Source organism: Pseudomonas sp. SDT291_1_S447 (genome assembly GCF_054070155.1).
This window is the reverse complement of sequence record NZ_JBSVXS010000007.1, coordinates 57,672-115,342: the sequence shown is the minus strand read 5'-3', so window position 1 is coordinate 115,342 and position 57,671 is coordinate 57,672. Positions and strand designations below refer to the sequence as shown.

Genomic DNA, 57,671 nt, shown 5'->3' with positions numbered 1-57,671 from the left:
TTCAAGGCCTTATCCACAGCACCTTTGTCCGCGAGCAGGCTGTAGCTGATCTGGAACTGTTTGTGTTCTTTCGGTGCAATGGTCGGCACCAGATTCAGCGGACGCTGATAGCGGCGGTTGTAAGAAAAACTGGTGCCAGGTTCCAGCCCCGTGACATAGCCCTGCCCTCGGGTGTCAGTGTTTTTCCACAGGGAAAACACCGGCAACTGCTGGGTATTGAAGCCAACAGAAACACCGAGGCTGCCGGCCTTGTTATGCAGAACAGTCAGGGTTTTGCCTTTGGCGTCGGCATAGGGCACGACGTTGTAGACGGTTTCGTCGTAGTCCTTGGTCGGTGCGCGGTAGGTCTGCCAGTCTGGCAAATCACCCTTGGCCTTGTCGTTGAACGGCGACACCTGTTTCACCGGAGCGGCAAATCGTGCGCCTTGCTCGAGGAACGGCGTACTGAAGTTGCTGTGATACAGCGCCTGGTATTCCTTCGGATAATCGCCGTTGTTGGTCAGCGTATCGTTGAGGGCGAACCGCACGCTGCCGGGCTCGGTGACCAGTTCCGTGACCACCGAGAAATCGACTTTCTTGAAGGCTTGCTCTTTCAGCTCGCCGCGCAGACTGATGGCGTACGGTGGCTTTTCGTCGATGTGCAGCGTGACGGTACTGGCCGGAATGTTGGCGGCGCGTCCGTGCAGGGTCAGCAGTTCGCCATTGTCCATGCCGGGATGGCCGACCCATTCGTAACCGCAGCGGGCGACCAGCTCATTGAAGCCTTCCAGCCAACCCAGCCCACCGCGTCCGTTGAGCTCGATAAAGGACGGGTTGACCACGTCCTTGACCGGCGAATCCCACCCCATGCGCACATTGCCGACAGAGGCTTGCAAGACATTCATGCCTCGGGTTGGCACCACCGAGAGTTTCATCGTGCCGTTATCGATATCAACAATGCTGACGCCTTCCTGCCGCCCACCGTGCAACGTACGCAGGCTTACGGAGAAGGGTTTGTCGGTTTTCACCCCGAGCTGTTCACTGGTGATGCTCCAGTTTTGCGCGGGCTTGTTGGTATCGAGAAGGACGTAATCCCAGGCCATGGCGTGGGAAGCAGCAGTGAAAGCGCCGAGGGCGACGGCGAGTTTGAGCGGGGTCATGGCAGCAGCCTTTATTGGAGTTGTGCCATTTTTATAGCGCTGCGGAAACGTTTCAGCAAGTATGAAAGATCAAGAGTTCGAGTGTTTTATCCAAGATTGGCAGTGAGGCGATCGCGAGCAGGCTCACTCCTACAGGGATCTTCAGTGATCACAAACATTGCGACCAACCGATACACCTGTAGGAGTGAGCCTGCTCGCGATAGCGATTTCAGCTATCCATCAACGGAAGCGATCAACCTCGGAACGCAAATCCGCCGCCAGTTTCTCCAGCTCTTTAGCCGTAACAGCCAGGTTCGACACAACCTCACGCTGCTCACTGTTGGCCAACGCAATGCTCTGCAAATTACTGCTCAACAACGTCGCGGTGCTGCTCTGCTCCTGAGTCGCCGTGGTAATCGCGGCAAACTGCTGCCCCGCCGAACGGCTCTGCTCGTCAATACGCGCCAGCGCCGAGGCGACATTGGCGTTGCGCGACAAGCCTTCCTGCATCAGCACATTGCCCTGCTCCATGGTGCTGATCGCGTTGCCGGTTTCCTGCTGGATGCTGTGAATCATGCTGGAAATTTCATCCGTCGCCTGACGAGTACGCGAGGCCAGGCTGCGCACTTCATCAGCTACCACGGCAAAGCCGCGACCTTGTTCGCCGGCGCGGGCCGCCTCGATTGCAGCGTTGAGCGCAAGCAAATTGGTCTGTTCAGCAATCGAAGTAATCACGCCAACGATGCCGCCGATTTCCTGCGAACGCTGACCGAGGGTGTTGATCACGGTGGCGGTGCTGTTCAGGGCGCCAGCGATTTGCTCCAGCGAGGACGACGCTTCTTCCATCGAGCTGCGGCCAATCTGGGTTTGCTGGGCATTTTCCTGTGCCAGACGCTGGGTTGCGCCCATGTTGTCGGCAATGTTCAGCGAGGTCGCGCTGAACTCTTCCACCGCACCCGCCATGCTAGTGATTTCGCCGGACTGCTGCTCCATGCCTTCATAGGCACCGCCGGACAAACCGGACAGGGCCTGGGCACGGCTGTTGACCTCTTCCGAAGAGCGGCGGATATGCTCAACCATGGTCGACAGTGCCTGGCTCATCTGGTTGAACGCACGAGACAACTGACCGATTTCATCGTTGCTCGATACGTTCAGGCGCACGCTCAGATCACCGGCGCCCAAGGCCTCGGCCTGACGCACCAGATCACTCAATGGTGCGAGCTTGCTACGCAGCAGCCAGACCACCGAACCGACCGCCAACAACATCGCCAACAGACTACCAATGGCCAGTTGCGTACCGACGCTCCAGGTCACTGCACGGATTTCGGCTTTCGGCATGCTCGCCACCACCGACCACGGCCCGCCGTCGAACGGTACGGCAACGCTGTAGAAATCCTCGGATTTGTCAGCCCAGAACTGACCTTTGCCCGGCGTCTTGGCCAGACCAGTGATCACTGGAATCGACTGATCCAGCGCCTGCACACCGGCTGGCGCGACCAGCCATTTGCTCTGCTCGTCGAGCAGCGCCAGCGAGCCGGTCTGACCGATGCGGAAACGCTTGAGGTTATCGAACTGAGCGTTCTGCGCGTCGGTGTAATCGAAACCAACGAACAGCACCGCAATCACCTTGCCGCTGCCATCGCGCACCGGGGTGTATTGGGTCATGTAGGAGCGCTCGAACAACAAGGCACGACCGACGTAGCTTTGTCCTGCCATCAGCTTCGCGTAGGCCGGGTGCGCGTGGTCGAGCAAGGTGCCAATGGCGCGAGTGCCATCCTGCTTGGTCAGCGAGGTGCTGACCCGTACGAAGTCTTCGCCGCTGCGCACGAACAGCGTGGCGACGCCGGCGGTCATCTGCTTGAACTCGTCGACTTCCTTGAAGTTGTTGTTCAAGACTTCGCTGCCCAGGTGCAAGCCCGGGGTCTGGGTGCCGGCGACTGTCACCGGTTCACTCGGGTGAATGCTCAGACCCGCGCTGAAGCGCTTCTCGAATAGCCCGCTCAGGCGCTGGGTACTTTCACGCAGCGTGCCGTGAAAGGTGCTCAGTTGGTCGGCCAGCAGCCGCGCCTCACTGGCCAGATGCTCTTCACGGGTGGCGAGGTTGGCCGAATCCAGCGAACGCAGGGCGAACACCGTACTGCCACTGATAACTATCGCCAGTATCACAGCGAGCGCGAGGCCCAGCTGCGAGGCGATCCGAGCGCGAGGTTGAGACATGGACAGCTCCTGGCCGAGCCACGGGATCCTCCTTGATCTCGACTCGGATAATTTTCTAATAGTGGGGGTGAATCGTGGATACCGGCACGACGGTTCCACTTGCTCATAGTCGGCGGCAAAACCGAATACTTGAGCGCGCAACGTGGGTATGGCGCAAGGCCGCCATTGTGGCGGCTCGAACGTTTCAGCTCAAGCGCTCAACCGCCGGCAGCTCCATGGCGCGGACTTCGCCTTGCAGGAAGTCACTGAGACGGCGCAAACGTTCACCGCCCGGACGGGTTTTTGGCCACACCAGGTAATAATTCAGTCCGCTGGCGACGGCCGTCGGCCATGGCAGGCTCAGTCGTCCTTGCGCCACATCTTCGGCGACCATCAGCAGATCGCCCATCGACACCCCGTAACCGCGAGCCGCCGCGATCATGCCCAACTCCAGCGTATCGAACACCTGCCCGCCTTTGAGTGACACCTGCTCAGACAACCCCATATGTTCCAGCCAACTGCGCCAATCGCGACGATCCGGCGTCGGGTGAAGTAATTCGGTGCAGGCCAGCCGAGCCAGATCCCACGGTTGATCATTCAGCAGGTTCGGCGCCCCCACTGGAATAAGCTCTTCAGGAAACAGCAGGCTGGCCTCCCAGTCCGGCGGAAAATGCCCGTCACTCAACAGCACTGCGCAGTCGAACGGCTCATCGTTGAAGTCCACCGAATCCACATCCATCCAGGCGCTGGTCAGTTGCACTTCGTTGCCCGGTTGCAAATGGCGGAAGCGACTGAGCCGCGCCAACAGCCAGCGCATGGTCAGGGTCGACGGGGCCTTCATGCGCAAGATGTCGTCCTCGGCGCGCAAGGTATTACAGGCCCGCTCAAGCGCCCCAAACCCTTCGCGGATTCCCGGCAACAGTAAACGCGCCGCTTCAGTCAACTGCAGATTGCGCCCGCTGCGATGAAACAGCCGACAGGCGAAGTGATCTTCCAGGGTGCGAATATGCCGACTCACTGCACTCTGGGTAATCGACAGTTCCTCGGCAGCCCGGGTGAACGAACTGTGTCGCGCCGCTGCTTCAAATGCGCGCAGGGCATACAAGGGAGGAAGACGACGAGACATGCAGAAAGCTCCTACAGCGGGATGCAGCCGACGTGAAAGAATTTGCTCAAGATGAGTTTTAATCATGCCACCCATCCTTTTTATCCCTTTGTGCAAAGCCTGCCAAGCGCCGAGAATCCTCGATCTCCTGTTCCCTCTGAAAATCGAGTGGTGATGACCATGCAGCATCCTGTGCGTACCGAACTCTGGGCCATTCTGCGGCTGTCCGGGCCGTTGATTGCTTCACAGTTGGCGCACATGTTGATGGTGCTGACCGACACCCTGATGATGGCGCGCATCAGCCCCGAAGCACTGGCCGGCGGCGGTCTGGGCGCGGCGAGCTATTCGTTCGTGTCGATCTTCTGCATCGGCGTGATCGCAGCCGTCGGCACGCTGGTGGCGATCCGTCAGGGCGCAGGCGACATTCTGGGCGCTGCACGCCTGACCCAAGCAGGGTTGTGGCTGGCGTGGCTAATGGCGCTGGGTGCCGGATTATTGCTGTGGAATCTGAAACCGGTGTTGCTGCTGTTCGGCCAGACCGAAACCAACGTCAACGCTGCCGGGCAATTCCTGATCGCCCTGCCCTTCGCCCTGCCCGGCTACCTGAGCTTCATGGCCCTGCGCGGCTTCACCAGCGCAATTGGCCGGGCGACACCGGTGATGGTCATCAGCCTCGGCGGCACAGTGGCTAACTTTCTGCTCAATTACGCGCTGATTACCGGCATGTTCGGCCTGCCGAAACTGGGGTTGATGGGGATCGGGCTGGTCACAGCGATTGTCGCCAACTGCATGGCGCTGGTGCTGGCTTGGCATATTCGCCGGCATCCAGCCTACGACGCTTATCCGTTGCGCGCGGGCCTGTCGCGGCCCAATCGGCAATACCTGAAGGAACTGTGGCGCCTCGGCCTGCCGATTGGCGGCACCTACGCGGTGGAAGTCGGGCTGTTTGCCTTCGCAGCGCTGTGTATGGGCACCATGGGCAGCACGCAAATGGGCGCGCACCAGATTGCCCTGCAGATCGTTTCGGTAGCGTTCATGGTGCCAGCCGGTATGTCGTATGCGATCACCATGCGTATCGGCCAGCATTACGGCGCCGGTCAGTTGCTGGATGCACGCATGTCGGGCCGGGTCGGCATCGCGTTCGGCGCGGTGGTGATGCTGGCGTTTGCCATGGTGTTCTGGCTGTTGCCGAATCAGTTGGTCGGCTTGTTCCTCGACCATAACGATCCGGCGTTTGCCGAGGTGATCCGCTTGGCCGTGAGCCTGCTGGCCGTGGCGGCGTGGTTCGAGTTGTTCGACGGCACGCAGACGATTGCCATGGGCTGCATTCGTGGCCTCAAGGATGCGAAAACCACGTTTCTGGTCGGGCTCGCCTGCTATTGGCTGATCGGTGCGCCGGCGGCGTGGTGGATGGCGTTCCACCTCAACTGGGGGCCGACAGGCGTCTGGTGGGGCCTGGCGTTGGGGTTGGCGTGTGCGGCGGTGAGTTTGACGCTGGCGTTTGAATGGAAGATGAAGCGGATGATTCGGCTGGAGCCGCAATCTCGGGGCTTCAACGTCCCTCAGCCTGAATGAAGTTCCCCTGTGGGAGCGAGCTTGCTCGCGAAAGCGGTGTACCTGACATATGTATATTGAATGTGTCGCAGCCTTCGCGAGCAAGCTCGCTCCCACAGGGTTATGTGCTCAGCTTACGATTTCGAGGGCTGACTGTTGGCTTGAGCCGTAAGTCAGGTACTCAACCAGTTCCGCCAACGGCAACGGCCGGCTGATCAGATAACCCTGCACCTGATCGCAACCAAACCCGCGCAGCAGTTCCAGTTGCTCCGGCGTCTCGACCCCTTCCGCGACCACTTCCAGATGCAGGTTGTGCGCGAGATTGATCATCGCATGCACCAGTTTGCGGTTCTCCTCACGCTGCTCCATGCCACCGACAAAGCTCTTGTCGATTTTCAGCAAGGTGATCGGCAGGCTGTTGAGGTGCACGAACGAGGAAAACCCGGTGCCGAAGTCATCCAGCGAGAAACGCACACCGAGGCGGCCGAGGGCGTCCATGGTCTGCTTGACCAGATCGCTGCGGCGCATCACTGCGGTTTCGGTCAGTTCAAACTCCAGCCACTGCGCTTCAACACCGCGCTCAGCAATCAAGCGACTAAGCGTCGGTAACAACTGACTGTCCTGAAACTGGCGGAACGACAGGTTGATCGCCATGTGCAGCGCCGGCAATCCGCGTTCGCGCAGCGCCTGCATATCGCGCAGCGCCCGGGAAATCACCCAGTAACCCAACGGCACGATCAAACCACTCTGCTCGGCCAGTGGCACGAACTCGCTCGGCGGCAGCAGGCCGCGCTCGCTGTGACGCCAACGTACCAACGCTTCGAGGCCGACAATCTGGCCATCCTGCATGTTCAGACGGGGCTGGTAATGCAGCTCCAGCTCATCGCGGCGCAAAGCCCGGCGCAGCTCGCTTTCCAGATCAGCCATGCTCCGCGCATTGCGGTTGATGCGTTCGTTGAAGATATGAAAGGTGCAGCCCTGCGTACTCTTCGCCTGCTGCATGGCGATGTGCGCGTGCCACATCAGCGGGTCGGCGCCGCCCTGCGCACGGGCATGGGCGATGCCAAGACTGGAGCCGATCAGCAGGCTCTCGCCATCGACCCAATACGGTTCGGCGAGCGCTTCGGTGATGCGTTCGGCCATCCACTCGGCGCGTTGTGGCGCACGACGGGTGTCGATCAGCAGAGCGAATTCGTCGCTGCCCAATCGCGCCAGTTGATCACCAGCCTCCAACTGACTTTTCAGCCGCGCGACAACCTGCAAGATCAAGCGATCGCCCGCCTGATGACCCAGCGCGTCGTTGGCGTGGCGGAAGTTGTCGAGATCGAGATGCCCGAGGGCCACGCCACGCCCGTCGTTTTCCGCGAGGCGCGCGGCGAGCAAGGTCTGGAAGCCCTGACGGTTGGCGATGCCGGTCAGCGGATCCTGTTCGGCGAGGCGCTGCAGGGTGTTTTCGAGAACGCCGCGTTCGCGCACATGGCGCAGGCAACGGCGCAGCATGCCGGCGTCGAGGGCATCGAATACCAGCCAGTCACTGACACCAACCGGCGCGGTGTCCGGCTCGTGTTCCAGCAGCAATACCGTCGGCAGGCTGCAACGGCCCGGTGCCGGTTGCAATGCCGGAAGGGTCAACAACACCGCATTGCGGTTGTCTTCGAACAGACTGCTGACCGAGTCCCAGCTCGGCGCGCTGATCAGCACCGCCGCGCTGCCCATTGGAGCCAGACACTCACGCAATAACGCTGTCCACGCTGGCTCTTCGGCCAGTAGCAGCAAACGCAAGGGTTCGACAGGCGTAGACAAGCTAGCTCCCTAGACTCTGCAAAGATGTGGGCGGGGCATTATGCCGTTGCGATGTTCAATGACCAAATGACAACGGTTATCAAAACGTTATTTTGTGTCACGAATGAGTACATTAGCCGCAAAATCACCGCGCATCCTCCGCGAAAGTAACAAAACCGGCAAATTTGAATCGCGCGGTACGTCACAAGTCGGAGAGAGCAGCACAATTCTCTGAGCCTGTTAAAATGCCGGCCCATTTCGTCAACGACTCCCGAATTTTCGTATGTCCCGACTCAATCCCCGGCAGCAAGAAGCCGTGAACTACGTCGGCGGCCCTCTATTGGTGCTCGCCGGTGCTGGCTCCGGCAAGACCAGCGTGATCACGCGCAAAATCGCGCACCTGATCCAGAACTGCGGCATTCGCGCCCAGTACATCGTCGCCATGACCTTTACCAACAAGGCTGCGCGCGAGATGAAAGAGCGGGTCGGCACCCTGCTGCGGGCCGGCGAAGGGCGTGGCCTGACGGTCTGCACCTTCCACAACCTGGGTCTCAACATCATCCGCAAGGAACACGCGCGGCTGGGCTACAAACCCGGTTTCTCGATCTTTGACGAGACCGATGTAAAAGCGCTGATGACCGACATCATGCAGAAGGAATACGCAGGCGAGGACGGCGTCGACGAGATCAAGAACATGATCGGCGCCTGGAAAAACGACCTGATCCTGCCGCCTCAGGCGCTGGAGAACGCGCGTAATCCCAAGGAACAGACTGCCGCCATCGTCTACACCCACTATCAGCGCACGCTGAAAGCGTTCAACGCGGTGGACTTCGACGATCTGATCCTGCTGCCGGTAAAACTCTTCGAAGAACACGCCGATATTCTCGAAAAGTGGCAGAACAAGGTACGTTACCTGCTGGTCGACGAATATCAGGACACCAACGCCAGCCAATACCTGCTGGTGAAAATGCTCATCGGCACGCGCAACCAGTTCACCGTGGTAGGTGACGACGACCAGTCGATCTACGCCTGGCGCGGCGCGCGGCCGGAAAACCTGATGTTGCTCAAGGACGACTATCCGTCCTTGAAAGTGGTGATGCTCGAACAGAACTACCGCTCGACGAGCCGTATCCTGCGCTGCGCCAACGTGCTGATCTCGAACAACCCGCACGAATTCGAAAAGCAGCTGTGGAGCGAGATGGGCCACGGCGACGAGATCCGCGTGATCCGCTGCCGCAACGAGGACGCCGAAGCCGAGCGCGTGGCCATGGAAATCCTCAGCCTGCACTTGCGTACCGACCGCCCGTACAGCGATTTTGCGATCCTCTATCGCGGTAACTATCAGGCCAAGCTGATCGAGCTGAAGCTGCAGCACCATCAGGTGCCGTACCGCTTGAGCGGGGGCAACAGCTTCTTCGGCCGCCAGGAAGTGAAAGACCTGATGGCCTACTTCCGCCTGATCGTCAACCCGGATGACGACAACGCCTTTCTGAGGGTGATCAACGTGCCGCGCCGGGAAATCGGCTCGACTACTTTGGAAAAACTCGGCAACTACGCCACCGAACGCAAGATCTCGATGTACGCCGCCACCGACGAAATCGGTCTGGGCGAACATCTGGACAGCCGTTTCACCGATCGCCTGTCGCGCTTCAAGCGTTTCATGGACAAAGTGCGCGAGCAGTGTGCCGGCGAAGACCCAATCTCCGCGCTGCGCAGCATGGTCATGGACATCGACTACGAGAACTGGCTGCGTACCAACAGCTCCAGCGACAAGGCTGCCGATTATCGGATGAGCAACGTCTGGTTCCTGATCGAAGCGTTGAAAAACACCCTCGAGAAGGACGAAGAAGGCGAAATGACCGTCGAGGACGCCATCGGCAAACTCGTTCTGCGCGACATGCTCGAACGTCAGCAGGAAGAAGAGGACGGCGCCGAAGGCGTGCAGATGATGACCTTGCACGCGTCCAAGGGTCTGGAATTTCCGTACGTGTTCATCATGGGCATGGAAGAGGAAATCCTCCCGCACCGTTCCAGCATCGAAGCCGACACCATCGAAGAAGAACGCCGCCTGGCCTACGTGGGCATCACCCGCGCGCGCCAGACCCTGGCATTCACCTTCGCCGCCAAGCGCAAGCAGTACGGCGAGATCATCGACTGCGCGCCGAGCCGCTTCCTCGATGAGCTGCCGCCGGACGATCTGGCCTGGGAAGGCAACGACGACACACCGACCGAAGTCAAAGTCGTGCGCGGCAATAGCGCATTGGCTGATATACGCGCGATGTTAAAGCGCTAGAATTGACCACTTTTTTTACTAGACCTTCGGCGCACAAAGCGCCAAAAGAGGACAGCTTCATGGAAGCATTGCAGCAGAAAATCCGCGAACAAGGCATTGTGCTTTCCGACCAGGTCCTGAAGGTCGACGCCTTCCTGAACCACCAGATCGACCCGGCCCTGATGAAGCTGATCGGCGACGAATTCGCCACGCTGTTCAAGGATTCGGGCATCACCAAGATCGTCACCATCGAAGCCTCGGGCATCGCCCCGGCGATCATGACCGGTCTGAACCTCGGCGTGCCGGTGATCTTCGCCCGCAAGCAACAGTCCCTGACCCTGACGGAAAACCTGCTGTCGGCGACCGTTTACTCGTTCACCAAAAAGACCGAAAGCACCGTGGCCATCTCCCCGCGTCACCTGACCAGCAGCGACCGCGTGCTGATCATCGACGACTTCCTGGCCAACGGTAAGGCCTCGCAAGCACTGATCTCGATCATCAAACAGGCCGGCGCCACCGTGGCCGGCCTGGGCATCGTCATCGAGAAGTCGTTCCAGGGCGGCCGCGCCGAACTGGATTCGCAGGGCTACCGCGTTGAATCGCTGGCTCGGGTGAAATCGCTGACAGGTGGCGTGGTCACCTTCATCGAGTAACCGCTGAAAGCCGCAAGCTCACCGCAATACCTGTGGGAGCGAGCTTGCTCGCGAAGGCGTAGTGTCCGTCGATATATTTTTTGACTGATCCAATCGCCTTCGCGAGCAAGCCCGCTCCCACAGGTAAGTCTCAAGCCTTCGACAAATCCATTCTGTACCCCGCCCCAGGCACTCCTTCATGCATCGCAGCTTGAATATCCGCGTACAAGGCATTCGCCTCGCCGGTAGTAATCGAGCGCGAACAATCCCTTAGCACCACATGCAAAAGCACGTTCTCCTGACCCGGCAACATTCCGAGTCGCTCAATGGCTTGCGCCGGTAAATCCGAACGCTGCCAACGCCCCTTGATTCGCATCTCCTCAATCCATCCAGAACAATCCCCTGCCGCCTGCAACATCCTCTCGGTCAATACCTCTTCACTCAATCCCGGCGTTACCGCCAACGAGATATCGCGGGCAATCGACGGCAAACGAGATACCGCAGTCCAAGGATCCAGATCATGCATCTGCGCCTGCACGCGCACATTCTGATCACGCAACAAACGAATATCAGGAATGCCTTTACGCAACATCGTCAGGCGATCCAGCCCCGTCCCTAAAGCCAGCCCGCCATGGCGCAGAGGATCAATCTGCAAACGCTGCAATAGCGACTTTGCGATACGCCCGCACTCTAGAACCTCAACCGACACGCCATCATTCAACACATTCACTTCAATCCCGCCCTCGGTGTAGTGATGTGGACTATCGCTATAAACCCAGGATTTTTCAGGAACGGCCGACTGCAAAATATCGCCAACAAGACGCAGCAAATGCTCATGGGATGCCAGTTCTGGATCGCCCAATACCCAAATGTCCATTTGGTGCGGCTCGGCGCAATGCCAACGATCTCGGCTATCACGCCTGAAGGTAATGCCTGGCGCTGCCAGCAAAATGGTTTGTCCCGGCTGACGAACCTCGGCGACCCGCTGAAGCGCCGCAGGTATTTGGCTGGTGGTCTGTGTTCGCAAAAGCGAATGCTCATCAACCCAACGTGTGTGCTCACTGCCGAGGGTAATTTCTGCCGGGTCGTAACCCAGCAAACCGTAGTTTTCTTCGGCGGACACAATCCTTGGCCCAACCTGCAACTGCGCTCGGGGCCAGCCCTTTTCTTCGAGTCCCTGAAGGACCTCATTCAGTAATAGTCGGACAGCGTGATCAGGGTGGCTCTTTTCGGTTAAGTCAGTGAGGAGTAAGGCTTGGTGGACAGCTACATCTGTCAGGTATTTCTTTGATATATGCACTTTGCGCCCCTGTATTTATGGTTGGCATGAGCCCCAAAAAACAAAGCCCATAAATAAAACCTAACCAGACAAGACCTCTCACCACAATTTAAAAATATTAAATTTACAACTTTCAGATTAAGCCTACAGACGCAATCCGCTTAAATAACCGAACCACCCACCTCACAAAACAAGACAGACGAAATGATTCTTAAAAAGCAAAAATAATTATTTAACACGATCTCAAACTTATGCATTAATCCGCTCACTCCCATACAACATGGGGGACCACAACAAAATCAGCAAAAGGACAATAAAATGCAAACTGAAAAAACCATAAAAGAAAATCTTAATCGAATCACTTCTGGCCCGGACAATTTCGGGTGGGCACCGTTAGCCTGGGCGCATACTGAAGATTAATTGAAAGCACCGCGCGGCAACCGCCCTTGCCGCGCACTTCAGAATAAGGAGGGTTTTATGTCACCGCCAAATATAGCGTCGACGCTCTTCAATCATGAAGAATTTTCGATTATCGCCGACTCGAACGAATTCCTTAGAGAATGCGAGCTTTGGGGATTCGCGACGGTCAATATTGCTCAGTTAGAGACGTTTCCAAAAAACAGCATCGTTTTTTCTTTCAGCAACGAAGCTGCAAAATTAACATTTGAGATCGCAAAAAAAACGGAGCGGAAAAAAATCATCTTTTGCGCGACCCAAGTATTCGAACCATCCTTAGCCGCCGCGCTTTACAGCCTAAGGCTTCTGATGGACAGCGATTTTCAGCAATCGCTCTGCTCGCAGCGAGCTGTATTGAATATGCTTAATTCCCATCAGACCTTTTCGTTATCTGGCAACGAATCCAATGCAACCGTAACTATTCTTCCCCATGCACAGCCTTATGCATTGCTTGGCGAAGATGTGACCGAAAATTTCGTGCAGTCCGTCGCAGAATTCTTTGAAGTTCATTACGCACATATGAACCCATTAGAGCCCTGCCCTTTTATATTCTCAGGCACGTTGAATATTTCCGGAATACTGACTGTACTCAGAAAGCCTAACCCCGAGTTGCCTGCCGGTGTGAAAACATCTCTAAGATGGCTAAGCGATCGAATATCAAACGAAGATACTTTGCTAACAATAGAAGAAAACAATATAACCTCACTAAGAATAAATAACGAAGAACATATAAAACTTCTGGATCTGGCTGCGGGCAAACGCGGACTGAAACTTACGGAATTTGCCATCGGTGTTAACGAATCCATCTCGAATAAAATCGATTACAAAATCAACTCCCAAATGAACGAGGGAATCAGCGGTGTTCATTTAGCTATTGGTGATGGTTCCTCTGGCTACCACATAGATTTTCTTAGCCCATCCGTGAGCGTCCATCCAACTCATTCGCTAGAATGCGCTTAATATGTAGGAGTGAGCCTGCTCGCGATAGCGTAGTGTCAGTCGGTATATTCGTCGGCTGAAACACCGCCATCGCGAGCAGGCTCACTCCTACAGTTGTTTTGGGTCAGGCAGTTATTGGATGGTGGCTTTCAGGCCGGTGAGGAGCAGGCGTTGGAAGAGGTCTTCTTTCAGGCCTTCCGGGTGGGTGAGTTGCATGCGCTCAAGGTGTTCGGGGTAGAGCGATGCTTCGGGGGCGTCGAGGGCTGCTTTGCCGAGTTCGAGGATTTCGGTGAGTTTGAATTTGCTTTTTAGCCAGTTCAGCGCACGCAATAGATCCCTTTCGATCGCGGTGAAATCACAGCCCAGCGGGTATTCCGGAAAGAGGTTTTTGTGCCGTGCGGCGATCGCCTGCAAACGCTGTGGCGTGTTGTCGGCAAAGCGTGGGTCGAGGCGGAAATCTTTTGGCAGTTTGCCGACCTTTTGCGCTTGCTCGATCAGGCCCTGCTGGAAGCGCGAGTCACTGATGTTCAGCAGCGATTCGATCACTACGGCATCGGTTTTACCGCGCAGATCAGCGATGCCGTATTCGGTCACGACGATATCGCGCAGGTGCCGTGGGATCGTGCAATGGCCGTATTCCCAGACGATGTTGGAACTGACGTCGCCACCGGACTCACGCCAACTGCGCAGAATCAGAATCGAACGGGCATCGTGCAGCGCGTGCCCTTGCGCGACGAAGTTGTACTGCCCGCCGACTCCGCTGAGCACGCGCCCGTCTTCTAGTTGATCCGCCACGCCGGCGCCGAGCAAGGTCATGGTGAACACGGTGTTAATGAAGCGCGCATCCAGGCGCTGCAAGCGCTTGAGCTCTTCCTGCCCATACAGTTCGTTGATGTAGCTGATACGGGTCATGTTGAATTCGAGGCGTTTGCTCTGCGGTAACTCGCGCAGGCGCTCGTAGAAACTGCGCGGGCCGAGGAAGAAGCCGCCGTGCACCGAGATGCCGTCAGTCTGCGCGGCCTCGTCGAGGGTGCCGGCGTTGGCCTGTTCCTGCGTCGGCACATCGGGGTAGACCTTGCGCCGGATGATGCCGGCATCTGCCAGCACCAGCAGACCGTTGACGAACATTTCGCTGCAACCGTAGAGGCCTTTGGCGAACGGCCCGGTGCCGCCCTCGCGGTTGATCAATTGCGCCCATTGGCTGAGGTTGATGTCGTCGAGCAACGCCTTATAACCGGCGTTATCCGCCTGACGTGCAAGCAGCGCAGCGGTCAGCGCATCGCCCATCGAGCCGATGCCGATCTGCAACGTACCGCCGTCGCGCACCAGCGCACTCGCGTTCAAGCCAATGAAATGATCCTGAAACCCCACTGGCATGTTCGGCGTGGAAAACAGCGTGCTGCTGTCCTTGGCGTCGATCAGCAGGTCGAAGGTGTCGATATCGACTTCGGCATCACCGGGCATGTACGGCAGATCCGTGTGTACCTGGCCGACCAGCAGAATCGTCTCCCCGGCGACCCGGCGCTTGGCGATCATCGGCAACAGGTCGAGGGTGATGTCCGGGTTGCAGCTCAGACTCAGGCGATCCGGGTGTTCGCTGCTGCTGGCGAGCAATTGCGCCACCAGATTCAGGCCGGCGGCGTTGATGTCGCGGGCGGCGTGGCTGTAGTTGCTGCTGACGTAATCCTGCTGGGCCGGCGCGCTGTTGAGCAGGCTGCCGGGTTGCATGAAGAACTGTTCGATGCGGATATTGGCGGGCAGGCTGTCGCGGTGCAGGTCGGCGAGGAAATCGAATTCCGGGTAATCACCGAAGACGCGTTCGACGAAGGGTTCGATGAAGCGCTTTTGCAAGCCATCGCCCAACGCCGGGCGGCCGAGGCACAGTGCGGTATAGATCGTCAGTTGCCGCTCGGGCAGGCTTTTGATCCGCCGGTACAGCGCGTTGACGAAGTGATTGGGCTTGCCCAGGCCCAGCGGCATGCCCATGTGGATGTGCGCCGACAAGCGTGCCAGCACGTCGTCCACTGCCTGTTCGATCGAACACAACTGCACCATCTGAAGCCTCCTGCCCGTTCCGTGAATAGGGGTAGACCGAGCTTGCCTTGAGTTTGCTGCAAAGAACAGCTTCAGAGTGAGTGTGCGCTGTTCTCGAAATGTTTTCCGACTCGAAATTGTTGCCCTCACCCTAACCCTCTCCCAGAGGTAGAGGGGACTGATTGGGGGATATTGGAAAGGTACGCCGACGTGAACCTGCTTTGCCGAATCCATAATCGACTTGATGTTTCAGGTCGATGCCGGACGAAAGACATCACGGTCGGCTCCCTCTCCCTCCGGGAGGGAGAGGGGACTGAATGGGGGATATTGGGGAGGTATGCCGACGTGAAATAACTTTGCTGAATCCATAATCGCTAAGGTCTTTCAGGTCGATGTATAGCGAAAGACACCTCGGTCGGTCCCCTCTCCCTCCGGGAGAGGGCTGGGGTGAGGGGCTCTTGAATCGCAGGCACAAAAAAACCGTCCGAAGACGGTTTTTTTCGTCAGAAGCGCGGCTTATTTCAGGCCGGACATTTTCTCGATTGCGCCTTTCAGGTCGGCGTCGGAGCAGTCAGCGCAGGTGCCTTTAGGCGGCATGGCGTTGATGCCGGTGATGGCCTTGGCGAGGATGCCGTCGAGGCCGCCCTGGTGATCGGCGCGTTCCTTCCAGGCGGCGGTGTCGCCGATTTTCGGCGCGCCTAAAAGGCCGGAGCCATGGCACGCGTTGCAATGTTTGGCAATGATTGAGTCTGGAGTCTTGGCATCACCGCCGCCGGCAGTCGCAGCCACTTCCATCCCTTTACATTCCTGCCCCTGTACACACACCTGGCCAACCGGCTCGAGGCGTTTGGCAATGTCGTCATTCGTCGCAGCTTGAGCGCTGACAGCCCAGAGGGCCAGTACGGTTGCTGGTGCAGCCAGCATTTTCATAATTAGATTCACGCGTTCACCCTCAATGGTGGCTATTCACGCCTGCGGCCACGGTTCGCAGGCGGGCGGAAGTATAGCGGGTAGCCCGTCACACTGAAACAACCCCATAGTCGAAGGGGTTATACCGCACGGTAGAAAAACTGTCCGGGTGCCTTTGCCGTAATGGCCTGGCGCCTCTTTGTTAAAAATTCGCCGGCGTGGCTGCGCTGATTAGTCGCGCAGGCGCGTCGAACGGATTACGGAAACGATGCGGCTTGGTACTTTCAAAGTAGTAGCTGTCGCCGGCTTCGAGAATAAAAGTTTCCAGACCCACCACCAGTTCCAGACGACCTTCCACCAGAATCCCGGTTTCTTCGCCTTCATGGGTGAGCATTTCTTCGCCAGTATCGGCGCCCGGAGGGTAGATTTCATTGAGGAAAGCGATAGCGCGACTGGGGTGCGCGCGGCCGACCAGTTTCATGGTCACGGCGCCGTCGGAAATGTCGATCAGCTCGTTGGCCTTGTAGACGATCTGGGTCGGGACTTCCTGCAGGATTTCTTCGGAAAAGAACTCGACCATGGACATGGGGATGCCGCCCAGTACCTTCCTCAGCGAACTGATCGAAGGACTGACGCTATTCTTTTCGATCATCGAAATGGTGCTGTTGGTGACGCCCGCGCGTTTGGCGAGTTCACGCTGGGAAAGCCCTTTGAGCTTGCGGATCGATTGCAGTCGTTCACCGACGTCCAAGGCGGGAGCCTCCTGATGTTGTAAGAATATTGAGCGTTATCATGGCGACAGCGTTCAGTATTTACAACACTTGGCCCCCGCAGTGGCGTCAACCCTCGGAATAGAGCCTTGGCACTCGACGCAGGTTGCAGAAGATCTGGTACGGAATGGTGTCCGCCCACTGCGCCACTTCGCTGGCGAGGATGTTTTTGCCCCACAGCTCGACGCTCGAACCAAGGCCTGCTTCAGGCACATCGGTGAGATCGATGCAGAGCATGTCCATCGACACGCGACCGAGAATGCGACTGCGTTTACCCGCCACCAAAACCGGCGTACCGGTCGGCGCCTGACGCGGGTAGCCGTCGGCGTAACCCATGGCGACCACACCGATGCGCATCGGTTTGTCGGTGATGAATTTGGCGCCGTAGCCGATCGGCTCGCCAGCCGGCAGTTCGCGTACGCAGATGACTTTCGATTCGAGGGTCATCACCGGTTGCAGGCGATCAGCCACGGCGTTGGCTTCTTCGAACGGAGTCGCGCCGTAAAGCATGATGCCCGGACGCACCCAGTCACTGTGGATCTTGGGCCATCCGAGCACGGCCGGCGAGTTGCGCAAGCTGACTTCCGCCGCCAGGCCCTGACGCGCCGCTTCAAACACCGCGACCTGCTCGGTGCTGCTCTGCGCGTGCAGTTCATCGGCGCGGGCAAAGTGGCTCATCAACACAATCTTTGCCACTTTGCCGCTGGCCAGCAGACGCTGGTAAGCCGCCGGATAATCCTTTGGATGTAGACCGACGCGGTGCATGCCCGAATCGAGCTTCAGCCAAACAGTGATCGGTTTGCTCAGTGCCGCCTGCTCGATCGCTTCGAGCTGCCACAGCGAATGCACCACCGTCCAGAAATCATGCTCGACGATCAACGCCAGCTCATCGGCCTCGAAGATCCCTTCCAGCAACAACACCGGCGCACGAATACCCGCGGCGCGAAGCTCCAGAGCCTCCTCGATGCAGGCCACGGCAAAACCGTCGGCCTCGGCTTGCAGCGCCTGCGCGCAACGCACCGCGCCATGGCCATAGGCGTCCGCCTTGATCACGGCAAGCGCCTTGGCGCCGGTGACTTCGCGGGCAATTCGGTAGTTGTGGCGCAGGGCTTCTAGGTCGATCAGGGCACGGGCAGGACGCATGGCGGCAGACTTCTAGGCGGTCATGGGAAGAAAAACCGGCGCCGACTGACGACGTGAACCGCCAACAGCGCCGGGAGAGGGATCTTTACAACGGTTACGGCAGCGCGGCGACGATAGAGATTTCTACCAGAATGCTCGGCTTGGCCATCTTCGCTTCGACGGTGGCGCGGGCCGGAGCGGCGCCTTTTGGCAGCCACTGGTCCCACACCGAATTCATCCCGGCGAAGTGCGCTTCGATGTCGTTCAGGTAGATCGTTGCCGACAACAGATGCTGTTTGTCAGTGCCGGCCAGATCAAGCAAACGCTCGATATTGGCGAGGACGTCGCGGGTCTGCTGTTCAATCCCGGCGTCGAAGTCGTCGCCGACCTGCCCCGCCAGATACACGGTGCCGTTGTGGCTGACGATCTGACTCATGCGCTCATTGGTGAGCTGGCGCTGGATTGCCATGTTTTGCGGACTCCTGGGTTTTGTTGCCGTAACGGGAAATATCGAGGCCTTCGGCGCTGATCTGTGGCTTTTTCTTCGCCATCAGGTCGGCCAGCAAACGGCCGGAACCGCACGCCATGGTCCAACCGAGCGTGCCGTGACCGGTATTGAGGAACAGGTTCTTGAACGGCGTAGCACCGACGATCGGCGTGCCGTCCGGGGTGGTCGGACGCAGACCGGTCCAGAAACTCGCCTCGGCCAGATTGCCGCCCTGAGGATAAAGGTCGTTGACGATCATCTCCAGAGTTTCGCGGCGACGCGGGTTGAGCGACAGGTCAAAACCGGCGATCTCGGCCATGCCGCCGACGCGGATGCGGTTGTCGAAACGGGTGATCGCGACCTTGTAGGTCTCGTCGAGAATGGTCGAGGTCGGGGCCATCGCCGGGTTGGTGATCGGCACGGTCAGCGAGTAACCCTTGAGCGGATACACCGGGGCCTTGATGCCTAGCGGTTTGAGCAGTTGCGGCGAGTAGCTGCCGAGTGCCAGTACGTAGCGGTCAGCGGTTTCCAGCTTGCCGTCGATCCACACACCGTTGATGCGATCACCGGCGTAGTCGAGTTTCTGGATGTCTTGCCCGAAGCGGAATTCGACACCGAGCTTCACTGCCATTTCGGCGAGACGGGTGGTGAAGATCTGGCAGTCGCCAGTCTGATCGTTCGGCAGGCGCAGGGCACCGGCGAGGATGTCAGTCACGCCCGCCAGCGCCGGTTCAACGCGGGCAATGCCAGCGCGGTCGAGGACTTCAAACGGCACGCCGGATTCTTTCAGCACAGCGATGTCTTTGGCGGCGCCATCCAGTTGCGCTTGGGTGCGGAACAGCTGAGTCGTGCCGAGGCTGCGGCCTTCGTAGGCGATGCCGGTTTCGGCGCGCAATTCATCGAGGCAGTCGCGGCTGTACTCGGACAGGCGCACCATGCGCTCCTTGTTCACCGCGTAACGGCTGGCGGTGCAGTTGCGCAGCATCTGCGCCATCCACAGGTACTGGTCGATGTCGGCGGTGGCCTTGATCGCGAGAGGGGCGTGGCGTTGCAGCAGCCACTTGATCGCCTTCAGCGGCACGCCCGGCGCGGCCCACGGCGAGGCGTAGCCCGGCGAGACCTGGCCGGCGTTGGCGAAACTGGTCTCCATGGCCGCAGCGGGCTGCCGGTCGACCACCACCACTTCGAACCCGGCACGGGCCAGATAGTAAGCACTGGCGGTACCGATGACGCCGCTACCCAAGACCATTACGCGCATTTTTGTATCCCTCATCGCGGCAGGGCCGCGTACGTCTGTTGTTAGAGCAATGATGCGCGCAGTGTAAAAAAGAAATGCCAGTGCTTTTCACTATATAAGCGCCTATATTTGGCGACAATTCTCGGCAAAAACCCTTTTCACGGAGGCGCATCCCCTATGCGTACCAACACTCAGACCAAACGTGAGCTGGACAAGATCGACCGCAACATCTTGCGGATCCTGCAGGCGGACGGACGGATTTCCTTTACCGAACTCGGCGAAAAGGTCGGCCTCTCCACCACGCCCTGCACCGAGCGGGTGCGGCGTCTGGAACGCGAAGGGATCATCATGGGCTACAACGCCCGGCTGAATCCGCAGCACTTGAAGGGTAGCTTGCTGGTGTTCGTCGAGATCAGCCTCGACTACAAATCCGGCGACACTTTCGAGGAGTTCCGCCGCGCGGTGCTGAAGTTGCCGCACGTGCTGGAGTGTCATCTAGTATCAGGGGATTTCGACTATCTGGTGAAGGCACGGATTTCCGAGATGGCCTCGTACCGCAAGCTGCTGGGCGACATTCTGCTGAAGCTGCCGCATGTGCGCGAGTCGAAGAGTTATATCGTGATGGAAGAGGTGAAGGAGAGCCTGAGCTTACCTATTCCGGATTGAGTTTTTGAAGATCAAAAGATCGCAGCCTTCGGCAGCTCCTACATGGGAATGCATATCTCTGTAGGAGCTGCCGAAGGCTGCGATCTTTTAAACCAACACCTGCCGATTCGCCGCCATGTATTCGAATATCTGCTTCTCCACGCGCGGATGAATCAACTCCACCGGCCGCCGCTCATTCGGACAAGGCAAGGTTTTCGTCGTACCGAACAACCGGCAAATCAGCGGCCGCTCCTCATACACCGTGCAGCCATTCGGCCCCAGGTGCACACAGTTCAACTCCTCCATCGCCGCATCCTGCTCGGCGCGGGTCTTGCGCGGCAGACGCGCCATTTCTTCCGGAGAGGTGGTCACCGGGCCGCAGCAGTCATGGCAGCCGGGCACGCACTCGAACGAGGGGATCTGCTGACGCAAAGTGCGGATTTTCTGGCTGTTGCAGCTCATTGCAGCGGTAACCGAGGTGAAATAGACGGCAATTGTGCCGCAAAAGCCCTGATCCAGACACCGCAGGCCGACCAGTGTTGCCCACGTTCGGGCGTGCGGCTTATGCTCCGTCAAATTTTCTCGACACCTTAGCCGTTGGATGACGCCCATGACTGCCCGCGCCTTCACCTCCGCGAGCCAACCCCACGTTGCCTCTTATTACGCCGCCAGCAGCCTGCCGCAGCCCGATCACCCGGTATTGCAAGGTGATGTGCTGGCCGACGTCTGTGTGGTCGGCGGTGGCTTTTCCGGGTTGAATACGGCGCTGGAACTGGCTGAACGCGGCCTCAGCGTAGTGTTGCTGGAAGCGCACAAGATCGGTTGGGGCGCCAGTGGTCGCAACGGCGGGCAGCTTATTCGCGGGGTCGGTCACGGTCTCGATCAGTTCGCCAACGTCATCGGCGCCGACGGCGTGCGTGAGATGAAACTGATGGGCCTGGAAGCGGTGGAAATCGTTCGCCAGCGGGTCGAGCGCTTTCAGATTGCCTGCGACCTGACCTGGGGCTACTGCGACCTCGCCAACAAACCCGCCGACCTTGAGGGTTTTGGCGAAGACGCCGAAGAGTTGCGCAGCCTCGGTTATCGCTACGAAACCCGTTTGCTGCAAGCCAACGATATGCACACGGTGGTCGGTTCCAAGCGCTACGTTGGCGGCTTGATCGACATGGGTTCCGGGCATCTGCATCCGCTTAACCTGGCCTTGGGCGAAGCAGCAGCGGCGCAGCAACTAGGCGTGAAGCTGTTCGAGCACTCGGCAGTGACCCGTATCGATTACGGCTCTGAAGTGAAAATCCATACCGCTCAGGGTTCGGTGCGCGCCAAAACATTGGTGCTCGGTTGCAACGCCTATCTCAATGATCTGAATCCGCAACTCAGCGGTAAGGTTCTGCCCGCCGGCAGCTACATCATCGCCACCGAACCGTTGAGCGAAGAGCAGGCACACAACCTGCTGCCGCAGAACATGGCGGTCTGCGACCAACGTGTGGCGTTGGATTACTACCGGCTCTCGGCGGATCGGCGCTTGTTGTTTGGCGGTGCCTGCCATTATTCGGGGCGTGATCCGAAAGACATCGCCGCGTATATGCAGCCAAAGATGCTGGAGGTCTTCCCGCAACTGGCCGGGGTGAAGATCGACTATCAGTGGGGCGGCATGATCGGCATCGGTGCCAACCGCTTGCCGCAGATCGGCCGGCTCAATGATCAGCCGAACGTGTATTACGCCCAGGCGTACTCCGGGCACGGGGTGAATGCCACGCACCTGGCGGGCAAGTTATTGGCCGAGGCGATCAGCGGGCAGCACAGCGGTGGCTTTGATCTGTTTGCCAAGGTGCCGCACATCACCTTCCCGGGCGGCAAGCATTTGCGCTCGCCGTTGTTGGCGCTGGGGATGTTGTGGCATCGCCTCAAAGAGTTGGTCTGATGGTTTGCGGCGCTCATGAGGCCGCTTTCGCGAGCAGGCTCGCTCCCACAGGGGATCTGCGGTGGATGGGAATCTTGTATCCACTGGAGATCAATGTGGGAGCCTGCTCGCGAAGGGGCCGCAAGAACAATACAGATCTCAGATCCGCCAGAACGGCTTCAACCCCTCCTCCAGCGCCTGCTCACGGGTCAGCCCGATATCCTTGAGCTGATCCGCCGTCAGCGCCAGCAATGCCTTGCGCGTGTGCAGACGATGCCAGAACAGATCCCAGCGACTCAGGCCGGACGGTGCGTTACGCATGATCTCATTGCGTGCACGATCCTTCTGCCCTGCCGCCAGTTCCTGACTGTGTAACGTCAGCCGCACATCGCTCAAGCCGTTCATTTTCAATGCTCCTGTTTACTTGGGTAGCCAGAGATTCCATGATGCGCGGGCGAGCAAAACCATTACAGATTCAAAGCGACTGTATTAATTCCATACAGATTTGCCGCTTTGCCGACTGAATTGTCGTTTTTTGCCACATCTGTACTGGTATATCGAATCACCGCACCGAGGCAGAACCATGACCCTTTACGTAAACCTCGCCGAATTGCTCGGCACGCGCATCGAAAACGGTTTCTATCGACCCGGCGATCGGTTGCCGTCGGTGCGCGCCTTGAGCGTCGAACACGGGGTCAGCCTGAGCACGGTGCAACAGGCCTATCGCATGCTCGAAGACAGCGGTCTGGCCACGCCGAAACCCAAATCAGGCTACTTTGTGCCAGTCGGTCGCGAGCTGCCGGAACTGCCTGTCGTCGGCCGCCCGGCGCAACGGCCGGTGGAGATTTCGCAGTGGGATCAGGTGCTGGAATTGATTCGCGCGGTGCCGCGCAAGGATGTCGTGCAACTGGGTCGCGGCATGCCCGACATCAGCTCGCCGACCATGAAACCACTGCTGCGCGGTTTGGCACGGATCAGCCGCCGTCAGGACATGCCCGGTCTGTATTACGACAACATTCACGGCACCCTCGAGCTGCGCGAACAGATCGCTCGACTGATGCTCGATTCCGGCTGCCAGTTGAGCGCCAGCGAACTGGTGATCACCACCGGTTGCCACGAAGCGCTGTCCACCAGCATCCACGCGATCTGCGAGCCGGGCGACATCGTCGCGGTGGACTCGCCAAGCTTTCACGGCGCCATGCAGACGCTCAAAGGCCTGGGCATGAAGGCCTTGGAAATCCCCACCGACCCACTCACCGGGATCAGCCTCGAAGCCCTCGAACTGGCTCTGGAACAATGGCCGATCAAGGTCATCCAGCTCACCCCGAACTGTAACAACCCGCTCGGCTACATCATGCCGGAGTCACGCAAACGCGCCCTGCTTACCCTCGCCCAGCGCTTCGACGTGGCGATCATTGAGGACGATGTGTATGGCGAACTGGCCTACACCTACCCGCGTCCGCGCACGATCAAATCCTTCGACGAAGACGGCCGCGTATTGCTCTGCAGTTCGTTTTCCAAGACCCTGGCGCCAGGGCTGCGTATTGGTTGGGTCGCGCCGGGCCGCTACCTCGAGCGCGTGCTGCACATGAAATACATCAGCACCGGATCGACCGCACCGCAGCCACAGATTGCCATCGCCGAATTCCTCAAGGCCGGCCACTTCGAACCGCACTTGCGGCGCATGCGCACGCAATATCAGCGCAGCCGCGACATGATGATCGATTGGGTGACCCGCTATTTCCCGGCAGGTACCCGCGCCAGCCGGCCGCAAGGCAGCTTTTTGCTCTGGGTCGAATTACCGGAAGGCTTCGACACCCTGAAACTCAATCGTGAGTTGCTCGACCAAGGTGTACAGATTGCCGTCGGCAGCATCTTTTCCGCTTCGGGCAAGTACCGCAATTGCCTGCGCATGAACTACGCTGCCAAACCGACAGCGCAGATCGAAGAGGCGGTGCGCAAAGTCGGGGCGACGGCAATCAAACTGCTTAGCGAAGCCGACTGACCTTTTTTCAGAGACCAGCGTCCATATGCCGACCCCAGCCGCCAACCGGAACGATCCTACGTGAGCTTCAGACAGCCCCTACTCGCTTTGCTGTTACTCGCCTCGTTCCTGAGCGGCTGTGCCAGTTTCGATGTCCCGCGCGAGCCGAGTCAGGCGTTGCCGGCTTCCGATTCCAGCTTCGGCCGTTCGATCCAGGCGCAAGCGGCGCCCTATCAAGGCCGCTCGGGGTTTCGCCTACTGTCGAACAGCAGCGAGGCCTTCACCGCCCGCGCCGAACTGATCCGCAACGCCCAGACCAGTCTCGATCTGCAGTACTACATCGTCCACGACGGCATCAGCACGCGGATGCTGGTGGAGGAATTGCTCAAGGCCGCTGATCGCGGCGTGCGCGTGCGCATCCTGCTCGACGACACCACCAGCGATGGCCTCGACCAGATCATCGCCACACTCGCGGCGCATCCGCAGATTCAGATTCGCCTGTTCAATCCACTGCACCTTGGTCGCAGTACCGGCGTCACGCGGGCAGCAGGCCGCTTGTTCAATCTGTCGCTGCAACACCGGCGCATGCATAACAAGCTGTGGCTGGCGGACAACAGCGTGGCCATCGTCGGCGGGCGCAATCTGGGTGACGAGTACTTCGACGCCGAGCCAAATCTGAATTTCACCGACATCGACATGCTCAGCGTCGGGCCGGTGGCCGAGCAACTGGGCCACAGTTTCGACCAGTATTGGAACAGCGCGCTGAGCAAACCGATCGACGAGTTCCTTACCAGCCAACCGACCGCCAAGGACCTGGAGAACACCCGCACACGCCTGGAAGAATCGCTGGAAGACACCCGCAAACAAAATCACGCGCTGTATCAGCAGTTGATGACGTTCAAGACCGAACCGCGCATGGACATCTGGCGCAAAGAGCTGATCTGGGCGTGGAATCAGGCGTTGTGGGATGCGCCGAGCAAGGTCTTGGCCAAGGGTGAGCCGGATCCGCAATTGCTGCTGACCACGCAACTGGCACCCGAGCTCAGAGGCGTGAGCAAAGAGCTGATCATGATTTCGGCGTACTTCGTGCCGGGCCAGCCGGGGCTGGTGTACCTGACCGGGCGCGCCGATGCCGGCGTCTCGGTGAGCCTGCTGACCAACGCGCTGGAGGCCACCGATGTGCCGGCGGTGCATGGCGGCTATGCGCCGTATCGCAAAGCGTTGCTGGAGCATGGCGTGAAGTTGTATGAACTGCGCCGTCAGCCTGGGGATAACTACGGCAGCGGCCCGCATGTGTTTTACAGCAAGTCGTTTCGCGGTTCCGATTCAAGCCTGCACAGCAAAGCGATGATCTTTGATCGGCAGAAATCGTTTATCGGCTCTTTCAACTTTGATCCGCGTTCGGTTTTGTGGAACACCGAAGTCGGGGTGTTGGTGGACAGCCCGGAACTGGCCGGGCATGTGCGCGAACTGGCGCTGCAAGGCATGGCGCCAGCGCTGAGTTACGAGGCGAAGTTACAGGATGGCCAGATTGTCTGGATCACCGAAGACAACGGCCAGATGCATACCCTGACCAAAGAGCCGGGGAGTTGGTGGCGGCGGTTCAACGCGTGGTTCAGCACCACGGTAGGGCTTGAGCGAATGCTTTAAAAAGCAAAAGATCGCAGCCTTCAGCAGCTCCTACAGAACGAATGCATTTCAACTGTAGGAGCTGCCGAAGGCTGCGATCTTTTGATCTTAGGCAGGCTCGGTTATCGGTCCGAATGCCCCTTGGCGCAAAAGCAGAATCACCAAACCAAACGCCCCAATCGCCATCAACAACGGCAACGCATGCCCATTGATCCACTGGCTGCCCGCCCCGGCCGCGAGCGGCCCGACCAGACATCCCACGCCCCACAGCTGCGCAATATGCGCATTCGCCCGCACCAGCGCATCGTCACGATAACGCTCGCCGATCAGAATCAGCGACAGGGTAAACAGACCACCGGCACTCGCCCCGAACAACACCCACAATGGCCAGATCAACAGCGTGTCGAGCAACATTGGAATCGCCAGACTCGACAGCATCAACACCACCGCACAACCCGCGAACAACGTACGCCGCGACAAGTAATCGGCCAACGCGCCAATCGGCAACTGCAGCAACGCATCACCGACCACCACCGTGCTGACCATCGCCAGCGCGATTTCAGCGGTGAAGCCCTGTTGCAGGCAATACACCGGCAGCAACGTCAGGATCATCGCCTCGAACGCGGCGAACAACGACACCGCCCAGGCAATCGCCGGCAGCTCACGGGCGAAGCCCCACAGATCGCGGAACGTCACACTGCTGGCTTCACTGCTCGGTGCACCACTGCGGCCCAACAGAAGCAAAGGCGAAACCAACAGCAGGCCGACGCCGACCCAGAATCCGTAATCCTCTTCGGTGCCGAGCGCACCCAGCAGCAATGGGCCAGACAACTGGCTCAACGCATAGCTGCTGCCGTACAGCGCCACCAAGCGACCGCGCCAGTGCTCGACCACCAGTTGATTGATCCAGCTCTCGCCGAGGATGAACACGATGGTCAGGATCACCCCGATCATCAGCCGCAGCACCAGCCAGATCGGATAGCTCGGCAAAAGCGCCAGCAGACCGATCGACAGCGCCCCGGCCCACAGGCACAGGCGCATCAGATTGGCCGTGCCGAAGCGCGCCGCCAGATGACTGGAAATCTTCGCGCCCAACAACACGCCAATCGCTGGCATCGCTGCCATTACACCGATGGCGAAGGAACCGTAACCCCAGCCTTCCAGGCGCAACGACACCAACGGCATACTGACCCCCAGGGCCAGACCGACACTCAAGACAGACGCCAACACGGCGAAATACGTCGCCCACCGCATGTTCCACGCTCCTGTGGATAATTATTTTTTGGAGGCCACATCAAACAAATGTGGGAGCGAGCCTGCTCGCGAATACGGCTGCACATTCAGCACATGGGCTGACTGATACACCGCTTTCGCGAGCAGGCTCGCTCCCACAGGGATCTGCTTCGTCTGGAGGTTCTGCTCTTGCGAACAGACCCTCCTAACGGCTTACAGCTTGATCCACGTCGCTTTCAGCTCGGTGTACTTGTCGAACGCGTGCAGCGACTTGTCACGGCCGTTACCCGATTGCTTGAAGCCGCCGAACGGCGCAGTCATGTCGCCGCCATCGTACTGATTGACCCACACGCTGCCGGCACGCAGGGCCTTGGCAGTCAGGTGCGCCTTGGAGATGTCCTGGGTCCAGACCGCAGCGGCCAGGCCGTACGGCGTGTCGTTGGCGATCTGGATCGCTTCTTCAGCGGTATCGAAAGCGATGACCGACAGCACTGGCCCGAAGATCTCTTCCTGAGCGATTTTCATCGCGTTGCTCACTCCGTCGAAAATCGTCGGCTCAACGTAAGTGCCACCGGTTTCCTGCAGAATGCGCTTGCCGCCAGCGACCAGTTTGGCGCCATCGGTATGACCGGATTCAATGTACGACAGCACGGTGTTCATCTGCTGGGTATCCACCAGCGCACCGACGTTGGTCGCCGGATCCAGCGGATTGCCAGGTTTCCAGGCTTTCAGCGCCTCGATCACCATCGGCAGGAACTTGTCTTTGATCGAACGCTCGACCAGCAGACGCGAGCCGGCGGTACACACTTCGCCCTGGTTGAAGGCAATGGCGCTGGCAGCGGATTCGGCGGCGGCTTGCAGGTCCGGCGCATCGGCAAAGACGATGTTCGGGCTCTTGCCGCCGGCTTCAAGCCAGACGCGTTTCATGTTCGATTCGCCGGAGTAGATCATCAGTTGCTTGGCGATCTTGGTCGAACCGGTGAATACCAGCGTGTCGACATCGTTGTGCAGGGCCAGCGCCTTGCCAACGGTGTGGCCATAGCCCGGCAGCACGTTGAGCACGCCTTTCGGAATACCGGCCTCAACGGCCAGCGCAGCGATGCGGATGGCGGTCAGCGGGGATTTTTCCGACGGCTTGAGGATCACCGAGTTACCGGTCGACAATGCCGGGCCGAGTTTCCAGCACGCCATCATCAGCGGGAAATTCCACGGCACGATGGCGCCGACCACGCCCACTGGCTCGCGGGTCACCAGACCCAGTTGATCGTGCGGCGTGGCCGCGACTTCATCGTAAATCTTGTCGATCGCTTCACCGCTCCAGCTCAGCGCTTGCGCCGCGCCCGGGACGTCGATGTACAGCGAATCGCTGATCGGCTTGCCCATGTCGAGGGTTTCGAGCAGGGCCAGTTCTTCGGTGTGCTGCTTGAGCAGGCCGGCAAAACGGATCATGGTGGCTTTGCGTTTGGTCGGCGCCAGGCGCGACCAGACGCCGGAATTGAAGGTGGCGCGGGCATTTTCCACGGCGCGCTGGGCGTCGGCGGCGTCACAGCTGGCAATCTTGCCGAGCAGACGGCCATCGACCGGGCTGATGCACTCGAAGGTCTCGCCGGAGACGGCGTCAGTGTATTCGCCATTCAGGTAGGCGCGGCCTTCGATTTTCAGGTCGCGGGCGCGTTGTTCCCAGTCGGCACGAGTCAGGGTGGTCATTTCGAGTGTCCTCCGCTTGTTGAATACGAGCGCCGCGCGATCTTCGCCAGCGTCCTCAAGAATTCTGCCCGGCCAGCCGGTTTTTCGGCCAGAGGCACCCGCCACCCTAAACCAGCGGCCGGGGTTGTTTCAATATATTTGACATAAGGTGGCCATACGGCCTTGCGGTGTTGATTTTAATCAACATAGACTTTGGCCCTTTCCAGCCAATCGCGCCGTATTCACGGGGGATAACAACAATGAACATCCAGAACGTCGTCGACATCAGCCTGACCAGCAGCGAAGCCGAACGCTATCGCCCGGATCCGGCGAAAGTGCTCAAGGGTGATCCTGAGCAAGCGGTGTTCCATCAATACGACAGCCCGTGTGGGCAAATGGGCGTTGGCGTGTGGGAAGGTGCGGTTGGGCAGTGGACGGTGAACTACACCGAGCATGAATACTGCGAGATTCTGCAGGGGGTTTCGGTGCTGCGTGATGGTGAGGGCAATGCCAAGACGTTGCGCGTTGGCGACCGGTTTGTGATTCCGGCGGGGTTTCGCGGCACTTGGGAAGTGCTTGAGGCTTGCCGCAAGGTCTATGTGATCTTTGAACAGAAAGCCTGATCCGACACACACGGTGACGAGCAGGGTAAGGCATATCCAGCAGGTTTGAGTGAAACTTCGACCGGTCGCTTAGGAATCGAGAAAAGATCAGTCAAACCAAGAGGTTAGTCTGATTCGATAAATAAGGGGCCTTAACTCAAACCAAAGCAAGGAGGCACAATGTCCAGCCAATGCAATCTCTACAACGCGCAATTTTTCCTCGGTGATTTTGCTACTACTGACAACCTGCTCGCTGTGCGCAACGCAGCCGGAGTAACAAAGCATCGCCTCGAAGTGCCGGACGGCATGTACAACCTGCGCACTGATGCGGACCGCATCAGGGTCCTGGTCAACGAGAAAAACGAGATCATTGAACTGATCTGTGGTTGATCGATCACGCTTCAAGGCAACAAAAAAGGCCCGTATCGTGAGATACGGGCCTTTTTCGTAAGTCGGGAAAAATCAATTACTTGATTTTGCCTTCCTTGTAGATCACGTGCTTGCGAACAACCGGATCATATTTCTTGATCTCGATTTTGTCCGGGGTAGTACGCTTGTTCTTGTCGGTAGTGTAGAAGTGACCAGTACCGGCGCTCGAGATCAAACGAATCAATTCACGCATGATTAGCTCCCTTAAATCTTGCCATCGCGGCGAAGTTCGGCGAGCACGACAGTGATGCCACGCTTGTCGATGATACGCATGCCTTTGGCAGATACGCGCAGACGCACAAAACGTTTCTCTTCTTCAACCCAGAAGCGGTGATGCTGCAGGTTCGGCAGGAAACGACGACGGGTTTTGTTGTTTGCGTGGGAAATGTTATTCCCAGTCACCGGACCCTTACCGGTAACTTGACATACTCTCGACATGCCTCAGCCCTCTAAAACCACATGCCCAACCCGGCATGGGTTGGCCGCTTAATCTCTCAGTCATTTGGCGCCAGGCGCCGCGTTTCTTTAGAGGTCTTACCGGCTACACCTACAGTGAAGGAACCGGGCCCCTAGAAAAGAGCGCTGCTTTATACCAGAAAGACTTCGGAGCAACAACAATCGGTGTGCAATCAATCGGTAAAAAGGCGTTTTTTTGGCCCGCGAGCGCCTTGGATAAAGGCTGGCAACGGTTTTTACCACTCGTCGCAGAAAACCACCCTTGCCGGCGGTTCAGACTTTTTAACGCGCGCCACGGTCTGAAAAACCGCCATCACTGTGCCCCGAAAATGCAAAAGGGGGATAGTCATTTGTAATCCAGACCTCTAGGGTAGGCCTTTTCCAGACTGCACTTGCAGATGGGCCTTCGATCTGTAAAAGGAAACCGACCATGCGCCTCGCTGCCCTACCCCTGTTGCTCGCCCCGCTCCTGCTGAGCCCCCTGGCCCAGGCCGCCGCGCTGAGCGTCTGCACCGAGGCCAGCCCTGAAGGGTTCGACGTGGTGCAATACAACTCGCTGACCACCACCAACGCCTCGGCCGACGTGCTGATGAATCGCCTGGTGGATTTCGACACCGCCAGCGGCAAAGTCGTGCCGAGCCTGGCCGACAGCTGGGAAGTCAGCACCGACGGCCTGACTTACGTGTTCAAGCTGCGTCCGCAGGTGAAATTTCACACCACCGAATACTTCAAGCCAAGCCGTGAACTGACCGCCGAAGACGTCAAATTCAGCTTCGACCGCATGCTCGACCCGGCCAATCCGTGGCACAAAGTCGCCCAGAGCGGCTTCCCACATGCGCAGTCGATGCAGTTGCCGGCACTGATCAAGAAAATCGACGCACTTGACCCGCTCACCGTGCGCTTCACCCTTGATCACCCGGATTCGACGTTCCTGGCGACTCTGAGCATGGGCTTCGCTTCGATCTACTCCGCCGAATACGCCGACAAGCTGATGAAGGCCGGCGCGACCGACAAGCTCAACAGCCAGCCGATCGGCACTGGCCCGTTCGTGTTCAACCGCTTCCAGAAAGATGCAGCCATCCGCTACAAGGCCAACCCGGATTACTTCGGCGGCAAGCCTGCGGTGGATCCGTTGATCTTCGCCATCACCCCGGACGCCAACGTGCGCCTGCAAAAGCTACGGCGCAACGAATGCCAGATCGCCCTCTCGCCGAAACCACTCGACGTACAGGCCGCGCTGAAAGAGCCGACGCTAAAAGTCGAAAAGACTGACGCGTTCATGACCGCTTTCGTTGGCATCAACAGCCAGCATCCGCCGCTGGACAAGCCGGAAGTGCGTCAGGCGATCAACCTCGCGTTCGACAAGGCCAACTACATCAAGGCTGTGTTTGAAGACACCGCCGAAGCGGCCAACGGCCCTTACCCGCCGAACACCTGGAGTTACGCGAAGAGCTTGCCGGGTTACCCGCACGATGTTGACAAAGCCAAGGCGCTGATGGTCAAGGCCGGTTTGAAGGACGGTTTCCAGACCACCATCTGGACGCGTCCTTCCGGCAGCCTGCTGAATCCGAACCCAAGCTTGGGTGCGCAGATGCTGCAGTCGGATCTGGCGGAAATCGGCATTCAGGCGGAAATCCGCGTGATCGAGTGGGGCGAACTGATTCGCCGCGCCAAGGCCGGCGAGCATGATCTGTTGTTCATGGGTTGGGCGGGTGACAACGGTGACCCGGACAACTTCCTCACGCCGCAGTTTTCCTGTGCGGCGGTCAAGTCGGGCACCAACTTCGCCCGCTACTGCAATGCCGATCTGGACAAGCTGATCAGTGCCGGCAAGACCACCAGCGAACAAGGCGTGCGCACCAAGCTGTACGAACAGGCGCAGACGCAGATTCAGCAGCAGGCGTTGTGGCTGCCTCTCGCGCATCCGACGGCCTACGCACTGACGCGTAAAGACGTGCAGGGTTACTCCGTGAGCCCGTTTGGCCGTCAGGACTATTCCAAGGTCAACCTCAAATAACCTGCCTTACACATAACCTGGGGATGCCATCAAACCTGTGGGAGCGAGCTTGCTCGCGAAAGCGGCCTGTCAGTAAAAATGATGCTGACTGGCACTGCGCCTTCGCGAGCAAGCTCGCTCCCACAGGGGATTTGCATCGCTCCTGAGAGTTACATCCAGCCACACTCCGCCATCGACAGCGGCTCACCATCGCCAACGATGAAATGATCGAGCACCCGCACATCAATCAGCTCCAGCGCCTTCTGCAGACGCTTTGTCAGCAATCGATCAGCCTGACTGGGGTCAGTGTTCCCCGATGGATGGTTGTGGCACAGGATCAACGCCGCCGCGTTATTGGCCAGACATCGCTTCACAACCTCGCGGGGATGCACGCTGGTGTTGTCGATCGAGCCACGAAAAAGTATCTCGAAATTCAGTACCTGATGTTTGGAGTCGAGAAACAGGCAACCAAACACCTCATGCGGTTCGTGACGCAGCATCGCTTTCAGATAATCGCGAACGACCTGAGGGTTTTCCAGGGCTGGTTTCTGCCGTGATTTCTCAGCCAGATGCCGCCTGTTCATTTCCTGAGCAGCTTGCAGTTGCGCAAACTTCGCCGGCCCGAGCCCTAATTGTTTGCTGAATGCGTGCTGATCGGCCTCAAGCAGCAAACGCAGGCTGCCGAATTGAGTCAACAGATTGCGCGCAAGGTCCACAGCGCTTATTCCGGGCAATCCGGTGCGCAGAAAAATCGCCAGTAACTCAGCGTCCGAAAGGCTCGCTGCCCCGTGCTCCAATAACCTTTCCCGCGGGCGTTCCGCCGCAGGCCAATCGCGAATACTCATACACATTCCCTGTCTGTGGGCGCCGCTGTTCCGTAGCGGTCGCTGTGATATCGTAGCCCATCTTTTTTGCGGTCGATTCAACCCTGGGGAGGGGAATCGCATCGCAGTCATCAACGAAATGAAAGGCAGACCTATGCAGCGGCTGTATCGGAAACGCATCGTTCTGGGCGTCGGCGGCGGCATCGCGGCCTACAAGAGCGCTGATCTGGTTCGTCGCCTGATCGACCAGGGTGCCGAAGTGCGCGTGGTCATGACCCACGGTGGCGCCGAGTTCATTACCCCGCTGACCATGCAGGCCTTGTCCGGCCACCCGGTGCACCTCGACTTGCTCGACCCTGCCGCCGAAGCCGCGATGGGCCACATCGAGCTGGCCAAATGGGCCGATCTGGTGCTGATCGCCCCGGCCACCGCCGACCTGCTCGCCCGTCTGGCCCAAGGCATCGCCAACGATTTGCTGACCACTCTGGTGCTGGCCACCGACGCTGTCGTCGCCGTTGCTCCGGCAATGAATCAGGCGATGTGGCGCGACCCAGCGACCCAGGCCAACCTGCAACTCCTCGAAAGCCGTGGCCTGAAGACCTTCGGCCCGGCCTCGGGTAGTCAGGCCTGCGGCGACGTCGGCATGGGCCGCATGATGGAAGCCACCGACCTAGCACAATGCGCGGCAGACTGCTTCCAGCGGCAGGCGCTGACCGGTAAACACGTGGTGATTACCGCCGGCCCGACCCAGGAAAACATCGACCCGGTGCGCTACATCACCAACCACAGCTCCGGCAAAATGGGCTTTGCCCTCGCCGAAGCCGCAGTTGAAGCCGGCGCCCGTGTCACGCTGATCAGCGGCCCGGTGCACCTGCCGACGCCGGATCGCGTCACACGCATCGACGTGGTTAGCGCCCGCGACATGCTCGCTGCCTGTGAATCCTCGATCCCGTGCGACGTGTTTATCGCCTCGGCTGCGGTTGCGGACTACCGCCCGGAAGTCGTCGCCCCGCAAAAACTCAAGAAAGATCCTACGAGCGGTGACGGCTTCGTCCTGCAAATGGTGCGTAACCCGGACATCCTGGCCACCATCGCGACCCGTCCCGACCGTCCGTTCAGTGTCGGCTTCGCCGCCGAGACCGAACACCTGCTCGACTACGCTGCACGCAAGCTGAAGGACAAGAATCTCGATTTGATCGTCGCCAACGACGTCGCCAACCCGAGTATCGGTTTCAACAGCGAAGAAAACGCCTGCAGCGTGATTGACCGTGCGCTGCACGCCACGGTTTTCGCCCAGACCAGCAAGAGCAAGATCGCTCGCCAACTGGTCACCTTTATCGCCGAACGTCTGAACCAGGTTTAATTTACATGCACGCTTTGCAAGCCAAGATCCTCGACCCACGCATCGGCACCGATTTCCCGCTGCCGCAATACGCCACCCCGGGCTCCGCCGGCCTCGACCTGCGCGCCATGCTGGATCAGGACATCGTGATCAAACCGGGTGAAACCGTGCTGATCCCCACCGGTCTGTCGGTTTACATCGGCGACCCGAACCTCGCCGCGCTGATCCTGCCGCGCTCGGGCATGGGCCATAAGCACGGCATCGTGCTGGGCAACCTCGTGGGTTTGATCGACTCCGATTACCAGGGCCCGCTGATGGTGTCCTGCTGGAACCGTGGCCAGACCGACTTCACCATGACCGTCGGCGAACGCTTGGCGCAACTGGTACTAGTACCTGTGGTGCAAGCGCACTTCGAAATGGTTGAAGAGTTCGTCGAAACCGAACGCGGCACCGGCGGTTTCGGTCATACCGGCACCAAATAACCGAATACATCTCCTGTACGAGCTGCCGCAGGCTGCGATCTTTTGATTCTGATCTTAAAAAACAAAGTCAAAAGATCGCAGCCTTCGGCAGCTCCTACAGGGGAAATTTGTGCAGTTTCAGCGACAGGTTTTAACACCGTAAATCAAGGTTTTGCCGGCCCAAAGCCACGCCAGCCGAGGCGTCATGGCCCTTTCACACCACGAACTCTCTGTGAAAAACGCCGTCATACCCTTCAGTTTGAGCCTGCCGTCGAACGATTCGTCGGTCTGTCCCGCCCCTTTCGAGATGGAGCATTTCCGTAGATGAGCACCCCAGCCAAGATTGCCCCGAAGCTGCCCGACAGCATTTTCCGCGCCTATGACATTCGTGGCACCGTGCCGGAATTCCTCAATGCCGAAACCGCTTACTGGATCGGCCGCGCCATCGGTTCGCAGAGCCTGGCCCAAGGCGAGCCGAATGTATCCGTCGGTCGCGACGGTCGCCTGTCCGGCCCGGAGCTGGTTGCAGAACTGATTCGCGGTATCGCCGAGAGTGGCTGCCACGTCAGCGATGTCGGCTTGGTGCCAACGCCGGCGCTGTACTACGCCGCCAACGTCCTGGCCGGCAAATCCGGGGTGATGCTCACCGGCAGCCATAACCCGTCGAACTACAACGGTTTCAAGATCGTCATCGCCGGCGACACCCTCGCCAACGAACAGATCCAGGCCCTGCATGAACGCCTCAAGACCAACAACTTGAGCAGCGGCACCGGCAGCGTCACCCAGGTCGAAATCCTCGACCGCTACAACACCGAAATCGTCCAGGACATCAAACTGGCCCGACGCCTGAAGGTCGTGGTTGACTGCGGCAATGGCGCGGCCGGTGTGATCGCCCCGCAATTGATCGAGGCGCTGAACTGCGAAGTCATCCCGCTGTTCTGCGAAGTCGACGGTAACTTCCCGAACCATCACCCGGATCCGGGCAAGCCTGAAAACCTCGTCGACCTGATCGCCAAGGTCAAGGAAACCAACGCCGACATCGGCCTGGCCTTCGACGGCGACGGCGACCGTGTCGGCGTGGTGACCAACACCGGTAGCATCGTCTACCCGGATCGCCTGCTGATGCTGTTCGCCCGTGACGTGGTGGCGCGTAACCCGGACGCGGAAATCATCTTCGACGTCAAATGCACCCGTCGTCTGGTGCCGCTGATCAAGGAATACGGTGGTCGTCCGCTAATGTGGAAGACCGGTCATTCGTTGATCAAAAAGAAAATGAAACAATCCGGTGCACTATTGGCCGGTGAAATGAGCGGGCACATCTTCTTCAAGGAGCGCTGGTTCGGTTTCGACGACGGTATCTACAGCGCCGCACGGCTGCTGGAGATCCTCAGCAAGGAAAAATCCAGCGCGGAAGAGCTATTTGCGACCTTCCCGAACGATATTTCTACGCCGGAAATCAATATCCATGTGACCGAAGAGAGCAAATTCAGCATCATTGATGCACTGCACGACGCACAGTGGGGCACAGGCGCTGACCTGACCACCATCGACGGCGTGCGAGTCGATTACGCCAAAGGCTGGGGCCTGGTGCGCGCGTCCAACACCACACCGGTGCTGGTGCTGCGCTTCGAGGCCGATGACGAGGCTGAATTGCAACGCATCAAGGACGTGTTCCACGCCCAATTGAAACGTGTTGCACCTGATCTCCAACTACCGTTCTGATCCACCCGGAGCCCTGAATGACCCTCGAACGCGATGCCGCCGCCAACACTGCCAAGGTCCTGTCCGAAGCGCTGCCTTACATCCGACGCTATGTCGGCAAGACCCTGGTGATCAAATACGGCGGCAACGCGATGGAAAGCGAGGAGCTGAAAACCGGCTTCGCCCGCGACATCGTGCTGATGAAAGCCGTGGGCATCAACCCGGTGGTCGTGCACGGCGGTGGCCCGCAGATCGGTGATCTGCTCAAGCGCCTGTCGATCGAAAGCCACTTCGTCGATGGCATGCGCGTCACTGACGCGGCGACGATGGACGTGGTCGAAATGGTCTTGGGCGGTCAGGTCAACAAGAGCATCGTCAACCTGATCAACCGTCACGGCGGCAGCGCCATCGGCCTGACCGGTAAAGACGCCGGGCTGATTCGTGCGAAGAAGCTCACTGTCACCCGTCAGACTCCGGAGATGACCCAGCCGGAAATCATCGACATCGGTCACGTCGGCGAAGTCGTCGGGATCAACACCGAGCTGCTTAACCTGCTGGTCAAAGGCAACTTCATCCCGGTCATCGCGCCGATTGGTGTGGGTGAGAACGGCGAGTCGTACAACATCAACGCCGATCTGGTGGCCGGTAAAGTCGCCGAGGCGCTAAAAGCCGAGAAGCTGATGCTGCTGACCAACATCGCCGGCCTGATGGACAAGTCAGGCACCGTACTGACCGGCCTGAGCACCCAGCAGGTCGACGACCTGATCGCCGACGGCACTATCTACGGCGGCATGCTGCCGAAGATCCGTTGCGCGCTGGAAGCGGTACAGGGCGGCGTGGGCAGCTCGCTGATTATCGACGGTCGCGTGCCGAACGCGATCCTGCTGGAAATCTTCACCGACACCGGCGTGGGCACGCTGATCAGCAATCGCAAGCGTCCGTAAGCGCAGACGCAAACAAAAAGACCCCGCTCAGCCAGGCTGAGCGGGGTCTTTTTTTGCACTGCAATTCCTGTGGGAGCGAGCCGGCTCGCGAAAGCGGTCTCTACATCACATCAATATTGGATGTGAAGGCCTCTTCGCGAGCAGGCTCGCTCCCACAGTGCTCTGCAGTTAAACGCCGAACTGCGCGCGATAGGCTTCCACGGCGGGCAGGTGTTGCTTGAGCTGCGGATCATCGGCGAGGAATTCCAGCACCTGATTCAGCGAAACAATGCTGATCACCGGAATGCCGAAGTCGCGCTCGACTTCCTGGATCGCCGACAACTCACCGTTGCCACGCTCCTGACGGTTGAGCGCGATCAGCACGCCGGCAGCCTTGGCGCCGTCCTGCGAAGCGATGATCTGCATCACTTCGCGGATTGCCGTACCGGCGGTAATCACGTCGTCGATGATCAGCACGTCGCCGGTCAGCGGGGCACCGACCAGACTGCCGCCTTCGCCGTGGGCCTTGGCTTCCTTGCGGTTGAAGCACCATGGCAGGTCACGGTCGTGATGCTCGGCCAGCGCCACGGCAGTGGTTGCCGCCAGCGGGATGCCTTTGTAGGCCGGGCCAAACAGAACGTCGAAGGGAATACCGCTTTCAGCGATGGCTGCCGCGTAGAAACGCCCCAGCTGCGCCAGAGCCGAGCCCGAGTTGAACAGGCCGGCGTTGAAGAAGTAAGGACTGGTGCGCCCGGACTTCAGGGTGAACTCACCGAAGCGCAAAACGCCGCGATCGATGGCAAAACGAATAAAATCGCGCTGATACGCTTGCATAAAAAAAACCCCAAATACCACGGATTTAGCTAATTAGCTTGACGCCGTGTATCATACACGCACGCGATTTTTGGGGCCATTTATGCGGATCATCAGTGTGAACGTCAATGGTATTCAGGCTGCAGTCGAGCGTGGTTTGCTCAGTTGGCTGCAAGCACAGAATGCCGACGTCATCTGCCTGCAGGACACCCGTGCCTCCGCCTTTGAACTGGATGACCCAGCCTTCCAACTGGATGGCTACTTCCTTTATGCCTGCGATGCTGAAGTCCCTGCCCAAGGTGGCGTGGCTTTGTACTCGCGGTTGCAACCGAAGGCTGTCATCAGCGGTCTCGGTTTCGAGACGGCCGACCGCTACGGGCGCTACCTGCAAGCAGATTTCGACAAAGTCAGTATTGCCACCTTGCTGCTCCCTTCGGGGATGAACGGCGATGAGGACTTGAACCAGAAGTTCAAGCTCATGGACGACTTCGGCAAGTACCTGGACAAACAGCGACGCAAACGTCGCGAGTACATTTATTGTGGCTCGCTGTACGTGGCGCAGCAGAAGCTCGACATCAAGAACTGGCGCGACAGCCAGCAATCCCCGGGCTTCCTGGCGCCTGAACGCGCCTGGATGGACGAGATTGTCGGCAACATGGGCTATGTCGATGCCCTGCGCGAAGTCAGCCGCGAAGGCGACCAGTACAGCTGGTGGCCGGACAACGAACAGGCCGAGATGCTCAATCTGGGCTGGCGCTTCGACTACCAGATCCTGACTCCAGGGCTGCGACGCTTCGTACGCAGCGCACGCCTGCCACGTCAGCCGCGGTTCTCGCAGCACGCGCCTCTGATTGTCGACTACGACTGGACGCTGACCATCTAAGCGACGTTTCGCCGTACAAAAAATGCCCGTATCGCAAGATACGGGCATTTTTTATGCCTGCGCTCAAGGCGGAATCGAACTCAGACGGCGGCGAAGAACGGCAACATCAAGTACAGCTTGATCACGACGACATTGATAATGTCGATGAAGAACGCCCCGACCATCGGCACCACCAGAAACGCGATCTGCGAGGGGCCGTAGCGCTGCGTCACGGCCTGCATGTTGGCAATGGCAGTCGGCGTGGCGCCCAGGCCAAAACCGCAATGCCCTGCCGCCAGCACGGCCGCATCGTAGTTGCGGCCCATCACCCGGAATGTCACGAAGATCGCGAACAGCGCCATGACCAGCGCCTGCACAGCCAAAATGATGAAGATCGGCAACGCCAGCGCAGCCAGATCCCACAACTTGAGCGACATCAGGGCGATCGCCAGGAACAGTGACAGGCTGACATTGCCCAGCACCGAGACTTCACGCTCAAACACCTGATACAAACCCAGCGCTGAAAGACCGTTGCGCAGCACCACGCCTACAAACAGGACGCAAACAAACGTCGGCAACTCGAATGCGGTCCCCTGCAGCAGGCCGTTCAACAGATTGCCCGCCAGCAAACTGACCGCGATCAAGGCGAGTGTTTCTATAAACGAAAATGGGGTAATCGAGCGTTCTTTGTTTGGTTGCTCGAAGCCTTTTGGCAACCGCGGCGGCACATCCTGACTCTGACCACCGGGCACCTGCACTCGCTTGATGAGCAAGCGCGCGACCGGTCCGCCGATCAAACCACCCAGCACCAGACCAAACGTCGCGGAAGCCATCGCCAGTTCGGACGCAGAGGCCAGACCGTACTTCTCGCTGAATACCGTACCCCACGCAGCACCCGTGCCATGGCCGCCCGCCAATGTGATCGACCCGGTCAACAGCCCCATCAATGGATCAAGCCCAAGCATTTTTGCCAAGCCGATACCCATCGCATTCTGCACCACCAATAGCCCGGTGACCGCCAGGAGAAATATCCCGACGATGCGCCCGCCTTTCTTCAAGCTGGCGAAATCTGCGCTTAGACCGATGGTGGCAAAAAAGGCCAGCATCAGAGGTGTCTGCAGAGAAGTATCAAAACGAATTTCAATATCGAACGTTCGCAGCAGCAACAACAGCAAGGCAACTACCAGACCACCCGCTACAGGCTCAGGGATATTGTAACTTCGCATGAAACCAACACGCATAACGAGCCCGCGCCCTAGTAGCAGCACTAAGGAAGCGGCCACAAGTGTTCCGTAAAAATCGAGCTGAATCATTGGGATTATTCTTGGCTATATATTCAGAGGCGAGCTGTTTACCTGCACGCACCTCATGAACCGGCTGATTTTCTCAACACTGATTACTCGGAAATTCAAAAGCCTTCGATGGCTTGAATATATCTTAATATTTCAGGAGAAATATTATTCGGCCAACTTTAACAATCGTCTCCTTTGATTCCAAGGCCATGAATCCAAACTAAGCCAATGCAGTTGTGACCAAAAGTGTATATACGGAAAGAGTATCGACCAGTCATCGCGGCCAGATTATTCCTACATATAGTAGAGACTAATTTAGTTGCATAAATAAAAATGCCCTGACAGGTCAGGGCATTGGTTTTAAACTTTTCGAGCTTCTTATTTGATCAGCCGCCAGGTAAACGGATATCGATAAGGAAAACCTTCATTGGCTTTCACACCGGCGATGATCGTCAAAACCAGCGCGCCGATCGCCAGTATCCCCAGCAGGAAGAACCCGATGATCAGCACCATCAGCAGGAAGCAGATCAACGATGCGATGGCGACGGTGATCTGAAAATTCAGCGCCTCTTTACCTTGAGCATCGATGAACGGGTCCGTTTCGCGCTTCATCTGCCAGAGGATCAACGGTCCGATCAGATTGCCGAACGGAATCCAGATCCCCAGCAAGGCGGACAAGTGACAAAACATCGCCCAATGGCGAACCTCCTGGCTCGGCTTGGGCAGCAGCTCTTGCTCGTCACTCATCGCGTCCTCCTTGCGGTTAATAACCTGCTCAGTCGGCCAGTGCAGCCTTTTGCAGTTCGAAGATTTCGTTCATGCCCTGCTTGGCCAGCTCCAGCATGGCGTTCAAGTCTTCAGGCTGGAACGGCGCACCTTCGGCAGTGCCCTGCACTTCGATGAAACCACCGGTGCTGGTCATCACTACGTTGAGGTCGGTCTCGGCAGCGGAATCTTCAAGATAGTCCAGATCCAGCACGGCCTCGCCCTGATACATACCGACCGACACGGCACCGATCATCTGCTTGAGCGGATCGCCGCCCTTCAGGCCGCCACGCTTCTTGATCACTTTCAATGCATCAACCAGCGCAACCATGGCACCGGTGATCGAAGCAGTGCGGGTGCCGCCGTCAGCCTGGATCACATCGCAGTCGACGTACAGGGTCACGTCGCCCAGCTTGGACATGTCCAGCGCAGCGCGCAGGGAACGACCGATCAGACGCTGGATTTCCAGGGTGCGACCGCCCTGCTTGCCACGGCTCGCCTCACGCTGGTTACGTTCGCCAGTGGCGCGCGGCAGCATGCCGTACTCGGCGGTCAACCAACCTTGGCCCTGACCCTTGAGGAAACGCGGCACGCCGTTTTCGACGCTGACGGTGCAGATGACTTTGGTATCACCGAATTCGACCAGTACGGATCCCTCGGCGTGTTTGGTGTAGTTGCGGGTAATGCGGATCGAGCGGAGCTGATCGGCAGCGCGACCACTTGGACGTTTCATAGGGAATACCTGTACTGGGGACGGAAAACTGCCGAGCATTATAGAGCGCTGCACTGCGACTGGGCACTTGTTAAAAATCCCGACCGACGATCGAAGCCCCTGAAACACCCATTACCGACGGGCTGCAGCCCTTTGTCACACCGTGTGTTTGGGCGCATTCGCCGCACTGCGCTACAATCCTGCGCCTTTGCTGCCAGTCGGCTTAAATTCATTCATATCGTGCTCGCGAAACTCACGTTTCGCGCCGATCTGCATTGCGAGGTCACCGCCATGGTGCACAGCATGACCGCCTTCGCCCGCGTCGAAAAAGCCGGCGCACAGGGCACCCTGAGCTGGGAGCTGCGCTCGGTCAACAGCCGCTATCTGGAGCCCCACCTGCGCCTGCCGGAGTCGTTTCGCGACCTCGAAGGCGCGGTACGTGAAGCGCTGCGTCAGGGCCTGTCGCGGGGCAAACTCGAATGCACCCTGCGTTTCACCGAAGAAAGCACCGGCAAAACACTGCAAATTGATCGCGAGCGCGCCGCGCAGTTGGTCGCCGCCGCTGAGACGGTCGCTGGTCTGATCAAGAATCCTGCCGCATTGAATCCGCTGGAAGTGCTGGCCTGGCCCGGCGTATTGGTGGGCGATGCGACTGACCCGCAGGCATTGAACGCCGACGCACTGGCCCTGTTCAATCAAGGCCTGAAAGAGTTGAAGGCTGGCCGCGAGCGCGAAGGCGCGGAGTTGGCACGCTTGATCAACGAGCGCCTGACCTCTATCGAAGAAGACGTCGTGACCCTGCGCGAACTGGTACCGCAGATGCTCGCCACCCAACGCCAGAAAGTCCTCGATCGCTTCACCGACATGAAGGCCGAACTGGACCCGCAGCGCCTCGAACAGGAAATGGTCATCCTCGCGCAAAAGAGCGACGTGGCCGAAGAACTGGATCGCCTGAGTACCCACATCATTGAAGTGCGCCGGGTGCTCAAATCCGGCGGCGCGGCCGGACGCCGCCTCGATTTCCTGATGCAGGAACTCAACCGCGAAGCCAACACACTGGGCTCCAAGGCCTTCGACCCGCGCAGCACTCAAGCCGCCGTCAACCTCAAGGTGTTGATCGAGCAGATGCGTGAACAAGTGCAGAATATTGAGTAAGGCAACCCCGACATGACCCACAGCACCGGCACCCTGTACATCATTTCCGCGCCATCGGGCGCGGGCAAGAGCAGCCTGGTCAAGGCGTTGACCGACGCCATACCGGAAATTCGTGTTTCGGTTTCCCACACCACTCGCGCCATGCGCCCGGGCGAAGTGGACGGCGTGAACTATCACTTCGTGACCCGCGAAGAGTTCGTGAAGATGGGCGAGCATGGCGACTTCCTCGAACGCGCCGAAGTCTTCGGCAACTTCTACGGCACCTCGCAAAGCCGCCTGCAGCAGACGCTGGACGAAGGTCACGACCTGATTCTGGAAATCGACTGGCAGGGCGCCGAGCAAGTGCGCAAGCTGATGCCGCAAGCACGCTCGATCTTTATCCTGCCGCCGTCGCTGCAGGCCCTGCACCAGCGCCTGACAAATCGCGGCCAGGACAGCGACGAGATCATTGACGGCCGGATGCGCGAAGCGGTCAGCGAGATGAGTCACTATGTCGAGTACGACTACCTGATCATCAACGACGATTTTGCTCACGCACTGGATGATCTCAAGGCGATTTTCCGCGCCAATCAACTCCAGCAGAAACGCCAGCAGGTACGTTTCGGCAAATTGCTGGCCGAATTGCTCGGTTAATCAGCACTTCCCAAAACAGCTGCAAGCGCTTTACATTGGCACTTGCAGCGCGTTGAAGGGCTTGGTCAAAAATCAGCGCTTCCCTAATCGCTGGTGATTTTTTAAACTGTTGAGTCCGCTCGCCCAACCGGGCAGCGCGCATATTGCATTCGCTCCGAGGAATACCATGGCCCGCGTAACCGTTGAAGACTGCCTGAACCACGTGGAAAACCGTTTTGAGCTGGTCATGCTCTCTACCAAACGTGCCCGTCAACTGGCCACCGGCGGCAAAGAGCCACTGGTTCAGTGGGAAAACGACAAGCCTACCGTTGTAGCGCTGCGTGAAATCGCTGAAGGCCTGATGAGCTACGAGTTCATCGCCGAGCAGGAAATCGTCCAGGATGAGCCGCTGTTTGCAGCGTTCGAGGACGAGTCCAACGAGGCCGTCTAAGCCTATGCCTGGTCGACGTAGCACGGCGCGGGGTCACAACCTACGGCAGGAATTATCATGCCGAGCATAGACGCCCTCGCCGATCGCTTATCGACCTACCTCGGCAATGACCAGGTCAACCTGGTCCGCCGAGCGTATTTCTACGCCGAACAAGCCCATGACGGTCAGCGCCGTCGCAGCGGCGAGGCGTACGTCACGCACCCTCTTGCCGTGGCCAATATTCTTGCCGACATGCACATGGACCATCAGAGCCTGATGGCCGCGATGCTGCATGACGTGATCGAAGACACCGGTATCGCCAAAGAAGCGCTGCAAGCGCAGTTCGGTGAAACCGTGGCCGAACTGGTCGACGGGGTCAGCAAACTGACCCAGATGAATTTCGAGACCAAGGCCGAAGCCCAGGCTGAAAACTTCCAGAAAATGGCCATGGCCATGGCGCGCGACATTCGCGTGATCCTGGTCAAGCTCGCCGACCGCCTGCACAACATGCGCACGCTGGAAGTGCTGTCCGGCGAAAAACGCCGGCGGATCGCCAAGGAAACCCTCGAAATCTACGCGCCCATCGCCAACCGGCTGGGCATGCATGCGATCCGCATCGAATTCGAAGACCTCGGCTTCAAGGCCATGCACCCGATGCGTTCCGCGCGGATCTACCAGGCGGTCAAACGCGCCCGGGGCAACCGCAAGGAAATCGTCAACAAGATCGAAGAGTCCCTTGGTCACTGCCTCGCCATCGACGGCATCCAGGGTGAAGTCAGCGGTCGGCAGAAACACCTCTACGGCATCTACAAGAAAATGCGCGGCAAGCGTCGGGCCTTCAACGAGATCATGGACGTCTATGCGTTCCGGATCATCGTCGACAAGGTCGATACCTGCTACCGCGTGCTGGGCGCTGTACATAATTTGTACAAACCGTTGCCGGGACGCTTCAAGGATTACATCGCGATCCCCAAGGCCAACGGCTATCAGTCGCTGCACACCACGCTGTTCGGCATGCACGGCGTACCGATCGAGATCCAGATCCGTACCCGCGAAATGGAAGAGATGGCCAACAACGGCATCGCCGCCCATTGGCTGTACAAATCCAGCGGTGACGAACAGCCAAAAAGCACTCACGCCCGCGCACGTCAATGGGTCAAAGGCGTGCTGGAAATGCAGCAGCGTGCCGGCAACTCGCTGGAATTCATCGAGAGCGTGAAGATCGACCTGTTCCCGGACGAGGTCTACGTCTTCACGCCAAAAGGCCGGATTATGGAGCTGCCGAAAGGCTCCACGGCGGTCGACTTTGCCTACGCGGTGCACACCGATGTCGGCAACAGCTGCATCGCCTGCCGGATCAACCGTCGTCTCGCACCGCTGTCCGAGCCGCTGCAAAGCGGTTCCACGGTCGAGATCGTCAGTGCTCCCGGCGCGCGACCGAATCCGGCGTGGCTCAATTTCGTCGTCACCGGCAAGGCGCGCACGCACATCCGTCATGCGCTGAAACTGCAACGCCGTTCTGAATCCATCAGCCTCGGCGAACGCCTGCTGAACAAGGTTCTCAATGGTTTCGACAGTTCGCTGGAGAAGATCCAGGCCGAACGCGTCAAAGCCATGCTCACCGAATACCGCCTCGAACTGATCGAAGATTTGCTTGAAGACATTGGCCTGGGCAACCGCATGGCTTACGTGGTCGCCCGCCGCCTGCTCGGCGAAGGCGAACAATTGCCAAGCCCGGAAGGCCCGCTGGCGATTCGCGGCACCGAAGGTCTGGTACTGAGCTACGCCAAATGCTGCACGCCGATCCCGGGCGACCCGATTGTCGGGCACCTGTCGGCGGGCAAAGGCATGGTCGTGCACCTCGACAACTGCCGCAACATCAGCGAAATCAGGCACAACCCGGAAAAATGCATCCAGCTCTCGTGGGCCAAGGATGTCACCGGCGAATTCAACGTCGAACTGCGCGTCGAGCTGGAACACCAGCGCGGCCTGATCGCCCTGCTGGCCAGCAGCGTCAACGCAGCCGATGGCAATATCGAGAAAATCAGCATGGACGAACGCGATGGTCGCATCAGCGTGGTCCAGTTGGTGGTCAGCGTCCACGATCGTGTGCACCTGGCCCGCGTGATCAAGAAGCTGCGCGCCTTGACCGGGGTGATCCGCATCACCCGCATGCGTGCATAACCTGCCTATTACAAGGAGTCATTCATGACCAAAACCGTAATCACCAGCGACAAGGCCCCGGCCGCCATCGGCACTTACTCCCAGGCGATCAAGGCAGGCAACACCGTTTACATGTCGGGGCAGATTCCTCTGGACCCAAAAACCATGGAACTGGTTGAAGGCTTCGAAGCCCAGACCGTCCAGGTGTTCGAGAACCTCAAAGCCGTGGCCGAAGCCGCTGGCGGTTCGTTCAAGGACATCGTCAAACTGAACATCTTCCTCACCGACCTGAGCCACTTCGCCAAGGTCAACGAGATCATGGGCAAGTACTTCGACCAGCCATACCCGGCCCGCGCTGCCATCGGCGTGGCTGCCCTGCCAAAGGGTTCGCAGGTTGAAATGGATGCCATTCTGGTCATCGAGTGATGCGCACGGCGCGGCCTTCAAACGCCGCGCCGACTGCTCAGCAAGAAAAGGTTTTGAAAGGATTCCACCATGCGCAAAGCGCTAGCTCTCCCGCTGCTCGCCATTTTCCTCGGCGGCTGCGCCAGCAACCCTGCCGACCGTGATATCAGCGGCACCTGGATCAACCAGGTGGCGATCGATGCCGCAGCCAAGGGCGGCCCCCTGCGCGAAGCGCTTCAGGCTTACGGCCCGAACCTTGAGTGGGACGTCAACACCAAGGCCAGTCAGGCCCGCTACACCAACGGTTTTGAGAACGTCGAAGGACGGCTGCTGGGTGAAAAATCCGGCGCCTGGAAAGTCGACTTCTATGGCAGTTCTGCCAGCGAGCTGAAACGCGACGGCGGGCAACTGCAGCAAGCCGCCAGCGACAACGAACCCGAGCAGGTGTTCGACCGCGCACAGATCCCGGTGCCGGAAGGCGCACCGATTGGCGCCAGTTTCGAACGCGCGCTGTATTCGGCCTATCTGGGCGGTGACTGGAAAATCACCAACGGCCAGGGTGAAGGCAGCACGGTGCAATTCCAGGCTGACGGCCAAGTGTCCGGCTTGCCCGGAGCCGATCGCTACGCACTGTGCCTGGCGGGCGATTGCGCGTCGATGAGCAACGGCAACGACAGCATGTGGCTGCAGCAGAACGGTCAGGGCAATAACTGGATCTTTGTGCGCAAGGGCAAAGAGCTGGAAATTCTGCAGGCGGTGAATGCTGCCATGGCGGATGAACAACCGCAGTTCACCGCGGGTGAGCGCAAGTGGTTGCTGGAGAAGCAGTAACCCGCTTCTGAATTCGCAGATATCCCCTGTAGGAGTGAGCCTGCTCGCGATAGCGGTTTAACAGTCAGCACAAGTGTTGAATGTTATGACCTCATCGCGAGCAGGCTCACTCCTACAGTTGTTTTGGGGTGCCAGGAAGTCAGCATTTACCTTCGAGGATCGCGGCATATCCCTCGCGATAGCTCGGGTACATTGGCTTCCAGCCCAACGCTTTAGCCCGGGCATTGCGGCAACGCTTGCTGCCCGTGCGCCGCACGCTGGCATCTTCCGACCATTCGGTAACGCCCAGATACTCACGCAACCAGCCCACGACTTCCGCCAATGGCGCTGGCGCATCGTCGACACCGATGTAGAAATCCTCCAGTTTCACGCCCTGCCGATCTTTCTCCAACAGGAACGCCAGCAACCCTGCCGCGTCGTCAGCATGAATCCGGTTGCCATACAGCGGCGGCTCGACCGCCACGCGATAACCGCGACGCACTTGAGTCAGCAGCCATTCGCGGCCCGGCCCGTAGATCCCGGTCAAACGCAGAATGCTCGCAGGAATGCCACTCTTAAGCGCGACCTGCTCAGCCTCAAGCATCAATCGTCCTGAATAACCGGCAGCGATGGTCTCTGAGTTCTCATCGACCCACTCACCCTCCTGCTGTCCATAAACACTGCTGCTGGAAACGAAGATCAGTCGCTCAGGCACCTGCCCATAGTCGTCCAGCCAGCTCAGGACATTCTGCAAACCCTGCACATAAGCCGCGCGATAACCGGCTTCATCGTGATCGGTTGCCGCTGCGCAATACACCAGATAGTCCACGGCACCCACCGGCCAGGTCGCCGGGCAGTCTTCGTTGAACAGGTCGCCGGCAACGCCAATCACACCATCAGGCAGCTTCGAAACGTCCCGGCGCAGGCCATGAACTTCCCAGCCAGCCGTCAGCAATTGCTTGGCCAGACGACTGCCGACATCACCACAACCGGCAATCAAAACAGAAGGCGCGGACATCAAAAAACTCCTATCGGAAAGACACAGACTAGCCTCGGGACAGGACGAGCGGCTAGCAATGCAGGAAAAAAAGATACTCTATTACTTTTGCTAACAAGAATTACTTGCAATAATGCATGCCACTTTTGTTCTCGGCCTCACGAGGCCTGGAAGAGCATCAACGTTTTTCTATCTCAGGTCCGGCCAGCATGACACGTAATCAAATCCCCGCTTCGCCAACCAATCGACCTCGCGCCTGGAGCGCAGTGGCGGCTCTGCTGCTCAGCTTGATGCTGGCGCCGACTGCCGCTTTCGCCGACGCCCAGGCACCTGCAACGCCAGCCGCCACCGAGCAAAGCGCACCAGCCGCCGCTCCGGCTGCCCCGGCCGCTACCGATCCAGTGCAAGCAGTTGACGCTGCCGACGTCCCTGAAGTGCTCGAAGCCGACAATAGCTTGGGCATGGCCCACGACCTGTCGCCGTGGGGCATGTACCAGAACGCCGACATCATCGTGAAAATCGTGATGATCGGTCTGGCCATCGCCTCCATCATCACCTGGACCATCTGGATCGCCAAAGGCTTCGAGCTGATGGGCGCCAAGCGTCGTCTGCGTGGCGAAATCGCCGCCCTGAAGAAAGCCACCACCCTTAAAGAAGCCAGCGCCACCGCCGGTAAAGAAGGCACCCTCGCCAACATTCTGGTGCACGACGCGCTCGAAGAGATGCGCCTGTCGGTCAACAGCCGCGAGAAAGAAGGCATCAAGGAACGCGTGAGCTTCCGTCTCGAACGCCTCGTCGCTGCCTGCGGTCGCAACATGAGCAGCGGCACCGGCGTGCTCGCCACCATCGGTTCCACCGCGCCGTTCGTCGGTCTGTTCGGTACCGTATGGGGCATCATGAACTCCTTCATCGGCATCGCCAAAACCCAAACCACCAACCTCGCCGTCGTAGCACCGGGTATCGCTGAAGCCCTGCTGGCCACCGCGCTGGGTCTGGTTGCGGCGATCCCAGCCGTGGTGATCTACAACGTGTTCGCCCGCTCCATCGCCGGTTACAAGGCGCAGGTTTCCGATGCGTCGGCAGAAGTTCTGCTGCTGGTCAGCCGTGACCTCGATCACCAGCCTGAGCGCAGCTCGCAGCCGCACATGGTCAAAGTGGGGTAATCGGCCATGGGCCTGCATTTGAAAGAAGGCGCAGACGACGATCTGGCCGAGAACCACGAAATCAACGTCACGCCGTTCATCGACGTGATGCTGGTGCTGTTGATCATCTTCATGGTGGCCGCTCCATTGGCCACCGTGGACATCAAAGTCGACCTGCCTGCCTCGACCGCCAAACCGGCGCCGCGGCCAGAGAAACCGGTGTTCCTCAGCGTCAAGGCTGACCAGCGCCTGTACATCGGCGACGATGAAGTGAAAGCCGAAACCCTTGGCGCTGTGCTCGACGCCAAGACTCAGGGCAAAAAAGACACCACCATCTTCTTTCAGGCCGATAAAGGCGTGGATTACGGCGACCTTATGAGCGTGATGGACAAACTGCGCTCCGCCGGTTACCTGAAGGTCGGTCTGGTCGGACTTGAGACGGCAGCCAAGAAATGATCACGACGCGCCATAAGCTGACGCGTTACAGCGGTAGCCTGGCCGTGGTGCTGGGCGTTCACGCGCTGGCCATCGCGCTGGCGCTGAACTGGACCGCCCGCCCGCCCATCGAATTGCCGCCGCAGGCAATGATGGTCGAGCTGGCCCCGGTTCCGGCCCCGCCACCGCCTGCTCCGCCGAAAGTCGTCACACCGCCGCAGCCACCGGCTCCGGTGGAAGAGTTGCCGATTCCGAAGCTGGCCGAAGCACCGAAAGCGGAAATCGCGGTGCAGAAACCCAAGCCGAAGCCAAAGCCTAAACCGCCGAAGCCGGTCGAGAAGAAGCTGCCCGATCCACCGAAGGAAAAACCTTCCGAGGAGAAACCGGCCGACACGCAACCGACTCAGGCGCCAACGGAGAAATCCGCCCAGCCTGCACCGGGTCCGTCGCCTGCACAGATGGCTGCCAAGGCCAGTTGGCAAGGCACCCTGCTCGCGCATTTGGCCAAGTACAAAAAGTACCCGGCCAGTGCTCAGGCACGGGGCAAGGAAGGCTTGAACCGCCTGCGTTTTGTGGTGGACGCCGAAGGCAACGTGCTGTCGTTCGAACTGGTGGGCCGCTCCGGCAACGCTGATCTGGACCGGGCAACCCTGGAAATGATCCGCCGCGCACAACCGCTGCCCAAGCCACCGGCCGACATGTTGAACAATGGCTCGATCGAAATTGTGGCGCCGTTTGTTTACTCGCTGGAACGCCGTCGCTAAGGCAACGCAAAACCTGTAGGAGTGAGCCTGCTCGCGATAGCGTTGTGTCAGACGATGATTTTCTGACTGACACGCCGCAATCGCGAGCAGGCTCACTCCTACAAGGGCTCTCCGTTAGCCGGAAGATCCAGCCAAAAAGGCACCGAAAGGTGCCTTTTGCGTATCTGCGCGCGGCAAACCGACATTGCCCGGTGTCGCACTCCCCGCTCAGTCTGATAACGTGCGTCTATCGATTGCAGCCGGTATGCTTGGCCCGCATCTTCATGGACGCTTGCTATGACCCTCACAGAATTACGCTACATCGTTACCCTCGCCCAAGAGCAGCATTTCGGCCACGCCGCCGAACGTTGCCACGTCAGCCAGCCGACCCTGTCGGTGGGCGTGAAGAAGCTTGAAGACGAACTCGGTGTGCTGATTTTCGAGCGCAGCAAAAGCGCCGTGCGCCTGACCCCGGTCGGCGAAGGCATCGTCGCCCAGGCACAGAAAGTCCTCGAGCAAGCCCAAGGCATTCGCGAACTGGCCCAGGCCGGCAAGAACCAGCTGACCGCCCCATTGAAAGTCGGCGCAATCTACACCGTCGGCCCGTACCTGTTCCCGCATCTGATTCCGCAACTGCACCGGGTCGCCCCGCAGATGCCGTTGTACATCGAAGAAAATTTCACCCACGTGCTGCGCGACAAACTGCGCAACGGCGAGCTCGACGCGATCATCATCGCCCTGCCGTTCAACGAAGCCGACGTGCTGACCCTGCCGCTGTACGATGAGCCGTTCTACGTCTTGATGCCGGCCCAGCACCCGTGGACGCAAAAAGAAACCATCGACGCCGGCCTGCTCAACGACAAGAGCCTGCTGCTGCTCGGCGAAGGTCACTGCTTCCGCGATCAAGTGCTGGAAGCCTGCCCGACCCTGACCAAGGGCAACGACGGCGCCAAGCACACCACGGTCGAATCCAGCTCGCTGGAAACAATCCGCCACATGGTCGCCTCCGGCCTGGGCATCTCGATCCTGCCGCTGTCGGCGGTCGACAGCCATCACTACGCCCCGGGCGTGATCGAAGTGCGCCCACTGTCGCCGCCGGTGCCGTTCCGCACCGTGGCCATTGCCTGGCGCGCGAGTTTCCCACGGCCGAAAGCCATCGAGATCCTCGCCGACTCCATTCGCCTGTGTTCGGTGGCCAAGCCAGCGGCACCGGTTACGGCCGGTTAAGCGAGCGTCATGACGGAGCTGTCGCAAGTGTCGGTGACGGCACTCAAGGGTGTCGGCGAAGCCATGGCCGAGAAATTGGCCAAGGTCGGCCTGGAGAATCTGCAGGACGTGCTGTTCCACCTGCCGCTGCGCTATCAGGATCGCACCCGCGTGGTGCCGATCGGCGCGTTGCGGCCGGGACAGGATGCCGTGGTCGAAGGCACCGTCAGCGGCGCCGACGTGGTCATGGGCCGCCGTCGCAGCCTCGTCGTGCGTTTGCAGGACGGCACCGGCGGTCTCAGTCTGCGCTTCTACCATTTCAGCAACGCGCAGAAAGAAGGCCTCAAGCGCGGCACGCGGGTGCGCTGTTACGGCGAAGCCCGGCCCGGCGCGTCAGGACTGGAAATCTACCACCCGGAATACCGCGCCATTACTGGTGACGAACCGCCGCCAGTCGATGAAACCCTGACCCCGGTCTATCCGCTCACCGAAGGCCTGACCCAAGCGCGTCTGCGCCAGTTGTGCCTGCAAACGCTGACCATGCTCAAGCCAGACACCCTGCCCGACTGGCTGCCGACCGAACTGGCCCGCGACTACCAACTGGCGCCACTGGCCGATGCGATTCGCTATCTGCACAACCCGCCCGCCGATGCCGACGTCGATGAACTCGCCCTCGGCCATCACTGGGCGCAGCATCGTCTCGCTTTCGAAGAACTGCTGACCCATCAACTGTCGCAACAACGTCTGCGCGAAAGCATGCGTTCGCTGCGCGCGCCAGCCATGCCGAAAGCGAAAAAGCTGCCGCCGAAATATCTGGCCAACCTCGGCTTCAACCCGACTGGTGCGCAACAGCGTGTCGGCAACGAAATCGCCTACGACCTCAGCCAGCACGAACCGATGCTGCGGTTGATTCAGGGCGACGTCGGCGCGGGTAAAACCGTGGTCGCCGCCCTCGCTGCATTGCAAGCGCTGGAGGCCGGTTATCAGGTCGCACTGATGGCGCCGACCGAGATCCTCGCCGAACAGCACTTCATCACCTTCAAGCGCTGGCTCGAACCGCTGGGCATTGAAGTCGCATGGCTGGCCGGCAAGCTCAAGGGCAAGAACCGCGTTACCGCGCTGGAACAGATCGCTAGCGGCGCACCGATGGTGGTCGGCACTCACGCGCTGTTCCAGGACGAAGTGCAGTTCAAGAATCTCGCGCTGGTGATCATCGACGAACAGCACCGCTTCGGCGTGCAGCAGCGTCTGGCGCTGCGGCAGAAAGGTGTCGGCGGGCGAATGTGTCCGCATCAACTGATCATGACCGCCACGCCGATTCCACGGACGCTGGCGATGAGCGCCTACGCCGACCTCGACACCTCGATCCTCGACGAACTGCCGCCCGGTCGAACCCCGGTCAACACCGTACTGGTCACCGACACCCGCCGCGTTGAAGTCATCGAACGCGTGCGTGGTGCATGCGCCGAGGGCCGTCAGGCCTATTGGGTGTGCACGCTGATCGAAGAGTCGGAAGAGCTGACCTGTCAGGCCGCCGAAACCACGTTTGAAGACCTCACTCTTGCCCTCGGCGAACTGAAAGTCGGGCTGATTCACGGGCGTATGAAACCCGTCGAGAAGGCCGCCGTCATGGCCGAGTTCAAGGCCGGCAACCTGCAATTGCTGGTCGCCACCACGGTGATCGAAGTCGGCGTCGACGTGCCCAACGCCAGCCTGATGATCATCGAAAACCCCGAGCGCCTCGGTCTCGCGCAACTGCACCAATTGCGCGGGCGCGTTGGCCGGGGCAGCGCCGCCAGCCATTGCGTGCTGCTCTACCATCCGCCGCTGTCGCAGATCGGTCGCCAGCGCCTGGGCATCATGCGCGAGACCAATGACGGTTTCGTCATCGCCGAAAAAGACCTCGAACTGCGCGGCCCCGGGGAAATGCTCGGCACCCGCCAGACCGGTCTGCTGCAATTCAAAGTCGCCGACCTGATGCGCGACGCCGACTTGTTACCCGCCGTCCGCGACGCCGCGCAAGCCCTGCTGGAACGCTGGCCAACCCACGTCAGCCCATTACTCGATCGCTGGTTGCGGCACGGGCAGCAATACGGCCAAGTGTGAGCACCGTCGCAGTTTCTGACAGATCGTTCTGACCAAGCTGGTTATACTCCTGCCATTGTTTCAAAAACGGATACAGATCATGACCGAAGCCGCCCTCGCCCCCGAATCCCCGCACGCGCCGTCTGTCATTCGACTGCTGCTAGGCAAACTCGGGATCGCCTACGAAGAAGTGCTCGACCACCACGGCCTCAATGCCTCGCGCAAGGTACAAGCCGTGTTGCTGGACGACGCCGTCGGCGCGCTGATGGTGCTGTTTCCGCAGAGCCAATTGCTCGACCTCAACCGCCTCGCCGAACTGACTGGCCGTCGCCTGACCGCCGTGTCCACCGAGCGCCTGGAAAAGATGCTCGGCAAACACAGCCTGAGCCTGCTGCCAGGCCTGCCGGCGCTGACCAGCTCGCCGTGCCTCTACGAAGAAAGCCTGCTGCGCGAGCCGAAGTTGCTGATCAACTCCGGCGAGCCGGGCCTGCTGCTGGAAATCGCCAGCGAAGACTTCAAGACCATGCTGACCAAGGCCAGCGCCGCCAACTTTGGCGAAGCCCTTAGCAGCATCCGCCCGAACCTTGATCGCCCGGACGATGACCGCGAGGAAATCACCCAGGCCGTGCAAGCGTTCACCGCGCGGCGCATTCAGCAACGTCTGGAAGCGACCATCGAGATTCCGCCGCTGGCCGAAACCGCGCAAAAAATCATCAAGCTGCGCGTCGATCCCAACGCCACCATCGACGACATCACCGGCGTGGTCGAAACCGACCCGGCGCTGGCCGCACAAGTGGTGAGCTGGGCGGCGTCGCCGTACTACGCCTCGCCGGGTAAGATCCGTTCGGTGGAAGACGCAATCGTCCGCGTGCTGGGTTTCGATCTGGTGATCAACCTCGCGCTGGGCCTGGCCCTCGGCAAGACCCTGAGCCTGCCCAAAGACCACCCGCAACACACCACGCCGTACTGGCAGCAGTCGATCTACACCGCCGCCGTCATCGAAGGCCTGACCCGCGCCATGCCGCGCGCCCAGCGCCCGGAAGCCGGCCTGACCTATCTGGCCGGTCTGCTGCATAACTTCGGTTACCTGCTGCTGGCCCACGTGTTCCCGCCGCACTTCTCGCTGATCTGCCGCCACCTGGAGGTCAACCCGCACCTGTGCCACAGCTACATCGAGCAACACCTGCTCGGTATCAGCCGCGAACAGATCGGCTCGTGGCTGATGCGCTACTGGGATATGCCGGACGAGCTGGCCACCGCCCTGCGCTTCCAGCACGACCCAAGCTACGACGGCGCCTACGCCGAATACCCGAACCTCGTCTGCCTGGCCGTGCGCTTGCTGCGCAGCCGCGGAATTGGCTCTGGCCCGGATGAAGACATTCCGGATGCGCTGCTCGAACGCGTCGGCCTGACTCGCGACAAAGCCAATGACGTCGTCAGCAAAGTCCTTGAGGCTGAAGTGCTGCTGCGCGAACTGGCCTCGCAGTTCAGCCAGGCATAAAGAAACCGCTCTCACGGATCATTCTTATTCGTGAGAGCGGCCATTACAGCGTCGTTCATTCATCAGGCAATGAAACGTGCTATCCATCCGCTTGTAGGAAAACTCAACCGGTCTTTCCAATACTCACCACAGATGACGATTTTATTTTGCGCGGTGACGTGCAGATCCAAACTATTTTCGAGTTTCTCGGCCTGATCAAAAGATACCCACCCACTACCGTTGAATGTCGAATCGAGCTCGCCGGTAAGACGATAACGTGCACAGACGGCGTGCATCTCATCAGTAGCATACGTTCCACCACTGGTGCCAGCGACAATCAACTTGCTTTCATCCGCCTCGCCAAAGGCGCAGCTCGACCATTTTTGGCCAATCTCAGGCACAACTTTGGTAAATAACGGTTGGCCATTGTTGAACAGAGGGTGAGGGAAGCCATCCGCAGTGAGTACGACAATCACCCCTTCACCTTGGAAGCTTCCACCAATCTGGCCTCCTGCTAAAGCAATGATTCCGTCCTTTTTCCTCACGGCAATATCGCGGAAAATCGGCAGCCGATCAGAGGACACAATGGTCGTCTTAAACTTGTCGTCCCGCACTCCATCTTTTGTAAAGCGCACGGCATAGGCACCGAAGGTGCCTTCATCATGAAAGTCGCCATACACCACCAAGCCACCGTCTGGTTGAGCAGCCACTCCACGGGCGTGGTTATCACCTGCCGGACCCAACTCAGCCAGCTCAACAGTGGCCGAACCGGTTCTGTTGAAGGTTTCGTCAAAACTGCCATCAGGGTTGAGTCGCATGACCAGACCTTTGGCTTGCCCCGTAGAGCGATCACGGCCAAAACTGACCAAGGCAATTTTTCTGTCTGGCAACTCAATACCGGACGCTCCTGAACTGGCCGTGCTCTGAACAGCAGGCTCAATATCTCGAGATACATTTTGGCGTGCGAGTGCAGCCGTGGCCGCTCGACTTAGTGTTACGGGTACTGAACCGTACGGAAAGGTAACCACGCCGCCCTCACCAAACTTATCGTTGAGTCGGCCGTCCGGCAGTAACTGGATCGCAACGAAACCGCTTTCAGAACTCGGCGGCCGCGACGTGTAATCGACTGTAATCAGCACCCCACCATTACCGAGCAAGCTTGCGCCCAATTTCCCTGATAAAAGTTTTTCCCCGGTCAAAATCCGCGCAAAACCTTGCTGGTTCTCGCCAAACCCGGTGCCAACGTCAAGCTGTCCCTTTTCAGTTAGCCTTGCGACTACGAAGCCAGGGGACACACCTGACTCATTCGCCACAACGAGCAGCCGACCGTCAGGCAAAGGAAGGACAGCTTGCGGGGCAATGCTGACAAATTCAGGAAACTCCCAATTGAGTATGCCGTCATTGGCGAATGTTGAATCAAGCTCACCTGCTTGTACGGTCATGCTGATAACTCTCCAATCCGGATAAGTCCCTTTACTGCTGGACGCCCCCATCAAGCCTCAACATGCAAACAAAAACACCTGTCATTTCTGACAGGTGTTCATGGCCGTACGCGCCAATTAACCGACTTATCGAGCCAAGCCTGGCACCCACCGCATTTTAGAAGAATGGCGCTTCAAGCTTTCGGCTTGGCCTTCCTCGGCTTCAAATATTTCATCAAACCCTGAAACCACATCACCAGCGCAGGATTACCCTTGAGCTGGATCGACTTGTCCTGAATCCCCTGCATAAACGCCAACTGCTTGTTCTTCGCCTGCATCGTCGCAAAGCCATAACCGGCATCTTTAAACGCAATCGCAAACGCCGGCTCCGCCACCACGCCAGACTTGCTGGTGATGCGCTGATCCTTGACCACAAAATG

52 protein-coding genes and 1 pseudogene (2 of these 53 cut by a window edge) are annotated in these 57,671 nt (G+C 59.1%); 28 read left to right on the top strand and 25 right to left on the bottom strand.

Annotation, left to right across the window (positions count from 1 at the left end):
- The 3 genes from ACW9IR_RS04740 to ACW9IR_RS04730 all read right to left on the bottom strand — a co-directional run.
- A protein-coding gene (locus tag ACW9IR_RS04740) for an aldose 1-epimerase family protein (protein ID WP_457461909.1) crosses the window boundary here: on the bottom strand, positions 1-1,139 show its 5' portion. 76 nt of this gene lie to the left of the window's left edge; only the first 1,139 of its 1,215 coding nucleotides appear in the window; the start codon lies at positions 1,137-1,139; its stop codon lies off the left edge, out of view.
- A gap of 219 nt (positions 1,140-1,358) precedes the next feature.
- Positions 1,359-3,335 (bottom strand): methyl-accepting chemotaxis protein, encoded by a 1,977-nt coding sequence (locus ACW9IR_RS04735; RefSeq protein WP_110718108.1) that lies wholly within the window; start codon positions 3,333-3,335, stop codon positions 1,359-1,361.
- A gap of 184 nt (positions 3,336-3,519) precedes the next feature.
- Positions 3,520-4,440 carry a LysR substrate-binding domain-containing protein gene (locus ACW9IR_RS04730; protein ID WP_102901442.1) on the bottom strand — a complete coding sequence of 307 codons (921 nt, stop codon included), beginning with the start codon at positions 4,438-4,440 and terminating at the stop codon, positions 3,520-3,522.
- 153 nt (positions 4,441-4,593) lie between these two features.
- Between ACW9IR_RS04730 and ACW9IR_RS04725 the strand changes: the two genes are divergently transcribed.
- Entirely contained in the window at positions 4,594-5,994 is a 1,401-nt protein-coding gene (locus ACW9IR_RS04725; protein WP_180988139.1) for a NorM family multidrug efflux MATE transporter, read from the top strand.
- Between the two features lie 108 nt (positions 5,995-6,102).
- Here the strand turns inward: ACW9IR_RS04725 and ACW9IR_RS04720 are convergent, their stop codons facing one another.
- A complete protein-coding gene (locus ACW9IR_RS04720) occupies positions 6,103-7,776 on the bottom strand; it encodes a putative bifunctional diguanylate cyclase/phosphodiesterase (protein WP_457461906.1) in 1,674 nt (557 codons plus the stop codon).
- 262 nt (positions 7,777-8,038) lie between these two features.
- On the opposite strand from ACW9IR_RS04720, the gene rep reads away from it, so the two are divergent.
- On the top strand, positions 8,039-10,048 hold the full coding sequence (gene rep / locus ACW9IR_RS04715) for a DNA helicase Rep (RefSeq protein ID WP_201236314.1): 2,010 nt from the start codon (positions 8,039-8,041) through the stop codon (positions 10,046-10,048).
- 59 nt (positions 10,049-10,107) lie between these two features.
- Positions 10,108-10,680 carry a xanthine phosphoribosyltransferase gene (locus ACW9IR_RS04710; protein WP_064116416.1) on the top strand — a complete coding sequence of 191 codons (573 nt, stop codon included), beginning with the start codon at positions 10,108-10,110 and terminating at the stop codon, positions 10,678-10,680.
- A gap of 130 nt (positions 10,681-10,810) precedes the next feature.
- On the opposite strand, the gene srmL is transcribed toward ACW9IR_RS04710, so the two are convergent.
- Positions 10,811-11,959: a PheS-related mystery ligase SrmL gene (srmL, locus tag ACW9IR_RS04705; protein WP_457461904.1), complete on the bottom strand. Its 1,149-nt coding sequence runs from the start codon at positions 11,957-11,959 to the stop codon at positions 10,811-10,813.
- Between the two features lie 456 nt (positions 11,960-12,415).
- On the opposite strand from srmL, the gene ACW9IR_RS04700 reads away from it, so the two are divergent.
- Positions 12,416-13,354, top strand: a complete 939-nt coding sequence (locus tag ACW9IR_RS04700; RefSeq protein ID WP_457461902.1) for a hypothetical protein — start codon at positions 12,416-12,418, stop codon at positions 13,352-13,354.
- Positions 13,355-13,465: 111 nt separating this feature from the next.
- Here ACW9IR_RS04700 and ACW9IR_RS04695 read toward each other — a convergent pair whose 3' ends face one another.
- From ACW9IR_RS04695 to dadA, 6 genes are all read right to left on the bottom strand, one after another.
- Complete coding sequence (locus ACW9IR_RS04695; RefSeq protein ID WP_457461900.1) at positions 13,466-15,388, bottom strand: acetyl-CoA hydrolase/transferase C-terminal domain-containing protein; 1,923 nt, start codon at positions 15,386-15,388, stop codon at positions 13,466-13,468.
- Between the two features lie 495 nt (positions 15,389-15,883).
- A complete protein-coding gene (locus ACW9IR_RS04690) occupies positions 15,884-16,297 on the bottom strand; it encodes a c-type cytochrome (protein WP_102901447.1) in 414 nt (137 codons plus the stop codon).
- Between the two features lie 181 nt (positions 16,298-16,478).
- Positions 16,479-17,027 (bottom strand): cupin domain-containing protein, encoded by a 549-nt coding sequence (locus ACW9IR_RS04685; protein WP_007920393.1) that lies wholly within the window; start codon positions 17,025-17,027, stop codon positions 16,479-16,481.
- Positions 17,028-17,115: 88 nt separating this feature from the next.
- Positions 17,116-18,189 (bottom strand): alanine racemase, encoded by a 1,074-nt coding sequence (alr, locus tag ACW9IR_RS04680; protein ID WP_457461898.1) that lies wholly within the window; start codon positions 18,187-18,189, stop codon positions 17,116-17,118.
- Between the two features lie 94 nt (positions 18,190-18,283).
- Positions 18,284-18,637, bottom strand: a complete 354-nt coding sequence (locus tag ACW9IR_RS04675) for a RidA family protein (protein WP_038359209.1) — start codon at positions 18,635-18,637, stop codon at positions 18,284-18,286.
- Positions 18,609-19,913 (bottom strand): D-amino acid dehydrogenase, encoded by a 1,305-nt coding sequence (gene dadA / locus ACW9IR_RS04670; RefSeq protein ID WP_186613344.1) that lies wholly within the window; start codon positions 19,911-19,913, stop codon positions 18,609-18,611. The genes ACW9IR_RS04675 and dadA overlap by 29 nt, the downstream gene beginning before the upstream one ends.
- Positions 19,914-20,069: 156 nt before the next feature.
- Between dadA and ACW9IR_RS04665 the strand changes: the two genes are divergently transcribed.
- A complete protein-coding gene (locus ACW9IR_RS04665) occupies positions 20,070-20,558 on the top strand; it encodes an Lrp/AsnC ligand binding domain-containing protein (protein ID WP_003177284.1) in 489 nt (162 codons plus the stop codon).
- 87 nt (positions 20,559-20,645) lie between these two features.
- Here the strand turns inward: ACW9IR_RS04665 and ACW9IR_RS04660 are convergent, their stop codons facing one another.
- Positions 20,646-20,999 (bottom strand): YkgJ family cysteine cluster protein, encoded by a 354-nt coding sequence (locus ACW9IR_RS04660; protein ID WP_064389779.1) that lies wholly within the window; start codon positions 20,997-20,999, stop codon positions 20,646-20,648.
- A gap of 148 nt (positions 21,000-21,147) precedes the next feature.
- On the opposite strand from ACW9IR_RS04660, the gene ACW9IR_RS04655 reads away from it, so the two are divergent.
- Complete coding sequence (locus ACW9IR_RS04655) at positions 21,148-22,458, top strand: NAD(P)/FAD-dependent oxidoreductase (RefSeq protein WP_457461895.1); 1,311 nt, start codon at positions 21,148-21,150, stop codon at positions 22,456-22,458.
- A gap of 138 nt (positions 22,459-22,596) precedes the next feature.
- On the opposite strand, the gene ACW9IR_RS04650 is transcribed toward ACW9IR_RS04655, so the two are convergent.
- Entirely contained in the window at positions 22,597-22,842 is a 246-nt protein-coding gene (locus tag ACW9IR_RS04650) for a DUF1127 domain-containing protein (RefSeq protein ID WP_457461893.1), read from the bottom strand.
- A 178-nt stretch (positions 22,843-23,020) separates the two neighbouring features.
- On the opposite strand from ACW9IR_RS04650, the gene ACW9IR_RS04645 reads away from it, so the two are divergent.
- Positions 23,021-24,442, top strand: coding sequence for an aminotransferase-like domain-containing protein (locus tag ACW9IR_RS04645; RefSeq protein ID WP_457461892.1), 1,422 nt, complete (start codon positions 23,021-23,023; stop codon positions 24,440-24,442).
- Between the two features lie 60 nt (positions 24,443-24,502).
- On the top strand, positions 24,503-26,071 hold the full coding sequence (locus tag ACW9IR_RS04640) for a phospholipase D family protein (RefSeq protein WP_457461890.1): 1,569 nt from the start codon (positions 24,503-24,505) through the stop codon (positions 26,069-26,071).
- Between the two features lie 87 nt (positions 26,072-26,158).
- Here the strand turns inward: ACW9IR_RS04640 and ACW9IR_RS04635 are convergent, their stop codons facing one another.
- Complete coding sequence (locus ACW9IR_RS04635; protein ID WP_102901454.1) at positions 26,159-27,304, bottom strand: MFS transporter; 1,146 nt, start codon at positions 27,302-27,304, stop codon at positions 26,159-26,161.
- A gap of 192 nt (positions 27,305-27,496) precedes the next feature.
- Positions 27,497-28,990: an aldehyde dehydrogenase gene (locus ACW9IR_RS04630; protein WP_457461887.1), complete on the bottom strand. Its 1,494-nt coding sequence runs from the start codon at positions 28,988-28,990 to the stop codon at positions 27,497-27,499.
- 239 nt (positions 28,991-29,229) lie between these two features.
- Here ACW9IR_RS04630 and ACW9IR_RS04625 point away from each other — a divergent pair, with 239 nt between their 5' ends.
- Together ACW9IR_RS04625 and ACW9IR_RS04620 are read left to right on the top strand one after the other, a co-directional pair.
- Entirely contained in the window at positions 29,230-29,592 is a 363-nt protein-coding gene (locus ACW9IR_RS04625) for a cupin domain-containing protein (protein WP_064389555.1), read from the top strand.
- 159 nt (positions 29,593-29,751) lie between these two features.
- Complete coding sequence (locus ACW9IR_RS04620) at positions 29,752-29,961, top strand: peptidase inhibitor (protein ID WP_095119814.1); 210 nt, start codon at positions 29,752-29,754, stop codon at positions 29,959-29,961.
- A 76-nt stretch (positions 29,962-30,037) separates the two neighbouring features.
- Here the strand turns inward: ACW9IR_RS04620 and rpmG are convergent, their stop codons facing one another.
- A complete protein-coding gene (gene rpmG / locus ACW9IR_RS04615; protein ID WP_003177274.1) occupies positions 30,038-30,193 on the bottom strand; it encodes a 50S ribosomal protein L33 in 156 nt (51 codons plus the stop codon).
- A gap of 11 nt (positions 30,194-30,204) precedes the next feature.
- Complete coding sequence (gene rpmB / locus ACW9IR_RS04610; protein WP_007920377.1) at positions 30,205-30,438, bottom strand: 50S ribosomal protein L28; 234 nt, start codon at positions 30,436-30,438, stop codon at positions 30,205-30,207.
- Positions 30,439-30,886: 448 nt separating this feature from the next.
- On the opposite strand from rpmB, the gene ACW9IR_RS04605 reads away from it, so the two are divergent.
- Positions 30,887-32,473 (top strand): ABC transporter substrate-binding protein, encoded by a 1,587-nt coding sequence (locus ACW9IR_RS04605; protein ID WP_102901455.1) that lies wholly within the window; start codon positions 30,887-30,889, stop codon positions 32,471-32,473.
- 149 nt (positions 32,474-32,622) lie between these two features.
- Here ACW9IR_RS04605 and radC read toward each other — a convergent pair whose 3' ends face one another.
- A complete protein-coding gene (radC, locus tag ACW9IR_RS04600) occupies positions 32,623-33,297 on the bottom strand; it encodes a RadC family protein (protein WP_102901456.1) in 675 nt (224 codons plus the stop codon).
- A 133-nt stretch (positions 33,298-33,430) separates the two neighbouring features.
- Between radC and coaBC the strand changes: the two genes are divergently transcribed.
- From coaBC to argB, 4 genes and pseudogenes are all read left to right on the top strand, one after another.
- A complete protein-coding gene (gene coaBC / locus ACW9IR_RS04595) occupies positions 33,431-34,639 on the top strand; it encodes a bifunctional phosphopantothenoylcysteine decarboxylase/phosphopantothenate--cysteine ligase CoaBC (protein WP_102901457.1) in 1,209 nt (402 codons plus the stop codon).
- A 5-nt stretch (positions 34,640-34,644) separates the two neighbouring features.
- Positions 34,645-35,100 carry a dUTP diphosphatase gene (dut, locus tag ACW9IR_RS04590; protein ID WP_038359240.1) on the top strand — a complete coding sequence of 152 codons (456 nt, stop codon included), beginning with the start codon at positions 34,645-34,647 and terminating at the stop codon, positions 35,098-35,100.
- Between the two features lie 324 nt (positions 35,101-35,424).
- A pseudogene (locus ACW9IR_RS04585) lies at positions 35,425-36,801 on the top strand (phosphomannomutase/phosphoglucomutase); the annotation flags it as partial.
- A gap of 17 nt (positions 36,802-36,818) precedes the next feature.
- Entirely contained in the window at positions 36,819-37,724 is a 906-nt protein-coding gene (gene argB, locus ACW9IR_RS04580) for an acetylglutamate kinase (RefSeq protein WP_007954443.1), read from the top strand.
- Positions 37,725-37,892: 168 nt separating this feature from the next.
- On the opposite strand, the gene pyrE is transcribed toward argB, so the two are convergent.
- Complete coding sequence (gene pyrE / locus ACW9IR_RS04575; protein ID WP_008078597.1) at positions 37,893-38,537, bottom strand: orotate phosphoribosyltransferase; 645 nt, start codon at positions 38,535-38,537, stop codon at positions 37,893-37,895.
- A gap of 82 nt (positions 38,538-38,619) precedes the next feature.
- Here pyrE and ACW9IR_RS04570 point away from each other — a divergent pair, with 82 nt between their 5' ends.
- Positions 38,620-39,399, top strand: a complete 780-nt coding sequence (locus ACW9IR_RS04570) for an exodeoxyribonuclease III (protein WP_007920349.1) — start codon at positions 38,620-38,622, stop codon at positions 39,397-39,399.
- Between the two features lie 80 nt (positions 39,400-39,479).
- Here the strand turns inward: ACW9IR_RS04570 and gltS are convergent, their stop codons facing one another.
- The 3 genes from gltS to rph form a co-directional block, all read right to left on the bottom strand.
- Positions 39,480-40,691: a sodium/glutamate symporter gene (gltS, locus tag ACW9IR_RS04565; RefSeq protein WP_095119807.1), complete on the bottom strand. Its 1,212-nt coding sequence runs from the start codon at positions 40,689-40,691 to the stop codon at positions 39,480-39,482.
- A gap of 357 nt (positions 40,692-41,048) precedes the next feature.
- Entirely contained in the window at positions 41,049-41,417 is a 369-nt protein-coding gene (locus ACW9IR_RS04560; RefSeq protein ID WP_457461882.1) for a DUF4870 domain-containing protein, read from the bottom strand.
- Between the two features lie 28 nt (positions 41,418-41,445).
- Positions 41,446-42,168: a ribonuclease PH gene (gene rph / locus ACW9IR_RS04555; RefSeq protein ID WP_016985814.1), complete on the bottom strand. Its 723-nt coding sequence runs from the start codon at positions 42,166-42,168 to the stop codon at positions 41,446-41,448.
- Positions 42,169-42,438: 270 nt separating this feature from the next.
- On the opposite strand from rph, the gene ACW9IR_RS04550 reads away from it, so the two are divergent.
- The 6 genes from ACW9IR_RS04550 to ACW9IR_RS04525 all read left to right on the top strand — a co-directional run bounded on the left by ACW9IR_RS04550 (position 42,439) and on the right by ACW9IR_RS04525 (position 47,743).
- The gene (locus ACW9IR_RS04550) at positions 42,439-43,302 is read left to right on the top strand and encodes a YicC/YloC family endoribonuclease (RefSeq protein ID WP_102901493.1); all 864 of its coding nucleotides are present in this window, start codon (positions 42,439-42,441) and stop codon (positions 43,300-43,302) included.
- A 12-nt stretch (positions 43,303-43,314) separates the two neighbouring features.
- Positions 43,315-43,935, top strand: a complete 621-nt coding sequence (gene gmk, locus ACW9IR_RS04545) for a guanylate kinase (protein ID WP_008078609.1) — start codon at positions 43,315-43,317, stop codon at positions 43,933-43,935.
- A gap of 166 nt (positions 43,936-44,101) precedes the next feature.
- A complete protein-coding gene (rpoZ, locus tag ACW9IR_RS04540; protein ID WP_016985812.1) occupies positions 44,102-44,365 on the top strand; it encodes a DNA-directed RNA polymerase subunit omega in 264 nt (87 codons plus the stop codon).
- A 57-nt stretch (positions 44,366-44,422) separates the two neighbouring features.
- Positions 44,423-46,528, top strand: coding sequence for a bifunctional GTP diphosphokinase/guanosine-3',5'-bis pyrophosphate 3'-pyrophosphohydrolase (gene spoT / locus ACW9IR_RS04535; protein WP_457461879.1), 2,106 nt, complete (start codon positions 44,423-44,425; stop codon positions 46,526-46,528).
- Positions 46,529-46,552: 24 nt separating this feature from the next.
- Positions 46,553-46,933: a RidA family protein gene (locus ACW9IR_RS04530; RefSeq protein WP_003229509.1), complete on the top strand. Its 381-nt coding sequence runs from the start codon at positions 46,553-46,555 to the stop codon at positions 46,931-46,933.
- Positions 46,934-47,002: 69 nt separating this feature from the next.
- The gene (locus tag ACW9IR_RS04525; protein ID WP_110718121.1) at positions 47,003-47,743 is read left to right on the top strand and encodes a putative periplasmic lipoprotein; all 741 of its coding nucleotides are present in this window, start codon (positions 47,003-47,005) and stop codon (positions 47,741-47,743) included.
- A 139-nt stretch (positions 47,744-47,882) separates the two neighbouring features.
- On the opposite strand, the gene ACW9IR_RS04520 is transcribed toward ACW9IR_RS04525, so the two are convergent.
- Positions 47,883-48,740, bottom strand: coding sequence for an SDR family oxidoreductase (locus ACW9IR_RS04520; RefSeq protein WP_457461877.1), 858 nt, complete (start codon positions 48,738-48,740; stop codon positions 47,883-47,885).
- A 188-nt stretch (positions 48,741-48,928) separates the two neighbouring features.
- Between ACW9IR_RS04520 and exbB the strand changes: the two genes are divergently transcribed.
- The 6 genes from exbB (at position 48,929) to ACW9IR_RS04490 (ending at position 55,831) form a co-directional block, all read left to right on the top strand.
- A complete protein-coding gene (gene exbB / locus ACW9IR_RS04515) occupies positions 48,929-49,882 on the top strand; it encodes a tonB-system energizer ExbB (protein WP_457461875.1) in 954 nt (317 codons plus the stop codon).
- A gap of 6 nt (positions 49,883-49,888) precedes the next feature.
- Positions 49,889-50,317, top strand: coding sequence for a TonB system transport protein ExbD (gene exbD / locus ACW9IR_RS04510; RefSeq protein WP_007920333.1), 429 nt, complete (start codon positions 49,889-49,891; stop codon positions 50,315-50,317).
- The gene (locus ACW9IR_RS04505) at positions 50,314-51,060 is read left to right on the top strand and encodes a TonB family protein (protein WP_038359287.1); all 747 of its coding nucleotides are present in this window, start codon (positions 50,314-50,316) and stop codon (positions 51,058-51,060) included. Before exbD ends, ACW9IR_RS04505 begins: the two co-directional genes overlap by 4 nt.
- 276 nt (positions 51,061-51,336) lie before the next feature.
- Entirely contained in the window at positions 51,337-52,266 is a 930-nt protein-coding gene (locus ACW9IR_RS04500; RefSeq protein WP_007920331.1) for a hydrogen peroxide-inducible genes activator, read from the top strand.
- A 9-nt stretch (positions 52,267-52,275) separates the two neighbouring features.
- Positions 52,276-54,351 carry an ATP-dependent DNA helicase RecG gene (gene recG / locus ACW9IR_RS04495; protein WP_095119801.1) on the top strand — a complete coding sequence of 692 codons (2,076 nt, stop codon included), beginning with the start codon at positions 52,276-52,278 and terminating at the stop codon, positions 54,349-54,351.
- A 79-nt stretch (positions 54,352-54,430) separates the two neighbouring features.
- The gene (locus tag ACW9IR_RS04490; protein WP_016985804.1) at positions 54,431-55,831 is read left to right on the top strand and encodes an aminoacyl-tRNA deacylase and HDOD domain-containing protein; all 1,401 of its coding nucleotides are present in this window, start codon (positions 54,431-54,433) and stop codon (positions 55,829-55,831) included.
- Between the two features lie 62 nt (positions 55,832-55,893).
- Here the strand turns inward: ACW9IR_RS04490 and ACW9IR_RS04485 are convergent, their stop codons facing one another.
- Positions 55,894-57,252, bottom strand: a complete 1,359-nt coding sequence (locus ACW9IR_RS04485; protein ID WP_457461872.1) for a hypothetical protein — start codon at positions 57,250-57,252, stop codon at positions 55,894-55,896.
- A 173-nt stretch (positions 57,253-57,425) separates the two neighbouring features.
- Positions 57,426-57,671, bottom strand: partial view of a helicase gene (locus ACW9IR_RS04480; protein WP_039757355.1) — the 3' portion only. The gene runs 138 nt beyond the window's last position; 246 of the gene's 384 nt are visible here — the last part of the coding sequence; the start codon falls outside the window, past its right edge; it ends in the stop codon at positions 57,426-57,428.

Coding starts and splice junctions, on each gene's coding strand:
- recG (WP_095119801.1), top strand. CDS start 52,276: ATGACGGAGCTGTCGCAAGTGTCGGTGACGGCACTCAAGGGTGTCGGC.
- ACW9IR_RS04625 (WP_064389555.1), top strand. CDS start 29,230: ATGAACATCCAGAACGTCGTCGACATCAGCCTGACCAGCAGCGAAGCC.
- ACW9IR_RS04735 (WP_110718108.1), bottom strand. CDS start 3,335: ATGTCTCAACCTCGCGCTCGGATCGCCTCGCAGCTGGGCCTCGCGCTC.
- ACW9IR_RS04700 (WP_457461902.1), top strand. CDS start 12,416: ATGTCACCGCCAAATATAGCGTCGACGCTCTTCAATCATGAAGAATTT.
- ACW9IR_RS04655 (WP_457461895.1), top strand. CDS start 21,148: ATGACTGCCCGCGCCTTCACCTCCGCGAGCCAACCCCACGTTGCCTCT.
- ACW9IR_RS04645 (WP_457461892.1), top strand. CDS start 23,021: ATGACCCTTTACGTAAACCTCGCCGAATTGCTCGGCACGCGCATCGAA.
- exbB (WP_457461875.1), top strand. CDS start 48,929: ATGACACGTAATCAAATCCCCGCTTCGCCAACCAATCGACCTCGCGCC.
- ACW9IR_RS04490 (WP_016985804.1), top strand. CDS start 54,431: ATGACCGAAGCCGCCCTCGCCCCCGAATCCCCGCACGCGCCGTCTGTC.
- ACW9IR_RS04665 (WP_003177284.1), top strand. CDS start 20,070: ATGCGTACCAACACTCAGACCAAACGTGAGCTGGACAAGATCGACCGC.
- ACW9IR_RS04525 (WP_110718121.1), top strand. CDS start 47,003: ATGCGCAAAGCGCTAGCTCTCCCGCTGCTCGCCATTTTCCTCGGCGGC.
- ACW9IR_RS04505 (WP_038359287.1), top strand. CDS start 50,314: ATGATCACGACGCGCCATAAGCTGACGCGTTACAGCGGTAGCCTGGCC.
- ACW9IR_RS04560 (WP_457461882.1), bottom strand. CDS start 41,417: ATGAGTGACGAGCAAGAGCTGCTGCCCAAGCCGAGCCAGGAGGTTCGC.
- ACW9IR_RS04730 (WP_102901442.1), bottom strand. CDS start 4,440: ATGTCTCGTCGTCTTCCTCCCTTGTATGCCCTGCGCGCATTTGAAGCA.
- ACW9IR_RS04650 (WP_457461893.1), bottom strand. CDS start 22,842: ATGAACGGCTTGAGCGATGTGCGGCTGACGTTACACAGTCAGGAACTG.
- ACW9IR_RS04620 (WP_095119814.1), top strand. CDS start 29,752: ATGTCCAGCCAATGCAATCTCTACAACGCGCAATTTTTCCTCGGTGAT.
- argB (WP_007954443.1), top strand. CDS start 36,819: ATGACCCTCGAACGCGATGCCGCCGCCAACACTGCCAAGGTCCTGTCC.
- gmk (WP_008078609.1), top strand. CDS start 43,315: ATGACCCACAGCACCGGCACCCTGTACATCATTTCCGCGCCATCGGGC.
- ACW9IR_RS04485 (WP_457461872.1), bottom strand. CDS start 57,252: ATGACCGTACAAGCAGGTGAGCTTGATTCAACATTCGCCAATGACGGC.
- ACW9IR_RS04710 (WP_064116416.1), top strand. CDS start 10,108: ATGGAAGCATTGCAGCAGAAAATCCGCGAACAAGGCATTGTGCTTTCC.
- rpoZ (WP_016985812.1), top strand. CDS start 44,102: ATGGCCCGCGTAACCGTTGAAGACTGCCTGAACCACGTGGAAAACCGT.
- exbD (WP_007920333.1), top strand. CDS start 49,889: ATGGGCCTGCATTTGAAAGAAGGCGCAGACGACGATCTGGCCGAGAAC.
- ACW9IR_RS04570 (WP_007920349.1), top strand. CDS start 38,620: ATGCGGATCATCAGTGTGAACGTCAATGGTATTCAGGCTGCAGTCGAG.
- rep (WP_201236314.1), top strand. CDS start 8,039: ATGTCCCGACTCAATCCCCGGCAGCAAGAAGCCGTGAACTACGTCGGC.
- ACW9IR_RS04725 (WP_180988139.1), top strand. CDS start 4,594: ATGACCATGCAGCATCCTGTGCGTACCGAACTCTGGGCCATTCTGCGG.
- radC (WP_102901456.1), bottom strand. CDS start 33,297: ATGAGTATTCGCGATTGGCCTGCGGCGGAACGCCCGCGGGAAAGGTTA.
- dut (WP_038359240.1), top strand. CDS start 34,645: ATGCACGCTTTGCAAGCCAAGATCCTCGACCCACGCATCGGCACCGAT.
- coaBC (WP_102901457.1), top strand. CDS start 33,431: ATGCAGCGGCTGTATCGGAAACGCATCGTTCTGGGCGTCGGCGGCGGC.
- ACW9IR_RS04550 (WP_102901493.1), top strand. CDS start 42,439: ATGGTGCACAGCATGACCGCCTTCGCCCGCGTCGAAAAAGCCGGCGCA.
- ACW9IR_RS04605 (WP_102901455.1), top strand. CDS start 30,887: ATGCGCCTCGCTGCCCTACCCCTGTTGCTCGCCCCGCTCCTGCTGAGC.
- ACW9IR_RS04500 (WP_007920331.1), top strand. CDS start 51,337: ATGACCCTCACAGAATTACGCTACATCGTTACCCTCGCCCAAGAGCAG.
- ACW9IR_RS04520 (WP_457461877.1), bottom strand. CDS start 48,740: ATGTCCGCGCCTTCTGTTTTGATTGCCGGTTGTGGTGATGTCGGCAGT.
- rpmB (WP_007920377.1), bottom strand. CDS start 30,438: ATGTCGAGAGTATGTCAAGTTACCGGTAAGGGTCCGGTGACTGGGAAT.
- ACW9IR_RS04630 (WP_457461887.1), bottom strand. CDS start 28,990: ATGACCACCCTGACTCGTGCCGACTGGGAACAACGCGCCCGCGACCTG.
- ACW9IR_RS04695 (WP_457461900.1), bottom strand. CDS start 15,388: ATGGTGCAGTTGTGTTCGATCGAACAGGCAGTGGACGACGTGCTGGCA.
- gltS (WP_095119807.1), bottom strand. CDS start 40,691: ATGATTCAGCTCGATTTTTACGGAACACTTGTGGCCGCTTCCTTAGTG.
- alr (WP_457461898.1), bottom strand. CDS start 18,189: ATGCGTCCTGCCCGTGCCCTGATCGACCTAGAAGCCCTGCGCCACAAC.
- rpmG (WP_003177274.1), bottom strand. CDS start 30,193: ATGCGTGAATTGATTCGTTTGATCTCGAGCGCCGGTACTGGTCACTTC.
- ACW9IR_RS04530 (WP_003229509.1), top strand. CDS start 46,553: ATGACCAAAACCGTAATCACCAGCGACAAGGCCCCGGCCGCCATCGGC.
- ACW9IR_RS04635 (WP_102901454.1), bottom strand. CDS start 27,304: ATGCGGTGGGCGACGTATTTCGCCGTGTTGGCGTCTGTCTTGAGTGTC.
- pyrE (WP_008078597.1), bottom strand. CDS start 38,537: ATGCAAGCGTATCAGCGCGATTTTATTCGTTTTGCCATCGATCGCGGC.
- ACW9IR_RS04660 (WP_064389779.1), bottom strand. CDS start 20,999: ATGAGCTGCAACAGCCAGAAAATCCGCACTTTGCGTCAGCAGATCCCC.
- rph (WP_016985814.1), bottom strand. CDS start 42,168: ATGAAACGTCCAAGTGGTCGCGCTGCCGATCAGCTCCGCTCGATCCGC.
- ACW9IR_RS04675 (WP_038359209.1), bottom strand. CDS start 18,637: ATGGCAATCCAGCGCCAGCTCACCAATGAGCGCATGAGTCAGATCGTC.
- ACW9IR_RS04690 (WP_102901447.1), bottom strand. CDS start 16,297: ATGAAAATGCTGGCTGCACCAGCAACCGTACTGGCCCTCTGGGCTGTC.
- spoT (WP_457461879.1), top strand. CDS start 44,423: ATGCCGAGCATAGACGCCCTCGCCGATCGCTTATCGACCTACCTCGGC.
- dadA (WP_186613344.1), bottom strand. CDS start 19,913: ATGCGCGTAATGGTCTTGGGTAGCGGCGTCATCGGTACCGCCAGTGCT.